This window comes from Shewanella sp. 125m-7 (assembly GCF_052977045.1).
This window is the reverse complement of the sequence record NZ_JBRILQ010000042.1, coordinates 1-40,854: the sequence shown is the minus strand read 5'-3', so window position 1 is coordinate 40,854 and position 40,854 is coordinate 1. Positions and strand designations below refer to the sequence as shown.

At 44.0% G+C, this 40,854-nt stretch carries 35 protein-coding genes and 1 pseudogene; 21 read left to right on the top strand and 15 right to left on the bottom strand.

The window, feature by feature from the left end; all coding sequences use genetic code 11:
• Nucleotides 1-584: 584 nt before the first annotated feature.
• Nucleotides 585-1,028 (bottom strand): universal stress protein, encoded by a 444-nt coding sequence (locus ACVBIL_RS16910; protein WP_447168122.1) that lies wholly within the window; start codon nucleotides 1,026-1,028, stop codon nucleotides 585-587.
• 538 nt (nucleotides 1,029-1,566) lie between these two features.
• On the opposite strand from ACVBIL_RS16910, the gene ACVBIL_RS16905 reads away from it, so the two are divergent.
• Complete coding sequence (locus tag ACVBIL_RS16905; RefSeq protein ID WP_447168121.1) at nucleotides 1,567-2,829, top strand: dicarboxylate/amino acid:cation symporter; 1,263 nt, start codon at nucleotides 1,567-1,569, stop codon at nucleotides 2,827-2,829.
• 145 nt (nucleotides 2,830-2,974) lie between these two features.
• On the opposite strand, the gene ACVBIL_RS16900 is transcribed toward ACVBIL_RS16905, so the two are convergent.
• Complete coding sequence (locus ACVBIL_RS16900) at nucleotides 2,975-3,769, bottom strand: slipin family protein (protein ID WP_447168120.1); 795 nt, start codon at nucleotides 3,767-3,769, stop codon at nucleotides 2,975-2,977.
• A gap of 56 nt (nucleotides 3,770-3,825) precedes the next feature.
• Nucleotides 3,826-5,355 (bottom strand): NfeD family protein, encoded by a 1,530-nt coding sequence (locus ACVBIL_RS16895; protein ID WP_447168119.1) that lies wholly within the window; start codon nucleotides 5,353-5,355, stop codon nucleotides 3,826-3,828.
• A gap of 574 nt (nucleotides 5,356-5,929) precedes the next feature.
• Here ACVBIL_RS16895 and ACVBIL_RS16890 point away from each other — a divergent pair.
• From ACVBIL_RS16890 to ACVBIL_RS16850, 9 genes are all read left to right on the top strand, one after another.
• Nucleotides 5,930-7,291, top strand: coding sequence for a Na(+)-translocating NADH-quinone reductase subunit A (locus ACVBIL_RS16890; RefSeq protein WP_447168118.1), 1,362 nt, complete (start codon nucleotides 5,930-5,932; stop codon nucleotides 7,289-7,291).
• A complete protein-coding gene (locus ACVBIL_RS16885) occupies nucleotides 7,291-8,505 on the top strand; it encodes an NADH:ubiquinone reductase (Na(+)-transporting) subunit B (RefSeq protein ID WP_447168117.1) in 1,215 nt (404 codons plus the stop codon). Before ACVBIL_RS16890 ends, ACVBIL_RS16885 begins: the two co-directional genes overlap by 1 nt.
• Nucleotides 8,495-8,653 carry a hypothetical protein gene (locus ACVBIL_RS16880; RefSeq protein ID WP_447168116.1) on the top strand — a complete coding sequence of 53 codons (159 nt, stop codon included), beginning with the start codon at nucleotides 8,495-8,497 and terminating at the stop codon, nucleotides 8,651-8,653. The genes ACVBIL_RS16885 and ACVBIL_RS16880 overlap by 11 nt, the downstream gene beginning before the upstream one ends.
• Nucleotides 8,653-9,423 (top strand): Na(+)-translocating NADH-quinone reductase subunit C, encoded by a 771-nt coding sequence (locus ACVBIL_RS16875; RefSeq protein ID WP_447168115.1) that lies wholly within the window; start codon nucleotides 8,653-8,655, stop codon nucleotides 9,421-9,423. The genes ACVBIL_RS16880 and ACVBIL_RS16875 overlap by 1 nt, the downstream gene beginning before the upstream one ends.
• A gap of 4 nt (nucleotides 9,424-9,427) precedes the next feature.
• A complete protein-coding gene (locus tag ACVBIL_RS16870; protein WP_447168114.1) occupies nucleotides 9,428-10,051 on the top strand; it encodes an NADH:ubiquinone reductase (Na(+)-transporting) subunit D in 624 nt (207 codons plus the stop codon).
• An 8-nt stretch (nucleotides 10,052-10,059) separates the two neighbouring features.
• Nucleotides 10,060-10,668: an NADH:ubiquinone reductase (Na(+)-transporting) subunit E gene (gene nqrE / locus ACVBIL_RS16865; protein WP_447168113.1), complete on the top strand. Its 609-nt coding sequence runs from the start codon at nucleotides 10,060-10,062 to the stop codon at nucleotides 10,666-10,668.
• 57 nt (nucleotides 10,669-10,725) lie between these two features.
• Entirely contained in the window at nucleotides 10,726-11,943 is a 1,218-nt protein-coding gene (nqrF, locus tag ACVBIL_RS16860) for an NADH:ubiquinone reductase (Na(+)-transporting) subunit F (protein ID WP_447168112.1), read from the top strand.
• A 233-nt stretch (nucleotides 11,944-12,176) separates the two neighbouring features.
• Nucleotides 12,177-12,464, top strand: a complete 288-nt coding sequence (locus tag ACVBIL_RS16855) for a hypothetical protein (protein WP_447168111.1) — start codon at nucleotides 12,177-12,179, stop codon at nucleotides 12,462-12,464.
• Between the two features lie 215 nt (nucleotides 12,465-12,679).
• Nucleotides 12,680-14,485, top strand: a complete 1,806-nt coding sequence (locus tag ACVBIL_RS16850) for an aryl-sulfate sulfotransferase (protein WP_447168110.1) — start codon at nucleotides 12,680-12,682, stop codon at nucleotides 14,483-14,485.
• 111 nt (nucleotides 14,486-14,596) lie between these two features.
• On the opposite strand, the gene trpA is transcribed toward ACVBIL_RS16850, so the two are convergent.
• The 6 genes from trpA to ACVBIL_RS16820 all read right to left on the bottom strand — a co-directional run bounded on the left by trpA (nucleotide 14,597) and on the right by ACVBIL_RS16820 (nucleotide 21,493).
• Nucleotides 14,597-15,406 (bottom strand): tryptophan synthase subunit alpha, encoded by an 810-nt coding sequence (gene trpA, locus ACVBIL_RS16845; protein ID WP_447168109.1) that lies wholly within the window; start codon nucleotides 15,404-15,406, stop codon nucleotides 14,597-14,599.
• The gene (gene trpB, locus ACVBIL_RS16840; protein WP_447168123.1) at nucleotides 15,399-16,661 is read right to left on the bottom strand and encodes a tryptophan synthase subunit beta; all 1,263 of its coding nucleotides are present in this window, start codon (nucleotides 16,659-16,661) and stop codon (nucleotides 15,399-15,401) included. Before trpB ends, trpA begins: the two co-directional genes overlap by 8 nt.
• Before the next feature lie 109 nt (nucleotides 16,662-16,770).
• Nucleotides 16,771-18,198 (bottom strand): bifunctional indole-3-glycerol-phosphate synthase TrpC/phosphoribosylanthranilate isomerase TrpF, encoded by a 1,428-nt coding sequence (gene trpCF, locus ACVBIL_RS16835; RefSeq protein ID WP_447168108.1) that lies wholly within the window; start codon nucleotides 18,196-18,198, stop codon nucleotides 16,771-16,773.
• Nucleotide 18,199: 1 nt separating this feature from the next.
• Complete coding sequence (gene trpD, locus ACVBIL_RS16830) at nucleotides 18,200-19,273, bottom strand: anthranilate phosphoribosyltransferase (protein WP_447168107.1); 1,074 nt, start codon at nucleotides 19,271-19,273, stop codon at nucleotides 18,200-18,202.
• A gap of 4 nt (nucleotides 19,274-19,277) precedes the next feature.
• Nucleotides 19,278-19,913: an aminodeoxychorismate/anthranilate synthase component II gene (locus ACVBIL_RS16825; protein WP_447168106.1), complete on the bottom strand. Its 636-nt coding sequence runs from the start codon at nucleotides 19,911-19,913 to the stop codon at nucleotides 19,278-19,280.
• Nucleotides 19,910-21,493, bottom strand: coding sequence for an anthranilate synthase component 1 (locus ACVBIL_RS16820; RefSeq protein WP_447168105.1), 1,584 nt, complete (start codon nucleotides 21,491-21,493; stop codon nucleotides 19,910-19,912). Before ACVBIL_RS16820 ends, ACVBIL_RS16825 begins: the two co-directional genes overlap by 4 nt.
• Before the next feature lie 734 nt (nucleotides 21,494-22,227).
• Here ACVBIL_RS16820 and ACVBIL_RS16815 point away from each other — a divergent pair.
• The 6 genes from ACVBIL_RS16815 to ACVBIL_RS16790 all read left to right on the top strand — a co-directional run bounded on the left by ACVBIL_RS16815 (nucleotide 22,228) and on the right by ACVBIL_RS16790 (nucleotide 26,295).
• Nucleotides 22,228-22,962: a DUF1538 family protein gene (locus ACVBIL_RS16815; protein WP_447168104.1), complete on the top strand. Its 735-nt coding sequence runs from the start codon at nucleotides 22,228-22,230 to the stop codon at nucleotides 22,960-22,962.
• Nucleotides 22,963-23,003: 41 nt separating this feature from the next.
• Nucleotides 23,004-23,789 carry a DUF1538 domain-containing protein gene (locus ACVBIL_RS16810; RefSeq protein ID WP_447168103.1) on the top strand — a complete coding sequence of 262 codons (786 nt, stop codon included), beginning with the start codon at nucleotides 23,004-23,006 and terminating at the stop codon, nucleotides 23,787-23,789.
• Nucleotides 23,779-24,129, top strand: a complete 351-nt coding sequence (locus ACVBIL_RS16805) for a P-II family nitrogen regulator (RefSeq protein ID WP_447168102.1) — start codon at nucleotides 23,779-23,781, stop codon at nucleotides 24,127-24,129. Before ACVBIL_RS16810 ends, ACVBIL_RS16805 begins: the two co-directional genes overlap by 11 nt.
• Nucleotides 24,126-24,533, top strand: coding sequence for a CBS domain-containing protein (locus ACVBIL_RS16800; RefSeq protein ID WP_447168101.1), 408 nt, complete (start codon nucleotides 24,126-24,128; stop codon nucleotides 24,531-24,533). The genes ACVBIL_RS16805 and ACVBIL_RS16800 overlap by 4 nt, the downstream gene beginning before the upstream one ends.
• 228 nt (nucleotides 24,534-24,761) lie before the next feature.
• Complete coding sequence (locus ACVBIL_RS16795) at nucleotides 24,762-25,574, top strand: RecX family transcriptional regulator (RefSeq protein ID WP_447168100.1); 813 nt, start codon at nucleotides 24,762-24,764, stop codon at nucleotides 25,572-25,574.
• Nucleotides 25,575-25,743: 169 nt separating this feature from the next.
• Entirely contained in the window at nucleotides 25,744-26,295 is a 552-nt protein-coding gene (locus tag ACVBIL_RS16790; protein ID WP_447168099.1) for a YbhB/YbcL family Raf kinase inhibitor-like protein, read from the top strand.
• Nucleotides 26,296-26,498: 203 nt separating this feature from the next.
• On the opposite strand, the gene ACVBIL_RS16785 is transcribed toward ACVBIL_RS16790, so the two are convergent.
• From ACVBIL_RS16785 to ACVBIL_RS16775, 3 genes are all read right to left on the bottom strand, one after another.
• Entirely contained in the window at nucleotides 26,499-26,855 is a 357-nt protein-coding gene (locus ACVBIL_RS16785; RefSeq protein ID WP_447168098.1) for a glutathione S-transferase N-terminal domain-containing protein, read from the bottom strand.
• Between the two features lie 82 nt (nucleotides 26,856-26,937).
• Nucleotides 26,938-27,588 carry a Type 1 glutamine amidotransferase-like domain-containing protein gene (locus ACVBIL_RS16780; RefSeq protein ID WP_447168097.1) on the bottom strand — a complete coding sequence of 217 codons (651 nt, stop codon included), beginning with the start codon at nucleotides 27,586-27,588 and terminating at the stop codon, nucleotides 26,938-26,940.
• A 253-nt stretch (nucleotides 27,589-27,841) separates the two neighbouring features.
• Nucleotides 27,842-30,955 carry a DUF748 domain-containing protein gene (locus tag ACVBIL_RS16775; protein WP_447168096.1) on the bottom strand — a complete coding sequence of 1,038 codons (3,114 nt, stop codon included), beginning with the start codon at nucleotides 30,953-30,955 and terminating at the stop codon, nucleotides 27,842-27,844.
• A 632-nt stretch (nucleotides 30,956-31,587) separates the two neighbouring features.
• On the opposite strand from ACVBIL_RS16775, the gene ACVBIL_RS16770 reads away from it, so the two are divergent.
• The 3 genes from ACVBIL_RS16770 (at nucleotide 31,588) to ACVBIL_RS16760 (ending at nucleotide 33,320) form a co-directional block, all read left to right on the top strand.
• A complete protein-coding gene (locus tag ACVBIL_RS16770; RefSeq protein WP_447168095.1) occupies nucleotides 31,588-32,295 on the top strand; it encodes a DUF445 domain-containing protein in 708 nt (235 codons plus the stop codon).
• Between the two features lie 284 nt (nucleotides 32,296-32,579).
• Entirely contained in the window at nucleotides 32,580-32,927 is a 348-nt protein-coding gene (locus ACVBIL_RS16765) for a VOC family protein (RefSeq protein ID WP_447168094.1), read from the top strand.
• A 48-nt stretch (nucleotides 32,928-32,975) separates the two neighbouring features.
• Nucleotides 32,976-33,320: a 5-carboxymethyl-2-hydroxymuconate Delta-isomerase gene (locus tag ACVBIL_RS16760; RefSeq protein ID WP_447168093.1), complete on the top strand. Its 345-nt coding sequence runs from the start codon at nucleotides 32,976-32,978 to the stop codon at nucleotides 33,318-33,320.
• 81 nt (nucleotides 33,321-33,401) lie between these two features.
• Here ACVBIL_RS16760 and asnB read toward each other — a convergent pair whose 3' ends face one another.
• The 3 genes from asnB to ACVBIL_RS16745 form a co-directional block, all read right to left on the bottom strand.
• Nucleotides 33,402-35,066 carry an asparagine synthase B gene (asnB, locus tag ACVBIL_RS16755; protein WP_447168092.1) on the bottom strand — a complete coding sequence of 555 codons (1,665 nt, stop codon included), beginning with the start codon at nucleotides 35,064-35,066 and terminating at the stop codon, nucleotides 33,402-33,404.
• Between the two features lie 626 nt (nucleotides 35,067-35,692).
• Entirely contained in the window at nucleotides 35,693-37,351 is a 1,659-nt protein-coding gene (locus tag ACVBIL_RS16750) for a M28 family metallopeptidase (protein ID WP_447168091.1), read from the bottom strand.
• Between the two features lie 241 nt (nucleotides 37,352-37,592).
• Nucleotides 37,593-38,339, bottom strand: coding sequence for an HAD-IIA family hydrolase (locus tag ACVBIL_RS16745; RefSeq protein ID WP_447168090.1), 747 nt, complete (start codon nucleotides 38,337-38,339; stop codon nucleotides 37,593-37,595).
• A 349-nt stretch (nucleotides 38,340-38,688) separates the two neighbouring features.
• Here ACVBIL_RS16745 and ACVBIL_RS16740 point away from each other — a divergent pair, with 349 nt between their 5' ends.
• On the top strand, nucleotides 38,689-40,233 hold the full coding sequence (locus ACVBIL_RS16740) for a DUF1254 domain-containing protein (RefSeq protein ID WP_447168089.1): 1,545 nt from the start codon (nucleotides 38,689-38,691) through the stop codon (nucleotides 40,231-40,233).
• Nucleotides 40,234-40,269: 36 nt separating this feature from the next.
• Nucleotides 40,270-40,520 (top strand): annotated as a pseudogene (gene purN / locus ACVBIL_RS16735) (phosphoribosylglycinamide formyltransferase); the annotation flags it as partial.
• Nucleotides 40,521-40,854 lie beyond the last annotated feature (334 nt).

The window sequence follows — 40,854 nt, the reverse complement described above, 5'->3', positions numbered from 1 at the left end:
GTAGGTTGGGCTTTAGCCCATCAGTGTTGTATTTGAATGTAAGATAATTGACGGCATAAATGCCGACCTACAATGGCCATTTTCTTCTAGAACGGGCAGCGTCCGGTTAGGGGATAGTTTAGATCGCTAGGTTTCTAGGTAAGGCTTATAGGTATGGCTTCTCGGTAAGGCCTATGTAGGTTGGGCTTTAGCCCATCAGTGTTGTATTTGAATGTAAGATAATTGACGGCATAAATGCCGACCTACAATGGCTATTTTCTTCCAGAACGGGCAGCGTCCGGTTAGGGGATAGATTAGAGCGCTAGGTTTCTAGATAAGGCTTATAGGTATGGCTTCTAGGTAAGGCCTATGTAGGTTGGGCTTTAGCCCATCGGTGTTGTATTTGAATGTAAGATAATTGACGGCATAAATGCCGACCTACAATGGCTATTTTCTTCCAGAAAAAGGTTTAGTGTTAGCACTTTTTCTGTGAGCGGAGCACTCGTATTTTGTTGGGGCGTCTTGGCTTTTCCTAGGACCTAGGACCTAGGATCTAAGTCCTATAACCTAGGGCCTTTAGCCTTTAACCTAGCACTTTCTTTAAATCACTTAACGATAAGTACCGGACATGTAGCCTTATTGGCCAACGCCTCTGATACGTTAGGGTTGAGCATGTGCGATAAACCCGTATGGCCATGGCTGGCGATGACTATCATGCCAACATCGTTCTCTATACTGTCTTCGAGAATTTGCGCAAAGGTATCGCCACTCCTAATCGCTGTTTTAACCTTAAGGCTTGGCTCTAGTTCTGGAGCGACTTGTGTAACAAGTTCACTGAGTTTTTCATTGGAATAGGCGTTAAGCTGTGTCTCAAGATCTTTATTGCTCTCAACTACGATGCCGTAATTGTGCTCGCCATAGGGTTTGCTCATCACGTGTAGTAAGCGGATATTAACGTGATATAAGTTTGCCATCTCAACGGCGTAGCCTAGGGCATGAGATGCCGTTTCTGAAAAGTCTGTTGGGCATAAAATCTGGCGAGTACGCATAGTAAACCTCGGTGATAATCTCGGTGGCCATATCGGTGACCATATCGATAGCAATCAGGCGTAAAAAGCCTGCTTTAATCGGCTTAATATCCCTTTAAAAATGGGATGTCAGTTGATTGACGACTTACTATTAATAATAGACAGAATTGAGCCTGTTAGCTTGGAAAACGGCACCCTATTAAACGGGCATCTTGCGCTGTTTTTATGAGCGGTTAATCGTCTAAGGCTAAAGGCGCTTACCTGACCAATGATTCATGCCTGCTACAGGGAGGTTGTTTATGTGTGTAAAGGTTACCTTATGGTGTTGGGGATGTTATTTTTATTAACACTCGATTTTGATTATTGAGGTTTCTATTTTTTATTGCCTCTTTAATTGAGGATTGTTTAAAGTATGTTGGGTATTTCTTATTATTTATCGCAATCAATGATAACTCGTTAGTGAATCACATTAATTCCCCATTCTGGGTGCTATCGTGCTTCGTAGAATCAAAGTAGTACTCATACTATTTAATAATTATAAGTCTGTGATGGAGCTAGGGTGTTGAACAAAAAGAAAAAGTTTTATAAAAACATTGGATTCCAAGTGGTTGTAGCCATGGTCCTAGGTGCGATCGTGGGTATGATGATGGGAGAAGATGCCTCTATCTTCGCTCCGCTAGGAACATTTTTCATCCATTTAATTAAAATGTTGGTGATCCCTTTAGTCGCGGTTTCAATTATTGCGGGCGCAGCAAGCTTAGGTGCGGGTCCGTCGGCGGGTAAAGTCGGTATTGGCACGATTAGTTTCTTCATGGCAACATCAGCCTTGGCGGTGAGCTTGGCACTTGTTATGGGAGAGTTTTTCCAGCCAGGTGTTGGTATGGATTTTTCGCAGCACAGTGCGGGTCTGGCAGCGGTAACGGCTGAGCAGGGCGCGCTACCTGGCGTAGCTGATACCATTATCGGTATGATCCCAACTAACGTATTCGAAGCACTCACTGGCGGTAACATTCTGCAAATTTTGGTGTTCTGTATTTTCTTTGGTATCGCACTGACTAAAGTTAATCAAGAAGCGGCTAAGCCGATTACTTCTGCACTTAATACTATCGTTGAAGCCTTTATTTGGATGATTAACATCGTGATGTTGATTGCCCCAATTGGTGTATTTGGTTTAATGGCTGATTCTGTGGGTACCTTTGGCTTCCAGTCACTGACTGTTGTGTTGAACCTATTCCTGGTTTATGTCGCAGCCATCTTAATTTATGGCTTTATCTTCTTCCCATTGATGGTGAAGTTCTTCTCTAATGTTCCTGTTGGCAAGTTCCTATCGGCCATGAAGAAGCCTCAAGCATTGGCGATGTCTACCGCTTCATCGATGGCTGCATTGCCAGTTAACATCGAAGTGTGTGAGAAAGAGCTTGGCGTATCTAAGTCTACGGCGGCATTTGTACTGCCTTTAGGCGCGACGATTAACATGAGTGGTAACGCAATTTACTACGGTCTAGTTGCGGTATTTTTTGCTCAGATGTTTAACGTCGAATTAGGTCTTGCTGCGTATGTAGCGATTATCTTTACATCGACATTGGGCGCAATTGGTCAGGCGGGTGTACCAGGCCCATCATTCTTAGTGATTGCGGTATTAGTTGCGGCAGGTATTCCAATTGAAGGTCTACCACTATTGTTTGCTTTAGACCGTATATTTGACATGATAAGAACTACGCTAAACATTACGGGTGATGCGGTATGTGCGGTGGTTATTGATAAGTACAACCCTGAAGTTGAAACGCAATCAGAGCCAGTGCAAGCGACCAGTAACAGCTAGTCGTAAATGATTAATTGCAATAGTGACTGTATTAGTCGCTCATTGAAAAACACATAAAATAAAGCCCTTATCAGTTGATAAGGGCTTTTTGTTTTGTGTTGTCTTGTCTTGGAATGTGTTGACTATTTAACGTTTAGGATCAGTTTTAGTCTTTTTGGTCTTCATTACCTTTATTGTCTTTTTTATCAAGCACGCCGTTGAGCAGTTCCATCGGCAGCGGGAACAGGATAGTCGAGTTTTTCTCACTCGCAATTTCGGTGAGCGTCTGTAAGTAACGCAAAAGAATCGCATTAGGTTGTGTTGATAATTTGTCCGCGGCTTCAACCAATTTTGCCGAGGCTTCCATCTCACCTGATGCGTGGATCACCTTGGCTCGACGAGTACGCTCAGCTTCCGCTTGCTTGGCAATTGCTCGGATCATTGTTTCATTAAGATCGACATGCTTAATTTCGACATTTGATACTTTGATCCCCCAGCCGTCGGTTCGGTTATCGAGTATGGATTGAATATCAGTATTGAGCATATCTCTATTTGCCAGCATCTCATCGAGTTCATGTTGGCCGAGTACCGAACGTAGGGTGGTTTGTGCCAGTTGTGAGGTGGCTTGTAAGTAATCCTCGACATTGATAATCGCTTTTTGAGCATCGATCACCCTAAAATAGATCACCGCATTGACTTGCACTGAGACATTATCGCGACTGATCACGTCCTGAGTGGGCACATCCATTACAACAGTACGTAAGTCGACCCTCACCATTTGTTGAATGATAGGGATCACTATGATCAACCCAGGCCCTTTGACCTGATAAAAACGACCTAGTAGAAAGATCACACCGCGCTCATACTCCCTTAAGATCTTAAACATGCTGACGAGTATGGCGACAAAAAGGAAGATTAATACGCCTAAAAAGACACTGCCATTGGCGAAGATAGGGCCCATATTCAACTCCTTAGCTATTTAGCACTTGTTGGTTAGTACTTGTTAACTATTACTTGTTAATTAGAGATTGGAGGCTGTTCGACCTCCAGCGAAAGATCGTGACGCACGATGACAGTAACCTGTTGTGCTTTTTTAAGGTAAGTGTGCGAACTTGCAGCCCAGACTTCACCTTGCAGCTGCACAGAGCCTTTATATTCAAGCTGACTATTGCCAGTAACGTTTGCATCAGGCGCGTTTATGTTGAGTATACTTGGCGTAAAGTCATCAACCACTAGCGCCGTTTGGCCAACGATTTGGCCATCACCACTGACGATGGGGGATTTTCTATTGCGCCAAAGAGTGCCTAGCACCAACAGCGAGAGTAAGGTGACGGTTACCGAAACCGCCGCAATGAGTGGCAATGAAAGGGCGTAGTGATCGGCTTCGGTATCGATTAGAAAGAGTGAGCCAGCAGCAAAGGCGATGATGCCACCTATGCCAAACAAGCCAAAGCTTGGGGCGAATGACTCGATGGTAATAAGTGCTAATCCGAGTAATAACAGACCTAACCCGGCGTAGCTAACGGGCAGCATTTGAAAGGCATACATGGCAATCAGCAGACTAATGGCGCCCGTGATCCCGGCTATTCCAATCCCAGGGCTGTAGAACTCCAGCAAAATACCGTAAATACCAATCAACATCAGAATATAAGCGACGTTGGGGTTGGTGATAGTGGCGATGATTTCATTGCGCCAATCAGGGCGCACGTAGTGTAGCTCGGCATTCTCTAACGCTAAGGTTACCTGTTGCTTATCTATCTCGACTTGCCAGCCATTGAGTTGTGAAACTAATGTAGGCGCGTCAGGACTAATCAAGTTAATCACATTCATGTCTAGGGCCTCGTTGGCAGTGAGCGTTGCTGCTTCTTTTACCGCGAGTTCTGCCCACTCTTGATTACGACCTCGAAGCTGTGCCAGTGAGCGGATATAGGCAATAGAATCATTAAGCACTTTCTTTTCCATGGCGCTAGGGCTGTTAGTTTCGTCGCCTGACTTTGAATCGGAGCCTGAATCAGAGCCTGGGTCTTTATTTTGTGGCGCCTGCTTAGGCGCCGGAGTTGATCCCGGTCCAATACTGACTGGTGTCGCCGCACCTAAGGTTGTGGCCTCTGCCATTGCGGCGACGTGGCAGGCATAAAGCATATAGGTACCAGCACTTGCCGCCCTCGCACCGGGCGGCGCGACCAAACAAGCCACTGGTACGTTTGAGTTTAAGATACTTTGATTAATGTCTCTTAGACTAGAAACTAGACCACCAGGGGTGTCCATGACAATCACAATAAGATCGCTTGGTCGAGGGGGGGCAAGCGATGGTTGACGAGTAGAATTACCCAGTTCGATACCGTGAATGAGATACTCGCTGGTTGCTGGACCGATAGCGCCGTCAAATTGCAAAACTAATACTTGAGGTTGATATTTTTCCGATGAGGCATTGATACTTGAGTCTTGGGTGGAGTTTGCGTAACTCACGCCACAACAAATGAATAACTGTAGAATAGCTACAGTTATCAGTAGTAAAAATAAGTCGGCCAGTTTGATTGCTCTCACGGGGACGATCCATATTGTGCTTTACTACTAAGTTTAGTGTAGCTGGGCCGAATTGATGCTTAATCTAGCGTTTATGAGGCATTTTTTTGTCTTTGAAGATCAAATTAAGCGCTAGCATTGTGATGATTTTCCGTCAATGTGGATTAGGGCGGCTGAAATGAAAATATATTGAGTCGGTACAGTATTTTGAACACTTTTGCAGTGGTGTGCTTTTTGTTGTGTAATTTTACTAATTATTAGTTGACCAGAAATGGATAACAGCCTCTTCCCTTTGAATCTAGTTAACGAGAGTTTAAGGCTAAGTGGTTGTAAGTAATGGCCTTTGGTCTTTAGCATGTGTTGTCTGCATGTTGTTGGTGGATTTGTTCACTTATTCGTTTATTTACGTATTAATACTACATAAACACTTATTTCTAAAAACGTTTTTGAACCTACGTCACGAAAAACGCCTCGTTGGAGGTGATTTTTGTTGGTAACTTACAAGTTTGGCCGCAAAGTGTGAACTCTAACTCGGAATATTAGTTAACAAAGATGTATTATTGCGCATCCAAATTTTTAACGGTTGATTTTAGTGATGGCAGGTTACTCAAACCAAGTTATAACAGTCAAAAAGGGCTTAGATGTCCCCATAGCCGGTGAACCTAAGCAAGTGATCCAAGATGTTAAAATATCGTCACATGTGGCTTTGCTTGGTGAAGAATACATAGGCTTGAAACCAACGATGTTGGTTGAAGTGGGAGACAGTGTTCAAAAAGGCCAAGCGCTTTTTGAAGATAAGAAAACCACTGGCGTAATTTATACTGCACCCGCAAGCGGTAAAGTCGTTGCGATTAACCGCGGCGAACGTCGACTTTTTCAATCAATCGTTATTGAATGCGATGGTAGCGAAGCTAAAACGTTCGCTCCATGTACCGATCTTAACTCGCTTAGCCGTGAAGAAGTTCAAGCTAAGTTAGTCGAAACGGGCTTGTGGACAGCACTACGCACTCGCCCGTTCTCAAAAGTTCCTCAATTAGATAGCCGTCCTGCTGGCATTTTTGTAAGCGCAATGGATAGCAATCCATTAGCCGCTGAGCCTAGACTGGTTATCGCTGAACAAACAGAAGCCTTCGCTGCGGGTCTGCAGGTATTAAGTCATCTGACTGACGGCAAGGTACACCTATGCCAAGAGCAAGGTGACGCATTGCCAGGTCATGATCTACCAAAGGTCAGCAACCATTATTTTGCCGGCGTTCATCCAGCAGGCATTGTAGGCACCCATATCCATTTCGTCTTACCTGCAAGCCTTGACCGCCCTGTATGGCACCTTGGTTATCAAGACGTTATTGTCTACGGTAAGTTATTCCTAACCGGTGAAATTTATACAGATCGTATTGTGGCGCTGGCTGGCCCTGATGTGATTAATCCACGCCTTATTCGTATGCAAGCCGGCGGACAACTGTCTGACATTATTGTAGGCGAACTTAAAGAAGGTTTGTCTCGCGTGGTATCTGGCTCAGTATTGTCGGGCCACACTGCAACAGGTGCTCATGACTTCTTAGGTCGTTTCCACAATCAAATTAGTGTGCTGCAAGAAGATGCTAAGCATCAAGTATTGCCATGGGTACGCGGTGGCTCTAAAAAGTTTTCAATTACCCGCGCGGTCACCTCGCGGTTAAAAGATGCAAAACAGCTGTTTGACTTTACCACTCACACCGGTGGCTCTGCTCGCGCCATGATGGCATTTGGTCAGCTAGACCGCGTAATGCCACTGGATATCTTACCGACATTATTGGTTAGAGATTTAGTCGTACGCGATACCGATGAGGCGCAGGCGCTGGGTGCATTAGAGCTGGATGAAGAAGATTTAGCATTATGTACATTCGTGTGCCCTGGCAAGTACGACTTCGGCAAAGAGTTGCGTGCTTGTTTAGAGATTATTGAGAGGGAAGGGTAATGAGTCAGCAAGATAAAAAGCCTGATATCCAACAAGATTACTACGCACCAGGTAACTCGGTTAAGGGCTACTTAAGCTCTTTACTGATTGCTCACGGTCGCAGTACTCAAGGCAAAGTGCATATTCGTGACGCCATTGATGTAAAACGTACTATGACGATTGTTGGCTTATGTTTACTGCCTGCGATTTTGTTTGGCATGTACAACATTGGTTTACAAGCACAAATTGCCGTCGCGTCGGGTCTAGCGACTGCCGATGTGTGGCAGCTTATTCCGTTTAACTTGATCTTTGGCGGCTTAAGTGAACAAACCGGTATTGCTGGCTTATTCGCTTATGGTTTGAGTTTTTATGCGCCTATTTACCTAACCGCGCTAGCTGTCAGCCTGTTTTGGGAGATGGTGTTTGCCAAGGTTCGCGGCCAAGAGTTACATGAAGGCTTCTTTGTTACCGCACTATTGTTTACCCTGATTTTACCGGTTGCAACTCCACTTTGGATTGTGGCACTGGGTATCACTTTTGGTATCATCATGGCCAAAGAAGTTTTTGGTGGCATGGGCTACAACTTCTTAAACCCGGCATTAGCGGGTTTAGCATTTATCTATTTCGCTTATCCATCACAAGTTACCGCTGTGAGTCAGCTGGTGGCCGTCGATGGTTTCTCTGGCGCAACGACCTTGATGCAAACGGCAGCAGGGAAAGTGAGCTTTGCTGATTACACTTGGTATCAAGCGTTTAGTGACCCTACGTGGTGGAATGCATTCTTTGGATTTACTGCGGGTGCAATTGGTGAAACCAGTACATTAGCGCTATTGCTAGGTGGTGTATTCCTTATCCTTACGCGTTTAGCTGACTGGCGAATTGTAGCGGGCGTACTGTTTGGTATGATCTTAACCGCCACCCTGTTCAATGTGATTGGTTCAAGCAAGAACGAGCTCTTTGCAATGCCTTGGACATGGCACCTTGTCACAGGTGGTTTTGCACTGGGTATGATGTTTATGGCAACGGATCCGGTAACGACCTCTTATACCCGTAAAGGTAAAGTGGCTTACGGCCTGCTTATTGGCTTTATGACAGTGCTTATTCGTGTGGTTAACCCAAAAATGCCAGAAGGCATCATGCTGGCGATTCTGTTTGCCAACCTTTGGGCACCTATTTTCGACTATTTAGTTGCAAAAGCGAACATCAAACGGAGACTGAAACGTCATGGTCTTTAAAGCAAATACGATACAAAACAGCAGCTACCCGGTTTCGGCACTGCCTGTGATGTTGATTGCCAATATTTGGGAAATGATATTTGAGCACCTCATCTATCGCATGCCAAAGAGTGCGAATCGTCAGGTCAATACGGAGAAGAAAGCGTAATGGCATTAAAAAAAGATTCTTTTTTGGGCACCATGATTTTTACTGTGACCCTCTGTTTACTGTGCTCATTTATGATCACCGGAACATCAGAACTGCTAAAAGAGCGCAAGTTAGTTAAGAAGCGTACTGAGCTGATGCGAAATGTATTAATTGCTGCAGATGTTGATATCAGTGGTAATGACGACGTGAAAGCGCTATTTGATAAAGACGTTAAACCTTTATTGGTATCGCTCGATACTGGTGCCGTCGATAGCGACTCAAGCGTTATGGATTTTGACCCGCGTATGGCGTCAATCAATCCTGAAACCTCAAGCAAGCCAAAGAAAGACACCGCTAAGATTAAAACTCGTGCAGATCAAGTTCGAGTATTTAAAGTGTTTGACGATAGCGGCAAGCTAAGCAGCATCGTCGTCCCGATTTACGGCAAAGGTCTATGGTCGATGATTTATGGTTTTGTTGCGCTAAAACCAGACCTAAACACTATCGAAAACATTGTGATTTATGAGCACGGTGAAACACCGGGTATTGGTGACTTCCTCAATGATCCTGAGTGGACTTCTAAGTGGCATAATAAGCAGATCTTTGATGAGAAAGGCAAGGTGGCCTTTAAAGTCGTTAAAGGTGGAGTTAAAGACGGCGATGTTCACGGTGTTGATGCGGTAAGTGGTGCAACCATGACAGGTCGCGGACTACAACGTGCAGTGCAGTTCTGGTTTGGTAGTGAAGGTTTTGAAACCTTCTTCAAAAAGCTAAAAGCGTCGGAGGTATAAAGGGATGAGTACTCAATCTATTTCGACTCGTGACATTTTAACGGGGCCTATTTTTAGTAATAACCCAGTTGCGATGCAAGTATTGGGAGTTTGCTCGGCATTAGCCGTCAGTAACTCAATGCAAACTGCTTTAGTGATGACGCTTGCAGTGACCTTTGTACTAGTGTTCTCAAACTTGATTATTTCAAGCATACGTTCACTTATTCCAAATAGCGTGCGTATCATCGCGCAGATGACCGTTATTGCATCACTTGTGATTGTGGTTGATATGGTGTTGCAGGACGTGGCTTATGAGCTATCGCGCCAGCTATCAGTCTTTGTTGGTTTGATTATTACTAACTGTATCATCATGGGCCGCGCCGAAGCGTTTGCCATGAAAAACCCGCCGCATCTAGCGGTTGTGGACGCCGTGGGTAATGCCATGGGATACGGCGTGATCTTACTCGGTGTAGCCTTTGTGCGTGAGTTGTTAGGCAGCGGTACCTTGTTTGGTCATGAGATCTTAGCGACGGTAGAGAATGGCGGTTGGTATATCGCGAATGAAATGTTCAAGTTACCACCAAGCGCATTTTTCTTAATCGGTCTGATGATCTGGTCAATTAACGTCATTCAACGTAAGCGAGGTTAAGAGGCGATATGGAACATTATACTAATCTGTTTATTCAAGCTGCGTTTATCGACAATATGGCGCTGACTTTCTTTATGGGTATGTGTACCTTTTTGGCTGTATCTAAAAAGGTATCCACCTCTTTTGGCTTAGGTATCGCGGTAATCGTGGTGATGACCTTAGCGGTACCGCTTAACCAGTTGATCTACGCCAATGTGCTTGCACCTGGTGCGCTGGCGTGGGCGGGTTACCCAGAGCTTGATTTAAGTTACTTGCAACTCATTACCTTTATCGGTGTGATTGCCGCGCTCGTGCAGATCTTGGAGATGTTTTTAGATAAATACATTCCTGCACTTTATGACTCATTGGGGATTTTCTTACCCTTATTGACCGTAAACTGCGCCATTTTCGCAGGCGTTATCTTTATGGCAAACCGTGATTACACCTTAGCTGAGTCAACGGTCTTTGCTCTAGGTTCAGGTTTTGGTTGGGCAATGGCGATTGTGATGTTAGCTGGCCTGCGTGAGCGTATGAAATTCCACGCTATTCCTGAAGGCTTACAAGGTATTGGTATTGTATTTATTACCACGGGCTTGATGGCATTAGGCTTTATGGCTTTCTCCGGTATTTCTATTTAAGGGCGTTTAACGCGTTATTCCCCTTAATGAAAACGAATTAAACAAAAGGTAGATTCGATGGAAATGGCAATTGGTATCGGTATGTTCACCTTCGTGGTGAGTATATTGGTTATGGTGATTTTATTCGCTAAGAGCAAACTGGTCTCCACTGGTGACGTCAACATTCGTATTAATGATGATGGAGAGAAAAGTATCTCAACCCAAGCGGGTGATAAGCTTCTTAGTGCATTAGCCAGTAAAAATATCTTTATCCCATCGGCCTGTGGCGGTGGTGGTACATGTGGTCAATGTCGCGTTAAAGTGAAATCAGGTGGCGGAGAGATCTTAGCGACTGAGCGTGACCATATTAATAAGAAAGAAGCGAAAGAAGGCTGCCGTCTGGCTTGTCAGGTATCGGTGAAAACCGATATGGAGCTTGAAGTTGAAGAAGAGATCTTCGGCGTTAAAAAGTGGCAGTGTGAGGTTATTTCTAACAATAACCAAGCGACCTTTATTAAAGAGTTACTGCTTAAACTGCCAGAAGGCGAAGACGTACTGTTTAAAGCGGGTGGTTATATTCAGATTGAAGCGCCTGCTCACGAAGTTAAGTATGCGGATTTTGATATCCCAACTGAGTATCGTGATGACTGGGAGAAGTACGACCTATTTAAGCTGGTGTCTAAAGTCGATGAAGATGTACTGCGTGCATATTCTATGGCGAACTACCCAGATGAGAAAGGTCGTATTATGCTGAACGTACGTATTGCGACGCCGCCAAGTGACAACATTGCGCCAGGTAAAATGTCTTCGTACATTTTTAACCTAAAAGCGGGTGACAAAGTCACTATCTCTGGCCCATTTGGTGAGTTCTTTGTGAAAGAAACTGACGCTGAAATGGTGTTCATTGGTGGTGGTGCAGGTATGGCACCAATGCGTTCACATATCTTTAATCAGCTTAAGGGTGTAAAAACCAAGCGTAAGATGAGTTTCTGGTACGGCGCACGTTCAACGCGCGAAGTATTCTATCAAGAAGACTTTGATATGCTGGCTGCTGAAAATGACAACTTTGTTTGGCATGTGGCACTGTCTGATCCACTACCAGAAGATAACTGGACCGGTTACACAGGCTTTATTCATAACGTATTGTTTGAGAACTATCTACGCGATCATAAAGCACCTGAAGATTGTGAGTTCTACATGTGTGGACCTCCGATCATGAACTCATCAGTAATTGCTCTGCTAGAAAGCCTAGGCGTAGAACCCGAGAACATCTTACTGGATGACTTTGGTGATTAGCCTTTAGCTTTGATTTAACAAAAAACGCAGCCTCTTGGCTGCGTTTTTATTTTTAGGCCTAAACCAGTGCTTAAGGATTATTGACGTTATCTTAAGTTTAGGGCGAGCGATATAAACGATTTGAGGGCAAGTGGTGATATGCACTGAATCGAAATGGAGGTAGACTTTTGTGGTTAACATATCATGACGCCAGACAAATTTACCGCCTAACTTTATGATTTCCGAGTCTATATATGGCAATGCCTGAGTTATCGATTATTACGCTTATTGCCATCGTTATCGCGATGAGTTACCTGTCTATCTACCCCAAAGTGGCGGGTAGCGATATTAATCGCTTGCTTTGGAGTGATATCGGCATCTCTGCATTTGTGTTAACTCTGGTTGGGATTAAATATTGGGGAACAGGCCATGAATTTAGCTTGCTAATGTTTGATACAAATTGGTTTTGGTTCACCTTGATAATGTACGCGACCATCGAGGTGCCTGCGGCAATGTGGTATGCCCAAAAGCACAATATTTGAATGAATAATCATGATAACTAAAGCGTGATTTCTATAAGCTACGACTGACAGGTTAATCGATTGAAAGTTTCTCTATTTATTTACTAATTTTGAAACCGTGATCCTGCCATCAAAGTCGAAATATACTCGCTATAGTGTTAATTGGCAGGCAGTTTTTATTGTATTTGCTGATTATAATCTGCCTCAGTTTTTGACTCGCTGAGAATATCAATTAAATGTCTAAACCCTCTTTACTGTTACCCGCATTAGCCTTGTCTCTTAGTTTATGTAGCACCCATGTTTTCGCTTCAATTGGTGGCATGAAGCCAATGCCTGTTGAAGGGGCTCCTCTTGGTTATATCATTCATAACCCCTATGAAAATGCACCGCTAACCGCCTTAGTGACCTTAGCGGGTCATACTATTTCGGCCGTTGAAGTGACGGTTCATGCGAACGATGAAGATGGCGTGAGTCTGACTTATCAAGTCGATGATATTCGAGTGATGGATGAGGGCGGCGTGCCGATTTTTGGTCTTTACCCTGCATTTATGAATCGCTTTACCGTTAATTGGTTGGAGAACGGTGAGCGTAAATCTCATGATTATCAGATGCTGACGCCGGATATTGATATGGGCTTTTCAGAAAGCCAGTGGGCTAAAGCGCCAATTGTTGAGGTTGAGCATGTGGACGCTGACTTTAAAGACAGATTGTACTTTGTAAACTGGACCAATCCCGACGGTAAAGCAGCGCCACTGATGCACAACAACTCTGATGCGCCTGGGGCATTTTCTTGGGACGGTAAACCGGGATTTTTCATTATCGATACCGCGGGAGATATTCGCTGGTATATGAATCCTTATACTACTCATGACGCGAAAACCTACGATAACGCAGGTTACGCCATGGGCATGAACGTGACTAAAGACGGCAACATGGTGTGGGTACAGGGTCAAGGCTGGAAGAAGATGTCGATCATGGGGCGGATGATCTCTGAGCACAGCTTACCTGGTAACTTCATTGATGCATCCCATGAGGGCATTGAAGGCGCAAACGGCAATGTATTTATCCGTGCAGCGGCTAAAGATTACCGCACCGACGATGGCCGCTTGGTCAATACCATTCGTGATCAAATAGTTGAAGTCGATAACACAGGCAAACTGGTGGATTACTGGGACTTGAATACCATCTTAGATCCCATGCGAGACGCAGCGCTGTTGTCACTCGATGCGGGCGCGGTGTGCCTAAATATTAATCTAGACAATGCGGGTCATCAAACCACTGAAGAAGACTTAGCCAATGCGCCTTATGGCGATATTCACGGTGTGGCAACTGGTCGCAATTGGATCCACGTTAACTCGATTGAGTACGATCCTACTGATGACAGCATCATTATCAGTTCTCGCCATCAATCCGCAGTCATTAAAATTGGCCGCGATAAACAAGTTAAGTGGATTTTAAGTGCCAGTAAGGGCTGGAGTGAAAAATACCAAGATAAGCTATTAAAGCCAATCACTGCAGATGGTGAGCCTATTTGGTGCAACGAGAAGGGCGCATGTCAGGATAAAGATTTTGACTTTAGCTGGACATCGCACACGGCTTATTTAGTCCCTGAAAAGGGCACCTTAACCGTATTTGACAACGGTGACGGCCGCGATTTAGGTCAGCCAATGTTTGCTAACGAAAAGTATTCGCGCTCTGTTGAGTATAAAATCAATGAGCAAAACATGACGGTACAACAAGTCTGGGAATACGGCAAAGATGAGCTTGGTTATGCAGGTTACTCACCGGTGACCTCTATCGTTAAATACCAAGCAGATAAAGACAGTATGATGAGCTACTTCGCTTCTGCTGGTCTATTTGGTTTAGGCGGTGGTTACGGCAACCTTAAGATGGATGACACCACAGGTAAGGTACAGTCAATTTTGGTTGAACACAGGTATGGCGAAACCAAACCCGCGGTGCGGATTAATATCGATAGCCATGATATGTTTGCTACTGGTTATCGCGCTCAGGTTATTCGCGTCAATGATATGCTGAAATAATCTTGCTGGTTAACAGAATCTTATTGAGTTAAACATAGTGTAGACGTGCATTATGCCAATAAAAATAGCGCCATTAAGGCGCTATTTTTTTGCTTGTAACAGTATTAGAAATTAGCGAGCTGTGGCCGCTTTCATATTACGGGTAAATTCTGCAAGGGCACTTAACAGGGCTGCCTCGTTGTCTTTATTGGCTTCGATAATTTTAACCACTGCAGAACCAGAGATTGCGCCAGCGGCTCCGGCATCAATAGCCGCTTTTACCTGACTCGGCTCGGCGATACCAAAACCAAGTAGTGGTGGCGCGCCATTAAACTCTTTTAGCCGACTTAGAATATCGCCGATTGGCATACCCGCTTTTGATTCTGTGCCTGTTACGCCAGCACGTGATAAAAGGTAAGTGTAACCTTCACCTTTGTCGCTCACTTGCTTAAGTGTCTCGCTATCAGCATTAGGCGGTGCGATAAAGATAGGGCACACGCCATGCTTTTTGGCTGACTCGATAAAGGGCGTCGCTTCTTCGACTGGCACGTCAGCAATCAATACTGAATCAACACCCGCCGCTTGGCACTTGGCGTAGAAGTTATCGATGCCATTAGCAAACACTAGGTTGGCGTACAAGAGTAGACCAATCGGTAAATCAGGGTACTTAGCACGAATGCTAGCTAGCATCTCAAAGCATTGAGATGGCATAGTGCCTGCTGCTAAGGCGCGCAAGTTAGCGCCTTGAATCACTGGGCCGTCAGCTAAAGGATCTGAAAACGGAAAACCCAGCTCTAAGGCATCGGCGCCATTTTCCACTAAGGTGTCGATAATTTTCAGTGATAACTCTGGAGACGGATCGCCTAAGGTTACGAATGGCACAAATGCGCCTTGTTGTTTTTCATTAAGGGCGGCAAAGGCTGCCTGATAACGATTACTCATTGCCACTCTCCTTGCTGTTTTGTTCGGCTGTCGTTTGGTTTTCTACTTTTTGCTGTTCAGCTTTTTTCTCTTCAACTTCCTGTTTCTCAAGAATGTCCGCAACGGTGAAGATATCTTTATCGCCGCGACCAGATAGGTTAACCACAAGCAAGGTTTCTTTGGTGGCTTCTTTTGCAAGTTTTACCGCATAAGCAATGGCGTGAGCAGACTCAAGCGCTGGAATAATGCCTTCAGCGCGTGCGAGTAATTGGAAGGCTTCAAGTGCTTCATCGTCGGTCGCTGACTCATAAGTGGCGCGGCCAATAGCTGCAAGGTGCGCGTGCTGTGGGCCTACCGATGGGAAATCAAGACCTGCAGAAACTGAATAAGATTCTTCGATTTGACCTTCGCTGTCTTGCATCAACGGCGCTTTCATACCAAAGAATATACCGGTTTTACCGTGTTTAAGCGGCGCGCCATGCATTGGGGTATCAATGCCTTTACCCGCAGGTTCAACACCAATCAATGCAACCTCTTCTTCATCGATAAAGTCAGCAAACATACCTATCGCGTTTGAGCCACCGCCCACACAGGCGATAACCGCATCGGGCAGCCGACCTTCACGCTCAAGGATCTGTGCTTTGGTTTCTTCGCCAATCATGCGTTGGAATTCACGCACAATTGTCGGGAATGGATGCGGCCCTGCCGCCGTGCCAAGTAGGTAGTGCGCTTTATCGTAGCTTCCAGACCAGTCACGCATCGCTTCGTTACAGGCATCTTTTAAGGTGGCAGAACCTGAGGTGACAGGGATAACTTCTGCGCCCATCAGCTTCATTCTAAATACGTTTGGTGATTGACGTTCAACGTCTTTCGCGCCCATATACACCTTACACTTAAGGCCTAGCAATGCGCAGGCAAGGGCAGTTGCCACGCCGTGTTGACCCGCGCCAGTTTCAGCGATGATCTCTTTTTTACCCATACGTTTGGCCAGTAGCGCTTGACCTAACACTTGGTTCGTTTTATGGGCACCGCCATGAAGCAGATCTTCACGCTTTAAATAAATTTTGGCTAGCGGATTAGGGCTTAAGTTACGGGTTAGCGTTAATGCTGTTGGGCGCCCCGCGTAGTTCTTTAATAGATCGGTAAACTCTTTTTGAAACGCTTCATCTTCTTGCGCTTCGATAAAGGCGGTCTCTAACTGCTTAAGGGCTGGCATTAAAATCTGTGGTACGTACATACCGCCGTATTCCCCAAAGTAGGGATCTAACTTGCTCATAATCTTATCCTTTATCTTTTCAATTTGTTGCCACTGGCTGGTTGAGCCAATGGCATAATCTTGTTTAGGCTGTAGCTTTGAATCTATTTGGTACTTATTTTCAATATAATTAGTACTGGCGCAGTCGCGTAAATGCTTCAACAATTTTGTGGGCATCTTTAATTCCCGGGCTTTGCTCAAGACCAGAGTTAAAATCTAAGCCATAAAATCCTTGGTTTGCCGCCTGCACTGCGTTATCAGGGCTTAAACCGCCAGCCAGTAGCGCGAGCTCTTTACTCGGAAGAACCTTTTGCCAGTCGAAGCGTTGTCCCGTACCGCCAAATTGGCCGTCTGATTTGCTATCAAATACGACGCGATCAATGCCTGCAGGAATGACTAATTCATTGTCACTTGCCACATCCACTGCTACCGCCTTCCAAATCTGAGTCTGGCTATTGTTTGTGGACAAGATTGCTTTTAATGCATCAATTTCGAGTGCGGTTTCTTTTCCGTGTAATTGTACTGCAAACAGATCTAACTCAACCGCGAGTTTGGCAATTACATCGGCTGCTTCATTAACAAACACGCCAACCAAATTGAGTTTGGTGTCAGTTTGATTGAGTTGTGTGACTAACTCTTGTGCTTGCTCTGGCGTGACTGCGCGCGGTGATTTTTTTGCAAAAATCAATCCGCCATAGACGGCGCCAGCTTTAGCGGCAGCAAGCATATCTTCGATGCGGGTTAACCCACATACTTTGTTGTGACCAAGTGTAAGAGTTCTGCAGGCTAGATCGAGATCCTCTTCTGCCATAAGCGAGCTGCCCACTAAGAAACCATCGACTAAGGGCGCTAAACGGCGAACTTGCGCTTGGTTATAAATCCCTGACTCGCTGATCACCACTCTGTCAGCCGGAATATGGGGGGCGAGCTCTTCGGTGGTAGCAAGGTCGGTTGAAAGATCGCGCAGGTTACGATTATTGATGCCGATAATCTTGGCATTAAGCGCGATGGCGCGAGTCAACTCAGCTTCGTTGCTAACTTCGGTCAAGATATCTAATTGATATTTTGCGGCCTCGAAAGCAAGGGCTTGATAGCGGGTGTCATCAAGTACTGACAACATTAATAAAATAGCGTCTGCGCCTTGGTGAGCGGCCAGTTTGACTTGGTATTCGTCGACGAAAAAATCTTTGCACAAAATGGGCTGGGTCACTCGAGCACGTACTCGCGGAATATAGTCCATATCGCCTTGAAAGAATTGCTCATCGGTTAATACCGAAATACCAGCAGCGTAGTGGTTATAGACGTCGGCGATAGCATCGACATTAAACACATTACGAATTAAGCCTTTAGATGGACTGGCTTTTTTACACTCTAAAATAAATCCAGCATTTGGCGCTTTAAGGGCATCAAATAAACTTCTGTCAGACACTTTAGGCGATAAATCGTTTTCAGGAAAACGCTGTTTGAGTGAAGCGATATGAGCCGTCTTAGTAGCGACAATCTTAGTCAGTACATTGCTTTCTTTTATCACTGGTGCTGCTCTTAAATCCGTGCTCACATTAAGCTCCTTTTCCGGCTTGGCTAGCATCGCTAAGCTGGGTCAATAATTGGTAGGCTTTACCGCTGTTTATTGTCTCTAACGCCAAAGCTGTGCCTGACTTGATGTCATCACAAACCCCTGCAACATACAGGGCACAGCCAGCATTGATGGCAACCGCATTCATGTGTGCACTTTGACCTGTGCCTTGTAAAATTGCGCGAGTGTACTCGGCATTTTCTTCCGGTGCACCGCCTTCTAAATCAGTAAGCTTTGCCTCTGGTACACCCAGCATAGCGGGAGTGATAAGGTATTCTTCTATTTCGCCATCTTTTAGTTCATGCACTAAGGTATCACCGTGTAGCGCCACTTCATCGAGGCCGCTACCATGAACCACCATCGCACGTTTAATGCCTAGAGCCTTAACGACCTGGGCGATAGGCGCAACCAGCTCTGGGCTATAAACGCCTAGTAGCATAAAGTCAGGGCGAGATGGGTTAATAAGCGGCCCTAACACATTAAACAAGGTGCGAGTTTTAAGCGCTTGGCGCACAGGTACAGCATGGGCAACACCGCCATGATAGTGAGGGGCAAACAAAAAGCATAAACCTAGCTCGTCTAAACAATCACGCGCCGTTTCTGGTGCCATGGTTAAATCGATGCCAAATTGCGCCAATAAGTCTGATGATCCTGATTTACTCGACACGCTACGGTTACCGTGTTTAGCAACATTAGCGCCAGCCGCCGCTGCAACAAAAGCGGCTGTGGTTGAGATATTAATGGTGTTATGGCCGTCGCCGCCGGTGCCAACAATATCGACTATGCCGTTGCTTGAGGTTGCAGCACTTGGCGCAGGAAAGGCTTTGGCTGCTGCTCTAAGTGCGTCTGCTGCACCTGAAATCTCATCGATGGTTTCGCCGCGCATTTTCATCGCAACCAGCATTCCCGCCATCGTCACTTCATTCATTTCGCCTTGAATGATTTGGCTAAAGAGTGCTTTAGCCTCTTGTCGAGATAGACTCTCACCGCGATAAAGGGATTCGATAAGTGCTTCAGTAGGCTTGATTTCAATTGGTTTAACTTGAGTTTGGCTCATGATCTTATCCTTCTACTTCATTTTGGCTTAGGCTCGTTTGGTTCTGCTTTTCATTAGCTAAACAACGAGCAAGATAATCCAAGCTTTGCACTAATAATTGGCTACCTAAAGTAGTCAAAATCGACTCAGGATGAAATTGGAAACCCACCGCGTTATCTTCTCGGTGAATAATGGCCATTGGCATCTCTTCTGTGGTGGCGATAATCTCAAGACAATCAGGCACTTTGGTGGCCACTAAGCTGTGGTAGCGGGCTACAGGAAGCGGTGACGGTAAACCTGCAAAGATATCTTGTCCATTATGAAAGGTTGGGCTCGCTTTGCCGTGCACGACTTGTTTTGCGCGCTCAACTTTACCGCCGTAATGCTCAACTAATGCTTGGTGGCCAAGGCAAATACCCAGCATAGGCACTTTTCCTGCCACGCTTTCAATGAGCGCCATCAATGAACCTGCTTCATGAGGCGCACCAGGACCGGGTGATAATACCAGTGCCGCCGGTACTGTTTCGTTTAACAGTTTGTTGGCGATAAAACTCGCATCAACATCGTTACGGTAGATCACCACTTCATAGCCTAGGCTTCTAAATTGGTCCACTAAGTTGTAAGTGAACGAGTCGAAGTTATCGAGTAGATAGATTTTCATAGTCCACCTCCCATTTTTATGGCTGAAATAACCGCTTGCGCTTTTTGACGAGTTTCATCGGCTTCGGCTTGTGGGTCTGAGTCGTACACCACCCCAGCGCCAGCTTGAATATAGGCGGTGCCATCTTTAACAAAGGCAGAGCGAATAACAATACAGGTATCCATATCACCAAGGCCATTTAAGTAACCTACTGCGCCGCCGTAGCTGCCTCGGCGTGTTTTCTCTGCACCGCGAATAAGCTGAGCCGCGCTAACTTTTGGTGCGCCAGTTAAGGTGCCCATATTCATACAAGCTTGGTAAGCGTGCAGGGCATCGAGGTCTTGCCTAAGTTGACCTGTTACGCGGCTGACTAAATGCATAACATGAGAGTACCTATCGACTTTTAATAGCTCAGGTACTTTGCGGGTGCCGCTTTGGCTGATGCGGGCAATATCATTGCGCGCTAAGTCCACCAACATGATGTGCTCTGACAGCTCTTTTTTATCTAGGCGCAGTTCAAGCTCATTGCGGCTATCTAGATCAAAGTCTATTTCACCGCTGGCGGTTTTACCCCGCTTACGGGTACCAGCAATCGGGTAGATCTCTACTTGGTTACTTTGAGCTTCATATTTAAGTGCGCTTTCTGGCGATGCGCCAAACAGGGTGAAGTCATCGCCGCGAAAATAGAACATGTAAGGGCTTGGGTTTGTAAGCCTTAATGCGCGGTATGCCCCTAATGTGTTAGGGCAGGGTAAGCTAAAGCTGCGTGATGGCACGACTTGGAAAATATCGCCGGCAATAATGTGTTCTTTGAGAGCGTTGACCGTATCTTTGAAGTCTTCGTCGGAGATATTGACTTGGGTTTGGGCGTCAACCGTTTGCAACTTAGCAATGGGGGCTAATGAATGGCAGGTTTGTTGTAACTGGGCCATACGTTCAGTGAGCAGCTGACTTACTTGATTTGAGGCGACTTGTGTTGGCTCAATAAATTGATGGGTAACAATCTCAGCGCTTTGCTGCTGGTGATCCACCAGAATTAAGGTTTCAGCAAGATAAAACAGGTAATCAGGGCAGGTATTATTGCCTTCAGGCACGCTTGGCAAAGGCTCAACTGTATCGATTAAATCATAAGAAAGCACGCCGCCTAAAAACAGGTCTTCAAACTCAGGACTTTCATCACAACGAATGTGCTTAACCAGAAGTCGTAGCCCATCAAGTGGCGAGGTTGACTTTAAACGAGCATCTTCATCGAGTTGATTTCGCTCTTTTTGCAGGGTAAGCGTGAGACTCGTATCAGTTGTTGCTTGGCATTGGCTATCAGGAAACGCGTGCTGGAAGAATGAGCTGATCGGCGTCAGTAGGGCTTTGCCGTTATCCGTTAACGCTTGAAATAGTAACTGGTAACCATCACAGCGGACCTTCATCGCAGCGTGGGTTAGCAGTATGCTTTTTAAGTGATCTTTACTGTCAATCTCAGCGGATTCAAGCAGCATGGTGTGAGGGGCATCTTGAGTCACATGCTGGTATAAGCGAAGCGGGTCATCATGATATGCCAGCGCCTCTTTTTGAGTGACAACCTTAGCGATAGTATGCTGTGTCATGCTTATGCTCCTGCCTTGTAGGGTAATGCATTATTCATTGTTTTATCTCACTTTATCTTATATCAATCACGATGTTTATTACACGTAATTGCTCATTGCCCGCTGCCTTGGCTTTTTTGTTTCTCGCTGTTTTATTATCGCTTAAATACAAGAAAGCCCGCAGAGTGTGCGGGCTTTCTTGTTGAATCTTGGCTCAGTTTTATGAGCACACAGTTTCACACCACCCGCTAAGTTGGGAAGTGCCACCACCAATTAATATTTTGGAAAGTAATAAACTGTGTCATGTAAAATTCATCTTGTTTGCTTCAGTGACTATATAAAAACATTTGCGAGTGAAAGCTGTCAATTGAATATTTCTATTTTTGACTGATTTTCACTAATTGAGTGGATAAATTTGTCTAATTTTATTTTTATAGGGAGGTTTTGGTGTTTTATGAGTGGATTTTGCTAAAAACTGTCATTGTCGAATTTGATTGTTTGTAGCTTTTAAGCCGTTAAATGAACATGCTGGTTAATATTGCTCCAGCGCTGGAATATACAAGTAATACGTTAAACGGTATTAAGAGTACTTTTAGCTGAGCATAGTTAATCTTGTTTGCGGCCTAACAGCTTAATCCTTGTGTTGATATGGGCGATATTTGATCTAGCTCAAAGTTGTTGTAGCACATGTTAAGTATTTGTTGTGATCGCTGCTGGTTTTGGCACACTGAAAATGTGGCCCCAAAGGAGTGACTATGGCTTCAATCAATCAGCTGTTCAAAGCACTATTTAATAGTTTCAAAGATCTGATCCCTATCATATTCGTGGTGTGCTTTTTTGAGCTATTCGTTCTACAACAAGCACCCGATAATCTTTTTTCAATTTTAATTGGCCTTGTTTTCATTGTTATCGGTTTAACTTTCTTTGTTTTTGGCCTTGAGATGGGGCTGTTTCCTATTGGAGAATCGCTTGCTCAGGCACTTGCTCGCAAGGGGAGCGTATTTTGGCTGGTGGTTTTTTCATTTTCGCTCGGTTTTGGCACCACGTTAGCAGAGCCAGCGTTAACTGCTGTGGCCAATGAGGCCGCAGAGGTTGCGGCAGAGGTCGGCGCGATAAAGTCGAGTGAGACGTCGATGGATAGTTACGCGATGGGGCTGAGGTTAACGGTTGCTTTATCAGTAGGCTTAGCCATTTTGCTTGGCGTAGTTAGAATTTTAAAAGGCTGGCCTATCCATTACCTGATTATTTCAGGCTATATCATAGTGATGATTTTGACCTCGTTTGCCCCTGAAAACATTATTGGCATCGCCTATGATTCTGGCGGGGTGACCACATCAACCATTACTGTGCCCTTAGTGACAGCCCTTGGTGTTGGACTTGCTACAGTGATTAAGGGGCGAAATCCCATGCTTGATGGTTTCGGTTTAATTGCGTTTGCCAGTTTAATGCCGATGATCTTTGTGCTTATCTACGGAATGCTAGTGCTTTAATGCTAGTGCTTTAATGCTAGTGCTTTAATGGGAGTGCTTTAATGGATATGTTGCACCAATTACTCGATACCTTACTTGTCACCATACGTGACGTGGTGCCGATAGCGATTATTCTCTTTGGTTTTCAGTTAGGGGTATTAAAAAGGCCCATTGCTAATTGGCGGCGAGTGGCTGCAGGTTTTGTGTACGTGATTTTAGGGTTAAGCTTTTTCTTAGTTGGCCTTGAAATGGCGCTATTTCCAATAGGCGAGAGTATGGCTGAGCAGCTCACCTCCCATGAGTTTATTCATCAAGATGATCTGCAAAATACCGTTAATGGATGGCAGGACTATTATTGGGTCTATATTTTCGCGGCGGCGATAGGCTTTAGCACCACGATTGCTGAGCCATCATTAATCGCAGTGGCAATTAAGGCCAATCAAGTATCGGGTGGCACCATAGGTGTTCAAGGTTTACGTATTTCAGTGGCTATTGGGGTTGCCTTTGGTATTGCATTAGGTTGCTTTCGAATTGTTGTTGGCGATCCTATCCATTACTACATTATGGCCGGTTATCTGCTGGTGGTGATTCAAACCTTTTATGCACCGAAAATGATAGTACCGCTCGCCTATGACTCTGGCGGCGTGACGACCTCCACCGTTACTGTCCCGCTGGTTGCCGCATTAGGCCTTGGCTTGGCGACCAATGTGGAGGGACGAAATCCACTTATTGATGGCTTTGGCCTTATTGCTTTTGCCAGCTTGTTTCCCATGATCACTGTAATGGGCTATGCCCAGTTGGTGGAATTTAAGAACAGAACCCAAAAGGAGCGAGATAATGCGCTTTAAACTTATTCTGGTGTTTATTGATGATGCCTGTACTGACTCGATTTTAGATGCTGCTCGCAGTAAGGGCGCAACCGGAGCGACTGTGATCAACCATGCTCGCGGCGAAGGCCTTAATAAGCAGAAAACCTTTATGGGTCTGTCGTTAGATGTTCAGCGGGACGTGGTGTTGCTATTAGTTGAAGAACACTTAAGCCGAACCATTTTAGAAACGGTGAGTAAAGTCGGTGAGTTTGATAGCGACTCGGGTAAAGGTATCGCGATTCAAATTGATGTGGAAGACGCTGTCGGTGTTGCGCATCAAGTCCAAAAACTCAGTCGTGATATTGAGGACCAAATATGAAACCACAAAATCCAGTTAGAAATCATGATGTGATGAGTCAAGACTATGCCATGGTCGATGGATTACAAACCGTAGCTGAGGCTATTGAGCACGCAGTTAAGAACAAGGTGAATGTACTGTTTGTTAATAAACGCCATGATGATGACGAGTTTGGTATGGTGTTGATGAGTGATATCGCCAAAAAAGTGTTAGCGCAAGACAGATCTCCTGAGCGAGTTAATGTGTATGAAGTTATGGTTAAACCTGTGCTGACAGTACCTGGAAAGATGGACGTTCGTTATAGTGCGCGTCTGTTCGATCGTTTTGGCATTACTAAAGCGCCTGTGATTGAAAATGGCAAGATAGCAGGGCTAGTGAGCTATCACGATCTAGTGCTCAAAGGTATGATTAACAAGATGATATGAGTTTGTTTGATACGAATTTTAGCTGCTAAATTAAGCTGGTAAATAGTGCCGCTAAATCAATAGCTCACAGAAACCGAGTTAGCGCTTAACTCGGTATTAATCGTTGCCGATCTATTTTTCTCGGAGGCTTAGTGCTTGGCCAGGCAATCGTTATTCGCTTAATACTGCTAACAGATGCAGGGTTCTGTTACACTAATTTTGGTTATTTTAATTTAAGTTCAATTTGTTATGCAGCGCCCACCATTACGCCAAGCCAAGTCCATCGATAATGTTTTTAATAGTGCCTATTGGCATCTCGGTCAGCAGGATTTCACCATTAATGAAATTCGCAGCAAGCTTGAGCGTAAAACCGAAAACCAAGAATGGATAGATACTGTACTCGCTAGGCTCATAGAGGGGGGATATTTAAAAAGTGATTATGACTTTGCCGTCCGCTATTGTGAGTTGGCCTTTAGTCATGAACTCGGCGCAGGGGCAATAAGACGTAAGTTACAACAGCGTGGCGTGTCCATTACTGATATTGATAACGCGATAGAGCAGGTGATGGACGAGCAAAAAGTCGACACCTATGAGATGGCAACCTCTAGGCTATTGGACAGATATGATAACTTTTACGGGACTAACAAAGAGAAAGTCTATGCCATGATGACCACAAAAGGTTTTTCTCGGATAGAAACTGATCACGCATTAGCACAACACCCGATGCGTGAAACCTTGCGCAGTAAACTCGCCGTAAAAGCGGATAAAGCCGACTTAACCGCCGAAATCATCAAGTTATATAATAAAGGCAAAGGTGAAACTCTTATCTTGCAGGAGTTAAAACAGCGATTGATTGATGTGAGCGATTTTGTCGATACCTTGTATCAATTGACGCTTGCTGGAGATATTGATTTTTATCAGAGCTGTAAAAAAGAGCTAGCAAAAAAGCGCTATGACTTATCAGACTATAAAGAGAAGTCGAAAGCTTATGCGTATCTATCCCGTAAAGGTTTTAGCAGTGATGAAATAAAAGAGGCCATGAGCCCTGATGATGAGTTTTGAATATGACTATTGTACTGATACACAAAAGCAAGTTATCACAACTAGATCCTAACTACTTTAGTCTAACAACTTTAGTCCTGTGACTTAGATTAAAGGCAGGTCAATATTTTTCAGCTATGCTTATTGCATTGTGACGTACACATTAATCAAATCAATATAGGTAGGATATATGAGATTCAATAAAGTCGTGTTATTAGCAGCATGTAGTTTATTTGCATTTTCCAGTCAGGCGATAGAGTTAAAGAGTACAAATGTCACTGAAGGTCAGACCCTTAAAAATGCCCAGCTATTTAATCAATGGGGCTGTACAGGAGAAAATATCTCTCCAGAGCTCAGTTGGAGCGATGTCCCAGAAGGCACTAAAAGTTTTGCTGTAACAATGTACGACCCTGATGCACCTACGGGTAGCGGCTGGTGGCATTGGATGGTTGTTAATTTACCAGCAAGTACTCAGAGTTTGCCGGCTAACTCGGGTCTAAAGGGAGGGGCGAATCTTCCTAAAGGGGCGAGTATGGTTTCTAATGATTTTGGCTTCAAAGGATTTGGCGGTGGCTGTCCTCCTGAAGGTGCAGCGCCACATAATTACCAAATCACTGTTTATGCGCTAGATGTTGCTCATCTCGAATTACCTGAGAGTGGCACAGCTGCGCTGGCTGGATATAATATCTATCAGCACCTTTTGGGCAAGGCGGTAGTGACTGCGCCGACGAATGCTAGATAGTTGACTTATATTAATTGCTAATTAGATACTGACAGCTTTGAGTTACCGATAGGAATGATTTACTTGAGGTTGAACGAGACTGTTCAGTCTTGAGAGAAATTAATATGAAAAAGGCAGCATTAATATGCTGCCTTTTGCTTCGTCTTGAAATGTCCGACTTACGAGCAGTCTATCCTTATAGGATAAAAGCCTAGCTCTGCTGATTAAGCAAATTTCTTATCGAGAAAACCAATGATTGCTGAAGACTCATACATCCAAGTCGACTGACCATTTTCTTCAATCTTCATGCAAGGAACCTGTAGCTTTCCACCTTCGTTTAGCAAGGTGCTCTTATGTGGCTCTTGCTTGGCATCGAGTGTGACGATGTTTAAGCCTTGACGACGTAATGAGCGGCGAACTTTAACGCAAAACGGGCACGCCTTATATTCGTAAATAGTCATGTTACTGGTTACGTTGTCGATTTGTTGTTGTTCTTCTTGTGGACGCTTTAGTTTTTTAGGTGAAAAAACAAAGTTTAAAAACAGGATGATACGTCCTAATACCCAACGAATGATAAACATTAACTACCTCTGATGTATTGTTATTCGCGAAGATTTTAACTCAAGCGTTACAGGGTTGAAAGTCCTGATTAAAGATCTGCTTTCATTTAGATGACTTTGACCAATGGCAATGGCCTATCTCTTTTATCGCTCCGGAAATCATTACTAGGCTGGCATCGTCCGGACATAAACAGATCTGCTGACTAAATGCTGAAAGCTGTTGTTGAAATGACTTGCTTTCAAGCCGCACAGGGCTGATGTGGGGCGCAAACATAAAGTCCACTAAGTTGAGCGCTGTAAAATCTGTAAGCTGACAATGATTGATGTCGCCGCAAAGTGCAGCGCTTTCAATACTTGGAGTCATGAGCATCGCACCTGCGCTAACGCCAATGAGTGCACCACCATTGACTGCATATTGGCGCAAAATGGGTAATAGTTTTTGCTGTTGCATTGCCTTTAAGAAACGATAGGTATCACCGCCAGAGAGATGAATGGCATTGCAGTTTAACAGCGCCTCGAGACTGCTCGGGGAAAAGCCAGATTCTAATTCAAGATAAACGGATAACTGTGCCCCGAGTGCTTGATACATTAGCTGAGTTTGTAAAAAGTACTCTCTTTGAGGATCGGGCTCTGAAGCGATATAGCCAATTGTTAGCGGGGGATGTTTATCGGTTCTTGCTATTGATGACAGTATTGCTTTTATTGCTGCTTGGCCGTTTTCAGTATTTGGATCACTCAATAGGGCGAGTTTCATCGGTTCAGTCCTTTGTTTTTATATGTCAGCAGTAGCAAGTACCCTATAAGTAATTAGTACAAGCAATCACATTCGGGCCTCGCGAGTTTATTCACCAGACGCTTCTCTGAACGGTAACTTATTTGCGCTAGGTTTTAAAGGTAAGTGATTTGGTTAGCTGAGAGCGATTAATGTTGAGTAGCTAACGAGCAACAAAGCAATAAAAAGCACGCTAAAAAGCGTGCTTTTTATACTGAGAGCCCAATGTTAAGTCTTAGTTAGCGCCTAATGTCAGTGTTGCCTGGCTTGAACCTGTGCTGAGATCCACTTGGCTGTCGAGTAAAAATATTCTTTGTGGTTCAATCTTCTCGTGTGCAATTAAGAAGGTTTTAACCGCAATCGCGCGTTGTTGTGCTAAATGTCCAAGTGCTGCATCAGGCAGCCGCTGTGCGCTGAGTACAAAGTTATACAGTGCAATATGCCAGCGTTGTGTAAGCTGCGTTTCATTAAGTTTGTTCTCACCCTTATGCTCAGCTTCGATTTTGTCTTTTACTGCTTGTGCTGAGCTAGCAAGCTCAGTTTCATAGAGCTTTATTAGCGCATCTGAAAGTGGCCCCGTTGTTGGGAAATGACTGGGTGATAAGTCGGCCGGCAACGTCGTGATATCCAGTTTTGCTGTTTGAGCTAGCTTAGCCTTAAGTTGGTGCTCTCTGAGTGCTTTGCTATCTTCAAGCATGTTAACGCCACCTTTAATGCTGAGGGTTAACATAGGTCTATCAATTAAACCTTGGGCCAACTTATTAAGTTTGGTTTGTTGGCTGTCATCGAGGATCGCGTTACCGGCGGCAAAACTGACTTTATCCAGTTTTTCTTCATCAGAATCAAGCAAACCTGCCAGCAAAGTAAAGGGAGCCGTTACCGCTTTAGTGATCACATTGGTAAAAGCGGTCATGACTATGCTGCCGATGCTAAAGCTTGGGTCGTCAACATCACCAGATACTTTAAGGCCTAAATCAATCACGCCGTGTCTATTTTGCAAGAGTGCAATGGCTAAAGTCACAGGCAAGGTGGTAGCAAGGCTACTGTCGCTAGGTTTTCCGAGCTTTAATTGGTCGATGACTAAATGATTCTCTCCGACTAATTGGCTATTATCGAGTCGATAGTTAAGCGCTAATGACAACAGGCCTTTATCAATGTAATAACCTGCATAAGTACCAGAATAGGGGCTAATCGAGGTAAGCTCGACATGTTTGAAGTTAAGGGCAAGATCCAAATAAGGTTGCTTAAGTAGTGGGTTGATATCCCCCTTTAAGCTAACAGGCGCGTAGCGATCAATCTTACCTTTAATATCTACAGTTGCTGTTTGCTCACTGTTTGAAGACAATTTACTGATATTGCCATCTAAATATTCGATACTTGCTGCAAAGTTAGGCGTCAACGAATTATCGGCGAAAAAGGTAGAACCCTCTTTAAAGCTGATTTTGTTGATGGTTAATGCCAGTGGCTTGCTAGGTTTTGCTTGTTCATGACCTTGCTTAGTTGAAACACTGGCTATGACGGCCTTATCTTGAGTCACGGTTTCAGTTTCGTTTTCAGGATCAGCAGCCGTTTGTACTACAAGCAAATCACCTATGTTGGTACTCTTATCTTTAGCAATAATAATACGACCATAAGGCTGATTTAGCGCGACATGATCGATATTGATACTGTTAGCATTTTTATCGAATGCTAAGTGATTAACCTCTAAGCTTTTCCACTTTATTAAGTCTTTTTTCTGTAGCGTATCTTTAATCAGTAAGTCATTGACCCCTAAACTGCCCGTATAGCCTAGCTGTTGAGTTTGGGCATTAAAGCTAAAGTTTCCCTCAGTGCTAAATTTACCTTGCTTGAGCTCAATATTGACATAAGGTTTTAGGTAGTTTTGTATTTGTGGCAGTGCAAAATTGGTGACTGAAACTTTAGCGTTCACTAACTGTTTTAGTGCATCGACATGACCGCTTGATGCAAATAGTCCCTGTTGATTCACGTTGAGTGATAATTGGTAGTCAATCGGCGAGGCGAGATCGGCGTTTATGGCTCCGGTAGTCAGCTCTATATTATCTATTTTCCATAAGGTATTTTGAGTGACTAATTGCTCGCTTAGATTCACTTGGTAATCTTTAAGCTTGATGCCTTTAAGTATGGCAGTCCAGCTGCTCTTAGTCGTTTGGGCCTGATTGGCTGATATTACAGTCTTATCTTGGTTAGTTTTTACTGCCGAAGCATCATTGGGCGTTGCATTGATAGGGCTAAAAATTGTTGCCAGATTAATGCCATTTTTGTTCAATTTAGCGTTAAGCACTAGCCCCTGGGTATCGAGGGTTTCTGCCGTTACCGATCTCTGCTTAAGGTTAAACTCGATACCTCTAAGGGCAATGACGGGCAGTTTTATAATTGATTGGTTTTGATATTCAAAGTTGATGTCAGCCAACTTCAGCATACCTTGGTCGGTGGTGAACTGAAGTTTAGTCTCTTGCATTTGTAGCTGATAATGACTTGATAAACTCAATTTTCCGGAGGTTAATTGGGGGGTAAACTGCGCTGAGATAAAAGACCAAAATTGTGGCAGTTGGATATTGGTCAGTTGTACATCGCCAACAATATTTAAGGGAGATAATTGTACTAGTCCCTGAGTGGTAATTTCACCGCCGTTACGACCGACAACATGAATTGAATAGTGGTTGGTTTTTTGTTCAAGCTCAAGGTTGTTAAGTGACGAAGTAATCGCATGATTAGAATCAAAATACTTAATATTGAGATTTAATTCAGGGTAGTGCAATTGGCTATGGGTAAGGTTATCTGTAAAATTTAGATCAGCATTCACAATCGCTAAGTTTGTGAGGATAAAGTGCGGGATCCCAGCTGACGTTGTCGGCTCCTGGTGGCTTTTATCTTTAGGACGATTTGCTAATGTTTCAATAATATCTGAAAAATTAAAGCGTAATGTTTTTGGTGTATTAAGCCGCTCAACGTTGATTACTGGCGCTGTTAAGGTGACATGAGCAATACTGAAAGCGGTATTAAAAACCGAATCCCAAAATTGGTACTCAAAGCTTAATTGTGAAAAGCCAACAAAGGGTTTGTTATCTGTCTCTTGTAACTCGAATTTGTCGATGGCGACTTCAAGAGTGAACGGGTTTATCTTGACGTTTTCAAGAGTAACCGGGCGCTGTAGCAACGAAGATAACTGCTCGGGTACTTGCTTAACCACAATATAGGGTACTAATAAGCCTAGTATTGCAGTAAAGGTAAAATAAATGGCGGTCACTATGATGAGTAAACGCTGATATTTTGGGCGCTGACGGTAGCCATTCAGCAGAGTTTGAAATGATTGTTTGATAAAAGACATACAGACCTTTGTCGATTTAATTTTGTGGCAGAGTGTTTATTGCACTAACAAAAATCATACGTAAGTATATACCCAAGCTACTTCAAGATGCTCGTTTCAGCGAGAATTTATTGGCTGCTAATCAAGGCGCAGATTTGTAAGCATAGTCGCTCTACGTTAAAAATCGGCAACGCAGAGTAGAAGCCAATAAAACTCGCCCTTCGGGAGTGACTCAGCGTATCTACTTCTGTGTCAAATAAGTTTAAAAGGGAATGCCATTCCAGCACTCATTTTCCTTGAATTAAACACGCTGAGATCACTCTGAATCCTGCATCTTGAGTTAACTTGGGTATAATTGTTAATGAATCGAAACTCACGCTACTAATTTTAGCTTCATTATCGTGTAAATGATCCCTGCATCATAATGTTTTTTTTAAATCTAACGTTTTTATTAACGTACGAATAAATATGTTACAGGAGCCGGTTTCTGTTCTTTAGTCGGCAGTGCAACTTATGTTTATTGATTTTGCAGGGGACTTGAATTAAGGCGCCAGTAAAGGAACGAGATCAAATATGCGTGATTATAGCTATTGCCTCAGGTCTTTCTTGATTGATACCATAACGCGTTTTTTATCTTGCTTTGGGGAATTAGCTTGAATAAGAGTGTTATCACCAATTTGATTGCGGCTATTTTTGTTGCTGTCGGCTATCTATTTGCTTTACCGATTGTGTTAACGGTTGGCCTGTTTGCACTTTCTGGTGCTGTGACCAACTGGTTGGCTATTCACATGTTGTTTGAAAAGGTTCCAGGATTATACGGCTCAGGCGTTATACCTTCGCGTTTTGAAGAGTTTAAAGCGGCTATCGCGCACTTAATGATGAAGCAGTTCTTTACCGAAGAGAATATCGATCGTTTTCTGTCTGGTGAGGGGGGAGTTGAAAAGCAGCTAAATTTGCAACCTGTTATTGAGAAAATTGATTTGTCGCCGGCGTTTGATGCGCTTGTGAGTACCGTGGCGCAATCGTCTTTAGGCGGTATGCTAGCCATGTTTGGTGGTACTGATGCGATTATGCCGCTACGTGAACCTTTTATTGAGAAAATGAAAAGCTCCTTGAGTGATATCGCTCAGAGCGATGATTTTTACGCATTAGTAAAAGAAGAGCTAGAGCAGCCCAATATGATTGCGGATATGCGCGCCAAGGTGGAAGAGATTGTTAGTCAAAGACTCGATGAGTTAACGCCACAACTGGTTAAAGAGATCATACAAGAGATGATCCGTGAGCATCTTGGCTGGCTTGTCGTGTGGGGTGGTGTTTTTGGTGGCTTAATTGGTTTAGCCGCAGCGCTGATCCAGGTCTAAATAAGCTAACATCACTAGCAAAGCGATAAATTAATTTTTTAGATTAAAGCGTTAGACTGAAGCTCTAAAGTAGGGGGCTGATACTGATTAGTATCAGTCCCTTTTTATTGGTTAATCGTGAAGTATATTACTCGCTTTAGCTGCTGTGATTTTAAGCTGGATGTGTTCTAATCATTAAGGCGTTATTTACTGAGTTACGCTTCTATTTACCAGAGTGCTTGTAAGTACAGAGTTAGTAAATATAGAGCGACTAATCATGGCATAAGCATTCACAGGAGTGGCATATGCAGCACAATAGTATTAACTATCTTGAGATCCCGGTAAAAGAGATCAATAAGACGAAGGCTTTCTTTAATCAAGTGTTTGGCTGGGAGTTTGTTGATTATGGCCCCGAATATAGCTGTTTTGTTGATGCAGGCATAACAGGCGGTTTCTTTGCCTGTGAAAAGGCATTCACTATTGCTTCTGGTTGTCCTCTTATCGTGATTTATTCTCGTAGCCTAGAAGATTCGCAAACAAAGGTGATTGATGCAGGTGGGCTGATCAGTCAATCAATTTTCACTTTTCCTGGTGGGCGCCGTTTTCACTTCCTTGACACTAATGGCAATGAATATGCTGTCTGGTCTGAGTAAGCATACGCCATTCTTTCACCATTGCCCTAAGAACAAAAAGAGCAGCATATGCCACATTGTACTATTGAATATTCCGCACCATTAGCCGAAGTGCTATCGATTGAGGCATTAGTGACAGCAAGTCATAGAGGCCTAATTGAAGCGGAATTATTTGAAGCAAAAGCCATCAAAACGCGTGCTTATCCTTGTGACTTTTTCCAAGTAGGAGATGACGTTGACGGGCAATTCATTCACCTTAACATTGCTATTATGCCGGGGCGAACCGATGAGCAAAAGGCGCTACTTATCGAACGTGTTTATGACGCAATAGCCCTTATTAGCGCAGCGGTAAACAGTGTGACGATTGAAGTTGTGGATATTAATCAGCAGCATTACTTTAAAGCGTTAAATTAATTTAATAGGTAAAGTGCAAAGCATAAAGCCACTCAAATGAGTGGCTTTATTGTAGTGACAATCAGTTTATACTGATTGGTATTAGTAAGCGCTGTCGTGTACAGATTGCACCGCGCGGCCCGATGGGTCGATAATACCTTGTAAGCTTTCGTCCCAAGCCAATGCTTCAGGTGTAGAACATGCAACTGACTTACCACCTGGAACGGTTTCTGCAGCGCTTGGTAGTGGGAACAGCTCTTCAAAGAAAGTACGGTAAAAGTACGCTTCTTTAGTTTCAGGCGTGTTGTACGGGAATCTAAACTTAGCATTTGCTAACTGTAGATCGTCAACTTTCTTTGCCGCATGCTCCTTAAGGCCATCAATCCAAGAGTAACCTACGCCATCACTGAACTGCTCTTTTTGACGCCAAGCGACTTCTTTCGGTAACTTGTGCTCAAAGGCTTCACGTAAAATGTGCTTTTCAATCTTACCATTTTTAGACATTTTGGCCTCTGGGTTTGTGCGCATAGCCACGTCCATAAACTCTTTGTCTAAGAAAGGTACGCGGGCTTCTAAGCCCCAAGCTGCCATAGCTTTGTTAGCGCGAAGACAATCAAAGAGGTGTAACTTGTCCAGCTTACGTACTAGCTCTTCGTGGAATGCTTGTGCGTTAGGCGCTTTGTGGAAGTACAAATAGCCACCAAACAATTCGTCAGCACCTTCGCCCGACAATACCATTTTAATGCCCATGGCTTTAATCTTACGCGCCATTAAATACATTGGTGTTGCCGCACGGATAGTGGTGACATCATATGTTTCTAAATGGTAAATGACATCTTTAATTGCATCGATACCATCTTGAAAAGTAAAGGTTATTTCGTGATGAATCGTACCGATTGCATCGGCGACTTTCTTGGCTGCAATTAAATCCGGTGCGCCTTCAAGACCGACTGCAAATGAATGAAGTTGCGGCCACCATGCGCTACTTTCACCGTCGTCTTCGATACGGCGCTTAGCATAGGTTTGGGTGATTGCTGAAATCACCGATGAATCAAGACCGCCTGACAGTAATACGCCATAAGGCACATCTGACATTAATTGACGCTTTACGGCTGCTTCTAGGGCATCACGTACATCTTCTGCACTGGCTGGGTTGTCTTGCACAGCGGAAAAATCACGCCAGTCACGCTGGTAATACTGAGTCAGCTCGCCTTGTTCACTTGAAAGGTAATGACCTGGACTAAAAGTTTGTACTGTTTTACATACAGGCATAAGGGCTTTCATTTCTGAGGCGACATATAAGTTTCCTTCAGCATCGCGGCCAGTGTAGAGCGGAATGATCCCCATATGATCGCGTCCAACTAAATAGCTGTCTTTAGTTTTGTCATAAAGCACAAAGGCAAAAATACCGTTTAGTTTGTCTAAAAATTCTGTGCCGTATTCTTGATATAGTGCCAAAATCACTTCGCAATCGGAGTTGGTTTGGTAGCTATATTTATCGCCTAATTCAGCTTTCAATTCTTTGTGGTTGTAGATCTCACCGTTAACGGCTAATACGATTGATTCATCCTGACTTAGTAGTGGCTGCGCACCATGTTCGATGTCAACAATCGCTAAACGCTCATGGGCTAAAATCGCTTTGTCACTGCTGTAAATTCCCGACCAATCTGGACCTCGATGACGCAGTAACTTAGACATCTCTAGAGCGACTTGACGTAGCGGGCTAGCGTCGGATTGAATATCTAAAATGGCAAAAATTGAACACATAGGTCACTCCAAAAAATCTGTTTTAAACTCAATTGAGTATTAATCTGCCATTGAAAGCTCAATAATTCAAATCTCTTTTTGATGATTTATCCGTAAAAACCCCTTTTCACCGTGTCAAAATCACTCCTTAAATCCAACAAAATGAATATTCATCAATTATTTTGTGATTTGTTTGAGCTTTTAATAAATGAGCGCTGGTGTAGGCAGGGCGAGTTACAGAATTCGTAATGGCAGTAAATTAAAGATAGAACGGTAAAATTTGCTGGTAAATAGCCATTTTTTGGCTGAAAAATAAACAAGATGTGGAAGTGATAAAGATAGTTGACCCCAATCGGTATCAGTGAGTGATAAAAGCTAAGTCAAAAAAAAGCCGACAAGTGGGTGGCAAGTCGGCCGGTTGGAAATTATCAAAGCGATAAAAATTGTGTATAACTTGTCTGCATAAAGGCCAAGCTATTAATCGAATCCAAAGTTATTATGGCCCTAAAATATTGTAGTGGCAGTGCTTACTGCTGGTTTATATCTGTTTAACGTTGACCATGCTTTCTAGTAAAACGACTCATCATTGAGTGCACGCTTGAGCAAATGCACCTTGATACAATATTCGCATTATTCATGGATCACAGTTACTTACTCGCTTGTTGCATCTGCTCACTCGCAGGGCGTAGGGCATTAAATTCAGTCCCTTTAAAGTATCCTGGCCAATCATTATTATTACCTAACGCTGTAGCCGCTTGGTAATAAATAGCGAGGTCTTCCAGGGCGCCGGAAAGATCCCAGTCTTCACGATATTCATCGCAGACATTGTGGTAGCAACCATTCATTTTGAGTTTCATTGCCGCTTTATATTGCGCAGTGGCATCATCTATTGGCTGACTGCCGCCGCCAGCGAAAACGGCGGGTACACCTTCTTTGGCAAAGCTGAAGTGATCAGAGCGGAAAAAACCGCCGGACTCAGGGTATGTCTCTCTTTTAGCAGTACGATTTTGAGTTTTTAAGGCATCGATAAGGTAGTTTTCTAGTTCAGACTTACCTTTGCCAACGATAGTGTAATCGCTTGTACGGCCATAAATATTGGTGCTGTCTAGATTAAAGACTGCAACAGTTTTATCTAGTGGATATACAGGACTTGATGCGTAATATCGTGAACCGAGTAGACCTTGCTCTTCACCCGTTGTTGCTACAAAGGTGACAGAGCGGGCTAGAGGATTACCATTTTTAGCTTGTTTGGCAAATTGACGCGCAATTTCAAGGATCCCTGCAGTGCCTGAGGCATTGTCGAGCGCACCGTTGTAGATCTGGTCACCTTCTTTGCTGGCATCGATACCAATATGATCCCAATGAGCGCTAAACATAATATGCTCATTAGGGCGGCTATTGCCAGGTAACGTTGCCACTACATTATAACTATTGGCGTATTGGGCTTGATTTTCAAACGCAATTGACGCGGTTTGGTTTAATGGCAAGTTTATCGGGCTAGCTGCTGCTCTATCTGACACTGTCTTAAGAGATAAGCCAGATTTATTGAATAGTTGGTTAGCCACATCATAAGTTATCCAACCTTCGACTTCGATGCGCTGCTTTTGTTCTTGTTCGCTGCGTACGAGGTCTTGTTGGGCGCCTGTCCAGCTGTTTTCTACAACAGACCAAGGGTAAGAGGCGGGTTTAGTATCATGAATGATGATGGCGCCAAGCGCACCTTGGCGGCTAGCCTCTTCAAACTTGTAACTCCAGCGACCATAATAGGTCATGGCTTTACCGTTAAATTTACCTGAGTCCGGTAATGCAAAACCGGGATCATTAACTAAAATTACCGCTATTTTGCCGCTCATGTTCAAGTCTTGATAGTCATTCCAACGATACTCTGGTGCATTGATGCCATAACCGACAAAAACGAGCGGGGCATTGTTGATATCGACATTGGTAACGTCATGGCGACTACCTACAACCACATCTTGGCGGTGTGTTAGTGGTAAATCACCAAAGCGAATAGTCTGTTGCTCTGATGCGGTGTAAGTCACCATAGGTACAGCTTGCAGGTAATCTTTACCATTAGGCTTTTGTAGCCCCATGTTTGCAAAGGCATCGCTTAAATACTCTAATGTAAGCTGCTCACCTTTGGTGGTTGGCGCACGGCCTTCAAATTCGTCAGAGGCCAACGTTTTGATATCTTGGCGAAAACGACTTTCATCGAATGTCACTTCAATGGCTTTATTAACATTGCTTGGGTGCTGACTGCAGGCACTAAGAATGGCGAGTGCGCAAATGGATAAAACTGAACGCATGTAGAGGTCCTATTATTATTGTTGCTTTAGACTTTTTACTTCATTAACAAACATGATGGGGGAAAGGCGCTCTGTATGGCAAGAGGCATATGTAATAATCTGACAGCTAAAATGTTACTTAATATTGCACTAAAAGCGAGCGCTAATAGTGGGGGGGATTTGAGGCATAGAGGATTAGCGCCTTGGTCTGCTTGTGTTTAAAAAACCAGTGTAACCCTCTATATTTGACTCTGAGTTCAGGTTAAATAACGTCGATGTCACCAGCACAATCAAAAATATGATTTGGTCTAAATGGCTCTTTCTCAATATCAGCCAGTGAGCTGACGCCACTGGTGACTAGGATTGTTTCAAGTCCAGCTTGAAAGCCCGCAAGAATATCAGTGCGCATATTGTCGCCGATAATCACCGTGTTTTCTGAGTGGCCACCAATGTGGTTAAGTGCTGAGCGAATGATCCAAGAGCTAGGCTTACCCACATAAAACGGTTTTTTACCACTTATACGCTCAATAGGGGCACATAATGCGCCGCAAGCCGGACTAAAAGAGGGGCCATGAGTGTCTGGATTGGTTGCGATAAAACGCGCCCCTTCACTGACAAATTTTGCGGCTTTATGGATCATGTCCCAGTTATAAGAACGGGTTTCACCAACGATAACAAAGTCTGGGTTAATGTCGGTGATGGTAAAACCGGCTTTATACAGCTCGTGGGTTAATGCACCTTCGCCAATAACGAACGCTTTAGTGCCTTCTTGGTGCTTAAGAAAATCCGCGGTGGCCATTGCCGACGTGTAAAAGCACTCTTCAGGTATATTTAGTCCCGCAGAGCCGAGACGATTTTGTAAATCTTTACCCGTTTGGACCGGATAGTTGGTGAGGATGACTAAGGGGTTACCTTGTTCAAGTATGCGGTGAATAAACTTATCACTACCGGGAATAAGCTGATTGTTGTGCAGTAACACTCCATCAATGTCGCAAATAATATTTTTCATCAGACTCTCTTACTTCACATTAGTTTGCCGAATAACTGATCTTTATCTAATGCTAATTGGAGTGGAAAAACAATGCTTTTTAGTCGTTATTTAGAGAAAGATTTTACATGTCAATTCGCTAATGAAAGGACTCGTGACGAATTGCCATTGTTGATGTCATGAGGAGGTCTAGGTTAGGAGCTGCTTGTTCAAGCCTGGCTATACTCGATTGATTAAAATATCAATATAAATAGAGTAGAAAGATAACAACTTCTAGTTGACCAATGTTTATCGCTTCCGTAGTTTTATAAAGACGGCTTTAATAAAGAGTTTAGTAAACAGTCTTATAAATATGAATATAAGGAACACGATGAAAATACAAGTCAAGGAAAGGTCGCTTACATTAGTCTCCTTAGTGACAGTACTTTTTGGATTCTCTACGCATTTGGTTGCGGCAGACAAGCCAACTCCAGGTTATAACAATCCCATTCCGGCAAGTATTATGACGCCTAATAAGGTCGATTCTAGTATTGGTACTTTGGAATTTCATGATGGTGCGCCCACCGTTGAAACCAGCCGAAAGCTGTATGACAACTTAAATACCATTCGTGCCACTGAAACATTTCTAAATGCGATCCCTATGGCGTCATTAGAGGCGTTAAGAATTGGCCATAATAGCCTTGGGATCACACAGTCCAATCAAGTATTGTTATTTAATAAGTTGATGGATTCAAATCCTCTGTTTTTGACGGGCAATACAGATACCGTTTATGCATCAGCCTTTTTAGATCTGGAACGTGATGGTCCGACCGTGGTGGAGGTGCCGGTTGGAATGGGCCCAACCACGGTTAATGATGCCTTTTTTCGATATGTAACGGATATGGGCATTGTTGGCCCTGACAAAGGTAAAGGCGGAAAGTATTTGATTTTGCCTCCTGGTTATCAAGGTGAGGTGCCAAAAGGGTATTTTGTTTCTGAGTCAACGAGCTATACCAATTGGTTTATTGCCAGAGGCTTTTTAAAAGAGGGCAAGACAGAGCATGCGGTTCAAGCTTTTAAGCAAGATCTTAAAATCTACCCTTTGGCTAAAAAGAGCAATCCGCCTAAGATGGTGTTTAAGTCAGGTAGTGGCTTAGAGTTTAATACCATTCATGCCAATGATTTCCATTTTTTTAAAGAGATCGAGTTAGTGCTAGAAAAGGAGCCCGTGTCGTTTATCGATCCAGAGCTTAGAGGTTTAATGGCGAGTATTGGTTTACAAAAAGGTAAGCCGTTTGCGCCAGATGAACACATGACAGCATTATTGACTGACGGTGTTGCCATCGGTAACGCAACAGCAAGAGCGTTGATGTTCCAACCAAGAGATAAAGCGACCTATATTTATCCCGGTAGACTGTGGAAAACCGCGTTTATTGGCGGTGATTATCGCTGGTTAATAGATGGTGGGGAAGGTGGCCGTAATCTAGACGCGCGTACTTATTTCTTCTATATGGCGACGGTCAATACTCCTGCTATGGCACTGAAGCTAATTGGTAAGGGCTCGCAATATGCCATGCTGGATAAGTCAAAAGACTCAGTGTATTTGACCGGCAGCAAGACTTATAAGCTGAATATTCCTGCTAATGTACCAGCAAAAAATTTCTGGTCGATAGTGGCATACGATACCCAAACTCGCTCAGAGTTGCAGACGGGGCAGAAATTCCCAAGTCGTAATAATCAGCGTGATGATTTAACCAAAAATGCCGACGGCTCCGTGGATATTTACTTCGGCCCAGAGGCTCCTAAAGGTAAAGAGAGTAACTGGATCCAAACCGTGCCCAATAAAGGCTGGTTTATCTTACTACGCCTCTATGGCCCCATGGAAGCTTGGTTTGATAAGAGTTGGCAACCAGGTGATATTGTTGAAGTTAGCTAGACGATTCCCCTTGATTTTATTGGCTGAATAACGGTGAATACAGAGCACGGCGCTAGCGTACACTTTGTGACGCCAGAGCTTGATGAGGGTCCTGTGATCTTACAAGCAAAAGTTCTCGTTTATGAAGACGATACAGCAGATACCTTAGCTGAACGAGTTCACGAACAAGAGTATGCCATTTACCCACTTGTGGTTAAGTGGTTCAGCCAAAGCAGACTAGGAATGGTCGATGGCGTTGCACGACTAGATAGTCAGGGTTACCAATCAATGGTTATGCTGCTGACTAATCAAGGTTAACCAATAGCACACCATAAAAATGGGCACCTTTTAGGTGCCCATTTTATTTTCTGCTCTAAACTATCAACACCCTAAACCATCTGTATCATGAGCGGCGTCTGTACATTAGCTAGCATTGAAGATTTGTTGAGTTAGGCCATTTTTCGGAGGAATATAAGCAGGGGTATCCAAGAGTGCCCCTCGTTTACCCGAGCACCAAGGGCTCTTAGGCTTACAAAATCGGCCTTCGATACAGCTTGGTCAGAGTCTGACGAATCCCCACAAAAAGATAAACAGAAATAATGAGATAGGCAAAAATATGAGGAACATTCATGGCATTTGGTG

What these genes read in the sequence shown, in the direction of transcription:
- ACVBIL_RS16800 (WP_447168101.1), top strand. Translation starts at nt 24,126, where the DNA reads ATGAAACCACAAAATCCAGTTAGAAATCATGATGTGATGAGTCAAGAC.
- ACVBIL_RS16760 (WP_447168093.1), top strand. Translation starts at nt 32,976, where the DNA reads ATGCCACATTGTACTATTGAATATTCCGCACCATTAGCCGAAGTGCTA.
- ACVBIL_RS16825 (WP_447168106.1), bottom strand. Translation starts at nt 19,913, where the DNA reads ATGAAAATCTATCTACTCGATAACTTCGACTCGTTCACTTACAACTTA.
- ACVBIL_RS16875 (WP_447168115.1), top strand. Translation starts at nt 8,653, where the DNA reads ATGGCATTAAAAAAAGATTCTTTTTTGGGCACCATGATTTTTACTGTG.
- ACVBIL_RS16745 (WP_447168090.1), bottom strand. Translation starts at nt 38,339, where the DNA reads ATGAAAAATATTATTTGCGACATTGATGGAGTGTTACTGCACAACAAT.
- ACVBIL_RS16795 (WP_447168100.1), top strand. Translation starts at nt 24,762, where the DNA reads ATGCAGCGCCCACCATTACGCCAAGCCAAGTCCATCGATAATGTTTTT.
- ACVBIL_RS16780 (WP_447168097.1), bottom strand. Translation starts at nt 27,588, where the DNA reads ATGAAACTCGCCCTATTGAGTGATCCAAATACTGAAAACGGCCAAGCA.
- trpA (WP_447168109.1), bottom strand. Translation starts at nt 15,406, where the DNA reads ATGAGTAATCGTTATCAGGCAGCCTTTGCCGCCCTTAATGAAAAACAA.
- nqrF (WP_447168112.1), top strand. Translation starts at nt 10,726, where the DNA reads ATGGAAATGGCAATTGGTATCGGTATGTTCACCTTCGTGGTGAGTATA.
- ACVBIL_RS16805 (WP_447168102.1), top strand. Translation starts at nt 23,779, where the DNA reads ATGCGCTTTAAACTTATTCTGGTGTTTATTGATGATGCCTGTACTGAC.
- nqrE (WP_447168113.1), top strand. Translation starts at nt 10,060, where the DNA reads ATGGAACATTATACTAATCTGTTTATTCAAGCTGCGTTTATCGACAAT.
- ACVBIL_RS16880 (WP_447168116.1), top strand. Translation starts at nt 8,495, where the DNA reads ATGGTCTTTAAAGCAAATACGATACAAAACAGCAGCTACCCGGTTTCG.
- ACVBIL_RS16850 (WP_447168110.1), top strand. Translation starts at nt 12,680, where the DNA reads ATGTCTAAACCCTCTTTACTGTTACCCGCATTAGCCTTGTCTCTTAGT.
- ACVBIL_RS16815 (WP_447168104.1), top strand. Translation starts at nt 22,228, where the DNA reads ATGGCTTCAATCAATCAGCTGTTCAAAGCACTATTTAATAGTTTCAAA.
- trpD (WP_447168107.1), bottom strand. Translation starts at nt 19,273, where the DNA reads ATGAGCCAAACTCAAGTTAAACCAATTGAAATCAAGCCTACTGAAGCA.
- ACVBIL_RS16820 (WP_447168105.1), bottom strand. Translation starts at nt 21,493, where the DNA reads ATGACACAGCATACTATCGCTAAGGTTGTCACTCAAAAAGAGGCGCTG.
- ACVBIL_RS16740 (WP_447168089.1), top strand. Translation starts at nt 38,689, where the DNA reads ATGAAAATACAAGTCAAGGAAAGGTCGCTTACATTAGTCTCCTTAGTG.
- ACVBIL_RS16900 (WP_447168120.1), bottom strand. Translation starts at nt 3,769, where the DNA reads ATGGGCCCTATCTTCGCCAATGGCAGTGTCTTTTTAGGCGTATTAATC.
- trpB (WP_447168123.1), bottom strand. Translation starts at nt 16,661, where the DNA reads ATGAGCAAGTTAGATCCCTACTTTGGGGAATACGGCGGTATGTACGTA.
- ACVBIL_RS16750 (WP_447168091.1), bottom strand. Translation starts at nt 37,351, where the DNA reads ATGCGTTCAGTTTTATCCATTTGCGCACTCGCCATTCTTAGTGCCTGC.
- ACVBIL_RS16910 (WP_447168122.1), bottom strand. Translation starts at nt 1,028, where the DNA reads ATGCGTACTCGCCAGATTTTATGCCCAACAGACTTTTCAGAAACGGCA.
- asnB (WP_447168092.1), bottom strand. Translation starts at nt 35,066, where the DNA reads ATGTGTTCAATTTTTGCCATTTTAGATATTCAATCCGACGCTAGCCCG.
- ACVBIL_RS16765 (WP_447168094.1), top strand. Translation starts at nt 32,580, where the DNA reads ATGCAGCACAATAGTATTAACTATCTTGAGATCCCGGTAAAAGAGATC.
- ACVBIL_RS16810 (WP_447168103.1), top strand. Translation starts at nt 23,004, where the DNA reads ATGGATATGTTGCACCAATTACTCGATACCTTACTTGTCACCATACGT.
- ACVBIL_RS16785 (WP_447168098.1), bottom strand. Translation starts at nt 26,855, where the DNA reads ATGTTTATCATTCGTTGGGTATTAGGACGTATCATCCTGTTTTTAAAC.
- ACVBIL_RS16775 (WP_447168096.1), bottom strand. Translation starts at nt 30,955, where the DNA reads ATGTCTTTTATCAAACAATCATTTCAAACTCTGCTGAATGGCTACCGT.
- ACVBIL_RS16790 (WP_447168099.1), top strand. Translation starts at nt 25,744, where the DNA reads ATGAGATTCAATAAAGTCGTGTTATTAGCAGCATGTAGTTTATTTGCA.
- ACVBIL_RS16870 (WP_447168114.1), top strand. Translation starts at nt 9,428, where the DNA reads ATGAGTACTCAATCTATTTCGACTCGTGACATTTTAACGGGGCCTATT.
- ACVBIL_RS16885 (WP_447168117.1), top strand. Translation starts at nt 7,291, where the DNA reads ATGAGTCAGCAAGATAAAAAGCCTGATATCCAACAAGATTACTACGCA.
- ACVBIL_RS16855 (WP_447168111.1), top strand. Translation starts at nt 12,177, where the DNA reads ATGGCAATGCCTGAGTTATCGATTATTACGCTTATTGCCATCGTTATC.
- ACVBIL_RS16890 (WP_447168118.1), top strand. Translation starts at nt 5,930, where the DNA reads ATGGCAGGTTACTCAAACCAAGTTATAACAGTCAAAAAGGGCTTAGAT.